Annotated in this window: 56 protein-coding genes (1 of these 56 running past the window's edge); 48 read left to right on the forward strand and 8 right to left on the reverse strand. The window is 35.1% G+C overall.

Features of this window, described 5'->3' with window-relative positions; translation table 11 throughout:
- Window positions 1-225 precede the first annotated feature (225 nt).
- From ACTBZY_RS24420 to ACTBZY_RS24550, 27 genes are all read left to right on the forward strand, one after another.
- The gene (locus tag ACTBZY_RS24420) at window positions 226-630 is read left to right on the forward strand and encodes a helix-turn-helix domain-containing protein (RefSeq protein WP_293571778.1); all 405 of its coding nucleotides are present in this window, start codon (window positions 226-228) and stop codon (window positions 628-630) included.
- A gap of 4 nt (window positions 631-634) precedes the next feature.
- A complete protein-coding gene (locus ACTBZY_RS24425; protein ID WP_286493004.1) occupies window positions 635-1741 on the forward strand; it encodes a site-specific integrase in 1107 nt (368 codons plus the stop codon).
- 1 nt (window position 1742) lies between these two features.
- Window positions 1743-2813 (forward strand): DUF6617 family protein, encoded by a 1071-nt coding sequence (locus ACTBZY_RS24430; RefSeq protein WP_286493006.1) that lies wholly within the window; start codon window positions 1743-1745, stop codon window positions 2811-2813.
- 121 nt (window positions 2814-2934) lie between these two features.
- Window positions 2935-3237 carry a helix-turn-helix domain-containing protein gene (locus ACTBZY_RS24435; RefSeq protein ID WP_042292012.1) on the forward strand — a complete coding sequence of 101 codons (303 nt, stop codon included), beginning with the start codon at window positions 2935-2937 and terminating at the stop codon, window positions 3235-3237.
- A 2-nt stretch (window positions 3238-3239) separates the two neighbouring features.
- Window positions 3240-3521 (forward strand): helix-turn-helix domain-containing protein, encoded by a 282-nt coding sequence (locus tag ACTBZY_RS24440; protein ID WP_336070474.1) that lies wholly within the window; start codon window positions 3240-3242, stop codon window positions 3519-3521.
- Window positions 3522-3543: 22 nt separating this feature from the next.
- The gene (locus tag ACTBZY_RS24445; RefSeq protein WP_463049027.1) at window positions 3544-5799 is read left to right on the forward strand and encodes a DUF3987 domain-containing protein; all 2256 of its coding nucleotides are present in this window, start codon (window positions 3544-3546) and stop codon (window positions 5797-5799) included.
- Window positions 5800-5903: 104 nt separating this feature from the next.
- Entirely contained in the window at window positions 5904-6197 is a 294-nt protein-coding gene (locus ACTBZY_RS24450; protein WP_286493014.1) for a helix-turn-helix domain-containing protein, read from the forward strand.
- 4 nt (window positions 6198-6201) lie between these two features.
- The gene (locus ACTBZY_RS24455; protein WP_286493015.1) at window positions 6202-7218 is read left to right on the forward strand and encodes a virulence RhuM family protein; all 1017 of its coding nucleotides are present in this window, start codon (window positions 6202-6204) and stop codon (window positions 7216-7218) included.
- A gap of 2 nt (window positions 7219-7220) precedes the next feature.
- Window positions 7221-9542 (forward strand): N-6 DNA methylase, encoded by a 2322-nt coding sequence (locus ACTBZY_RS24460; protein ID WP_286493017.1) that lies wholly within the window; start codon window positions 7221-7223, stop codon window positions 9540-9542.
- Window positions 9542-10927, forward strand: coding sequence for a restriction endonuclease subunit S (locus tag ACTBZY_RS24465; RefSeq protein ID WP_286493020.1), 1386 nt, complete (start codon window positions 9542-9544; stop codon window positions 10925-10927). The genes ACTBZY_RS24460 and ACTBZY_RS24465 overlap by 1 nt, the downstream gene beginning before the upstream one ends.
- Complete coding sequence (locus ACTBZY_RS24470) at window positions 10924-11382, forward strand: hypothetical protein (protein ID WP_286493022.1); 459 nt, start codon at window positions 10924-10926, stop codon at window positions 11380-11382. Before ACTBZY_RS24465 ends, ACTBZY_RS24470 begins: the two co-directional genes overlap by 4 nt.
- 6 nt (window positions 11383-11388) lie before the next feature.
- Window positions 11389-12906, forward strand: coding sequence for an AAA family ATPase (locus tag ACTBZY_RS24475; protein ID WP_286493024.1), 1518 nt, complete (start codon window positions 11389-11391; stop codon window positions 12904-12906).
- Between the two features lies 1 nt (window position 12907).
- On the forward strand, window positions 12908-13585 hold the full coding sequence (locus tag ACTBZY_RS24480) for an HNH endonuclease family protein (protein ID WP_286493026.1): 678 nt from the start codon (window positions 12908-12910) through the stop codon (window positions 13583-13585).
- 7 nt (window positions 13586-13592) lie between these two features.
- Window positions 13593-15620 carry a Piwi domain-containing protein gene (locus ACTBZY_RS24485; protein ID WP_463049028.1) on the forward strand — a complete coding sequence of 676 codons (2028 nt, stop codon included), beginning with the start codon at window positions 13593-13595 and terminating at the stop codon, window positions 15618-15620.
- Window positions 15621-15629: 9 nt separating this feature from the next.
- Window positions 15630-16442, forward strand: coding sequence for an AraC family transcriptional regulator (locus ACTBZY_RS24490; protein WP_339624647.1), 813 nt, complete (start codon window positions 15630-15632; stop codon window positions 16440-16442).
- Window positions 16443-16519: 77 nt separating this feature from the next.
- Window positions 16520-16996 (forward strand): hypothetical protein, encoded by a 477-nt coding sequence (locus ACTBZY_RS24495; RefSeq protein ID WP_225604074.1) that lies wholly within the window; start codon window positions 16520-16522, stop codon window positions 16994-16996.
- Window positions 16996-17574 (forward strand): phosphatase PAP2 family protein, encoded by a 579-nt coding sequence (locus tag ACTBZY_RS24500; protein WP_225604075.1) that lies wholly within the window; start codon window positions 16996-16998, stop codon window positions 17572-17574. The genes ACTBZY_RS24495 and ACTBZY_RS24500 overlap by 1 nt, the downstream gene beginning before the upstream one ends.
- A 1-nt stretch (window position 17575) precedes the next feature.
- Window positions 17576-18004 (forward strand): DoxX family protein, encoded by a 429-nt coding sequence (locus tag ACTBZY_RS24505; protein WP_225604076.1) that lies wholly within the window; start codon window positions 17576-17578, stop codon window positions 18002-18004.
- A complete protein-coding gene (locus ACTBZY_RS24510) occupies window positions 18001-18546 on the forward strand; it encodes a phosphatase PAP2 family protein (protein ID WP_225604077.1) in 546 nt (181 codons plus the stop codon). The genes ACTBZY_RS24505 and ACTBZY_RS24510 overlap by 4 nt, the downstream gene beginning before the upstream one ends.
- Window positions 18525-19640 carry a chromate efflux transporter gene (gene chrA, locus ACTBZY_RS24515; RefSeq protein ID WP_225604078.1) on the forward strand — a complete coding sequence of 372 codons (1116 nt, stop codon included), beginning with the start codon at window positions 18525-18527 and terminating at the stop codon, window positions 19638-19640. The genes ACTBZY_RS24510 and chrA overlap by 22 nt, the downstream gene beginning before the upstream one ends.
- 5 nt (window positions 19641-19645) lie before the next feature.
- The gene (locus ACTBZY_RS24520) at window positions 19646-20254 is read left to right on the forward strand and encodes a sigma-70 family RNA polymerase sigma factor (protein ID WP_463049029.1); all 609 of its coding nucleotides are present in this window, start codon (window positions 19646-19648) and stop codon (window positions 20252-20254) included.
- A 115-nt stretch (window positions 20255-20369) separates the two neighbouring features.
- The gene (locus ACTBZY_RS24525) at window positions 20370-20615 is read left to right on the forward strand and encodes a thioredoxin family protein (protein WP_228249482.1); all 246 of its coding nucleotides are present in this window, start codon (window positions 20370-20372) and stop codon (window positions 20613-20615) included.
- Window position 20616: 1 nt separating this feature from the next.
- The gene (locus tag ACTBZY_RS24530) at window positions 20617-21591 is read left to right on the forward strand and encodes a permease (RefSeq protein ID WP_272958701.1); all 975 of its coding nucleotides are present in this window, start codon (window positions 20617-20619) and stop codon (window positions 21589-21591) included.
- A 3-nt stretch (window positions 21592-21594) separates the two neighbouring features.
- Window positions 21595-21951: a hypothetical protein gene (locus tag ACTBZY_RS24535; RefSeq protein ID WP_336070447.1), complete on the forward strand. Its 357-nt coding sequence runs from the start codon at window positions 21595-21597 to the stop codon at window positions 21949-21951.
- A 13-nt stretch (window positions 21952-21964) separates the two neighbouring features.
- Window positions 21965-22306 (forward strand): heavy-metal-associated domain-containing protein, encoded by a 342-nt coding sequence (locus tag ACTBZY_RS24540; protein ID WP_320230589.1) that lies wholly within the window; start codon window positions 21965-21967, stop codon window positions 22304-22306.
- Between the two features lie 9 nt (window positions 22307-22315).
- The gene (locus ACTBZY_RS24545) at window positions 22316-23368 is read left to right on the forward strand and encodes an ArsO family NAD(P)H-dependent flavin-containing monooxygenase (protein ID WP_225604082.1); all 1053 of its coding nucleotides are present in this window, start codon (window positions 22316-22318) and stop codon (window positions 23366-23368) included.
- Window positions 23369-24896: 1528 nt separating this feature from the next.
- Window positions 24897-25331: a DUF6943 family protein gene (locus tag ACTBZY_RS24550; protein WP_225604083.1), complete on the forward strand. Its 435-nt coding sequence runs from the start codon at window positions 24897-24899 to the stop codon at window positions 25329-25331.
- A 156-nt stretch (window positions 25332-25487) separates the two neighbouring features.
- Here ACTBZY_RS24550 and ACTBZY_RS24555 read toward each other — a convergent pair whose 3' ends face one another.
- Window positions 25488-26291 carry a hypothetical protein gene (locus ACTBZY_RS24555; RefSeq protein ID WP_225604084.1) on the reverse strand — a complete coding sequence of 268 codons (804 nt, stop codon included), beginning with the start codon at window positions 26289-26291 and terminating at the stop codon, window positions 25488-25490.
- A gap of 92 nt (window positions 26292-26383) precedes the next feature.
- On the opposite strand from ACTBZY_RS24555, the gene ACTBZY_RS24560 reads away from it, so the two are divergent.
- The 7 genes from ACTBZY_RS24560 to ACTBZY_RS24590 all read left to right on the forward strand — a co-directional run bounded on the left by ACTBZY_RS24560 (window position 26384) and on the right by ACTBZY_RS24590 (window position 36002).
- Window positions 26384-26875, forward strand: coding sequence for a thermonuclease family protein (locus tag ACTBZY_RS24560; protein WP_225604085.1), 492 nt, complete (start codon window positions 26384-26386; stop codon window positions 26873-26875).
- A gap of 170 nt (window positions 26876-27045) precedes the next feature.
- Window positions 27046-28302 (forward strand): hypothetical protein, encoded by a 1257-nt coding sequence (locus ACTBZY_RS24565; protein WP_463049031.1) that lies wholly within the window; start codon window positions 27046-27048, stop codon window positions 28300-28302.
- A gap of 11 nt (window positions 28303-28313) precedes the next feature.
- Window positions 28314-28676: a LytTR family transcriptional regulator DNA-binding domain-containing protein gene (locus ACTBZY_RS24570; RefSeq protein ID WP_463049032.1), complete on the forward strand. Its 363-nt coding sequence runs from the start codon at window positions 28314-28316 to the stop codon at window positions 28674-28676.
- Window positions 28677-28682: 6 nt separating this feature from the next.
- Window positions 28683-29705, forward strand: coding sequence for a hypothetical protein (locus tag ACTBZY_RS24575; RefSeq protein ID WP_463049033.1), 1023 nt, complete (start codon window positions 28683-28685; stop codon window positions 29703-29705).
- Between the two features lie 4 nt (window positions 29706-29709).
- Complete coding sequence (locus ACTBZY_RS24580) at window positions 29710-33510, forward strand: hypothetical protein (protein ID WP_463049034.1); 3801 nt, start codon at window positions 29710-29712, stop codon at window positions 33508-33510.
- A gap of 39 nt (window positions 33511-33549) precedes the next feature.
- Window positions 33550-35070, forward strand: a complete 1521-nt coding sequence (locus ACTBZY_RS24585; RefSeq protein ID WP_463049035.1) for a tail fiber domain-containing protein — start codon at window positions 33550-33552, stop codon at window positions 35068-35070.
- A gap of 8 nt (window positions 35071-35078) precedes the next feature.
- Window positions 35079-36002, forward strand: a complete 924-nt coding sequence (locus ACTBZY_RS24590) for a glycosyltransferase (protein ID WP_463049036.1) — start codon at window positions 35079-35081, stop codon at window positions 36000-36002.
- On the opposite strand, the gene ACTBZY_RS24595 is transcribed toward ACTBZY_RS24590, so the two are convergent.
- On the reverse strand, window positions 35955-37076 hold the full coding sequence (locus ACTBZY_RS24595) for a hypothetical protein (protein WP_463049037.1): 1122 nt from the start codon (window positions 37074-37076) through the stop codon (window positions 35955-35957). The genes ACTBZY_RS24590 and ACTBZY_RS24595 overlap by 48 nt on opposite strands.
- 552 nt (window positions 37077-37628) lie before the next feature.
- Window positions 37629-37994: a CoA-binding protein gene (locus ACTBZY_RS24600; protein WP_463049038.1), complete on the reverse strand. Its 366-nt coding sequence runs from the start codon at window positions 37992-37994 to the stop codon at window positions 37629-37631.
- A 91-nt stretch (window positions 37995-38085) separates the two neighbouring features.
- On the opposite strand from ACTBZY_RS24600, the gene ACTBZY_RS24605 reads away from it, so the two are divergent.
- From ACTBZY_RS24605 to ACTBZY_RS24635, 7 genes are all read left to right on the forward strand, one after another.
- Window positions 38086-38991 carry a dihydrodipicolinate synthase family protein gene (locus tag ACTBZY_RS24605; RefSeq protein WP_463049039.1) on the forward strand — a complete coding sequence of 302 codons (906 nt, stop codon included), beginning with the start codon at window positions 38086-38088 and terminating at the stop codon, window positions 38989-38991.
- A gap of 2 nt (window positions 38992-38993) precedes the next feature.
- Entirely contained in the window at window positions 38994-40058 is a 1065-nt protein-coding gene (locus tag ACTBZY_RS24610; protein ID WP_463049040.1) for a 4-hydroxyproline epimerase, read from the forward strand.
- 664 nt (window positions 40059-40722) lie between these two features.
- Window positions 40723-41991: an NAD(P)/FAD-dependent oxidoreductase gene (locus ACTBZY_RS24615; RefSeq protein WP_463049041.1), complete on the forward strand. Its 1269-nt coding sequence runs from the start codon at window positions 40723-40725 to the stop codon at window positions 41989-41991.
- A 41-nt stretch (window positions 41992-42032) separates the two neighbouring features.
- Window positions 42033-43835 carry a TrkH family potassium uptake protein gene (locus ACTBZY_RS24620; protein ID WP_463049042.1) on the forward strand — a complete coding sequence of 601 codons (1803 nt, stop codon included), beginning with the start codon at window positions 42033-42035 and terminating at the stop codon, window positions 43833-43835.
- Between the two features lie 94 nt (window positions 43836-43929).
- Window positions 43930-44622 (forward strand): potassium channel family protein, encoded by a 693-nt coding sequence (locus ACTBZY_RS24625; RefSeq protein ID WP_463049043.1) that lies wholly within the window; start codon window positions 43930-43932, stop codon window positions 44620-44622.
- Between the two features lie 25 nt (window positions 44623-44647).
- The gene (gloA2, locus tag ACTBZY_RS24630; protein WP_463049044.1) at window positions 44648-45034 is read left to right on the forward strand and encodes an SMU1112c/YaeR family gloxylase I-like metalloprotein; all 387 of its coding nucleotides are present in this window, start codon (window positions 44648-44650) and stop codon (window positions 45032-45034) included.
- Window positions 45035-45169: 135 nt separating this feature from the next.
- Window positions 45170-46435 (forward strand): OmpA family protein, encoded by a 1266-nt coding sequence (locus ACTBZY_RS24635; protein ID WP_463049045.1) that lies wholly within the window; start codon window positions 45170-45172, stop codon window positions 46433-46435.
- Between the two features lie 60 nt (window positions 46436-46495).
- Here ACTBZY_RS24635 and ACTBZY_RS24640 read toward each other — a convergent pair whose 3' ends face one another.
- A complete protein-coding gene (locus ACTBZY_RS24640) occupies window positions 46496-47524 on the reverse strand; it encodes a mechanosensitive ion channel family protein (RefSeq protein WP_463049046.1) in 1029 nt (342 codons plus the stop codon).
- 71 nt (window positions 47525-47595) lie between these two features.
- Window positions 47596-48972 (reverse strand): DNA repair protein RadA, encoded by a 1377-nt coding sequence (radA, locus tag ACTBZY_RS24645; protein ID WP_463049047.1) that lies wholly within the window; start codon window positions 48970-48972, stop codon window positions 47596-47598.
- Window positions 48973-49186: 214 nt separating this feature from the next.
- Here radA and ACTBZY_RS24650 point away from each other — a divergent pair, with 214 nt between their 5' ends.
- The 4 genes from ACTBZY_RS24650 to aroQ all read left to right on the forward strand — a co-directional run bounded on the left by ACTBZY_RS24650 (window position 49187) and on the right by aroQ (window position 51487).
- Window positions 49187-49810 (forward strand): outer membrane beta-barrel protein, encoded by a 624-nt coding sequence (locus ACTBZY_RS24650; protein ID WP_463049048.1) that lies wholly within the window; start codon window positions 49187-49189, stop codon window positions 49808-49810.
- 101 nt (window positions 49811-49911) lie between these two features.
- Entirely contained in the window at window positions 49912-50664 is a 753-nt protein-coding gene (locus tag ACTBZY_RS24655) for a hypothetical protein (RefSeq protein ID WP_463049049.1), read from the forward strand.
- A gap of 44 nt (window positions 50665-50708) precedes the next feature.
- Window positions 50709-51023, forward strand: coding sequence for a hypothetical protein (locus ACTBZY_RS24660; protein ID WP_463049050.1), 315 nt, complete (start codon window positions 50709-50711; stop codon window positions 51021-51023).
- A 44-nt stretch (window positions 51024-51067) separates the two neighbouring features.
- Window positions 51068-51487, forward strand: a complete 420-nt coding sequence (gene aroQ / locus ACTBZY_RS24665; RefSeq protein ID WP_463049051.1) for a type II 3-dehydroquinate dehydratase — start codon at window positions 51068-51070, stop codon at window positions 51485-51487.
- 5 nt (window positions 51488-51492) lie between these two features.
- On the opposite strand, the gene ACTBZY_RS24670 is transcribed toward aroQ, so the two are convergent.
- The gene (locus ACTBZY_RS24670) at window positions 51493-52566 is read right to left on the reverse strand and encodes a DUF4412 domain-containing protein (RefSeq protein WP_463049052.1); all 1074 of its coding nucleotides are present in this window, start codon (window positions 52564-52566) and stop codon (window positions 51493-51495) included.
- A 383-nt stretch (window positions 52567-52949) separates the two neighbouring features.
- Between ACTBZY_RS24670 and ACTBZY_RS24675 the strand changes: the two genes are divergently transcribed.
- Complete coding sequence (locus tag ACTBZY_RS24675) at window positions 52950-54149, forward strand: carboxypeptidase-like regulatory domain-containing protein (protein WP_463049053.1); 1200 nt, start codon at window positions 52950-52952, stop codon at window positions 54147-54149.
- Here the strand turns inward: ACTBZY_RS24675 and ychF are convergent.
- Window positions 54139-55242, reverse strand: coding sequence for a redox-regulated ATPase YchF (gene ychF / locus ACTBZY_RS24680; RefSeq protein ID WP_463049054.1), 1104 nt, complete (start codon window positions 55240-55242; stop codon window positions 54139-54141). The genes ACTBZY_RS24675 and ychF overlap by 11 nt on opposite strands.
- Window positions 55243-55382: 140 nt before the next feature.
- Here ychF and ACTBZY_RS24685 point away from each other — a divergent pair, with 140 nt between their 5' ends.
- Both ACTBZY_RS24685 and ACTBZY_RS24690 read left to right on the forward strand, forming a co-directional pair.
- The gene (locus tag ACTBZY_RS24685) at window positions 55383-55595 is read left to right on the forward strand and encodes a YgaP family membrane protein (protein ID WP_463049055.1); all 213 of its coding nucleotides are present in this window, start codon (window positions 55383-55385) and stop codon (window positions 55593-55595) included.
- 81 nt (window positions 55596-55676) lie between these two features.
- Window positions 55677-56552, forward strand: coding sequence for an aldo/keto reductase (locus tag ACTBZY_RS24690; RefSeq protein WP_463049056.1), 876 nt, complete (start codon window positions 55677-55679; stop codon window positions 56550-56552).
- Window positions 56553-56612: 60 nt separating this feature from the next.
- On the opposite strand, the gene ACTBZY_RS24695 is transcribed toward ACTBZY_RS24690, so the two are convergent.
- On the reverse strand, window positions 56613-57671 hold the 3' portion of the coding sequence (locus ACTBZY_RS24695) for a DUF4407 domain-containing protein (RefSeq protein WP_463049057.1). The gene runs 123 nt beyond the window's last position; 1059 of the gene's 1182 nt are visible here — the last part of the coding sequence; its start codon lies beyond the right edge, outside the window; it ends in the stop codon at window positions 56613-56615.

Raw genomic sequence — 57671 nt, forward strand, 5'->3', positions numbered from 1 at the left:
GGAAAGTAATTATCTTTCTTTTGTTTTCTAACTACTTGTTTTTATTGATTTTATAAGATTTTATCATCTCTTTTTTGTTGCCCAATTGCTCTTTATTTCTTATATTTGTTGTTCAATTGTTGCCCTAATAGCTTATCTGTTGCCCAAATCATAAAGCAACAAATCAAAGCGAAATGATGCACCATATAGCACCACCAAGCAACATTGAGCTACAAGTAGCACCAAATGAGCAGTACAATTAAAATACCGAAATTCTGTCAATTCTGTGGAATGGCTTTTGTTGCACAAAAGACCACCACTAAGTATTGCGGTCATACGTGTGCAAGTAGAGCCTACAAACAACGTAAGCGAGAAGAAAAAGTACAATCCACCCTATCCGAGCAAATAAATAATAGCAAGCCTACATCTTCCGAAAACTTGCAAACTCTGCAAACCTTACCTACACAAGCAGGAAATCATATCAATCTAAGAGATAAAGAATTTCTAAGTATTAGTGAAGCTGCCAATTTATTAGGTGCAAGCAGATGGACTATTCAGCGGATGATAAAACGCAATCAATTGAGCATTGCAAAATTAGGTAGGCGTACTATTATAAAACGGACAGAAATCGATAATCTCTTTAAAATTTAGCCTTATGAAAGTAACATTAAGAAAACGCAAGAAAGGAAACAAAATCAGTTTGTATTTAGATTACTATGCCAATGGTAAGCGAGAATATGAATACTTAAAATTGTATCTAAAACCTGACCCAGAAAAAGGTTCACTTACTAAGGCAGAGAAAGACCAAAATAAAACGATACTACAATTAGCTGAAAGTATCAGAGCCAAAAGGCACTTAGAAATTCAGAATAACATTTATGATTTTCAAGACAAGGAGAAACTAAAAGGAAGTTTCCTATTATACTTTGATGCACTCACAGAAAAGAGAAAAGCCAGTTTAGGTAATTATGGCAATTGGGATAGTGTTGGTAAGCATCTAAGAAAATACAGTCCAAGAGATATTTCATTTGATAGAGTTAATCGTGAATGGGTACAGGGCTTTAAAGATTATTTAGACAATGAAGCTAAAACCAAAAGTGAAAACGAATTATCTCAAAATTCCAAGTACTCCTACTTCAACAAATTAAAAGCAGCATTAAAACAAGCGGTTAGAGATGGGATTTTAAAATACAATCCTGCAGAGCAAGTCCAGGGATTTAAACAAGGAGAACCACAAAGAGAGTTTTTAACCTTAGAAGAAGTTCAAGCATTAGTAAAAGCAGATTGCGAAAGCAAGCAGCTAAAAACTGCGTTTTTATTCGCTTGTCTTACTGGTTTAAGATGGTCAGATATAAATAAGTTAATTTGGTCAGAGGTGCAACATTCTGATGAAATGGGCTACTACATTCGTTTCAGACAACAAAAAACCAAAGGAGCGGAAACCCTACCAATATCCGAGCAAGCTCGTAATATGTTAGGAGAAGAAAAGGAAAAAACGGAGCGTGTATTCAAAGGCTTAAAATATAGTGCTTGGCACAATGTTAAATTAGCTCAATGGGTACTTCGTGCAGGTATTACTAAAAACATCACGTTCCATTGTGCAAGACACACCTATGCAACCCTACAGCTTACAATGGGTACAGATATTTACACCGTATCAAAATTATTAGGTCATAGAGAACTGAAAACTACTCAGATATATGCCAAAGTAATAGATAACAAGAAGAAAGAAGCAGCTAATAAAATTCAACTCGATTTATAATATGGAACTAACTATTTTTAAAAGCATCATTTATGGCGACCTAAAACCTTGGGCAAGTGATGCGGTCAATGAAAAGTTTTACAGACAAAATTTGTCTGCAAAATTTATGAAGCCTACACAGACTATAAACGAGTATTACAAAGCGTTAAAAGAAATCCACAAAAACAAGCCTAATCTATTCAAGGAAGATGGTTTGGAAATCTACCTACTGCAAGCAGATACAGATATTAGCCACGACATTCTGCATCCATTAGTTGAAATCCAATTAGAAGAACCAATCACAGCAACACAAAGGTTTTATCATTACTTGCTTTTAAATGAAGCTACAAGACTATCAGACAGAGTTTTTAAGTGTGTAAATAAAGACATTGGAGAGATTCAGAAAAAAGAGATAGTTCAAAACGTAGTGAAATCTTGCAAAGACCTATTATTAAGAATAGGAACAGACCAAGACAGTTTTACCAAAACCGACTTAACAGCTTATGTTGTTCCTCAACTCATTACTAACGTAATTCGTTTTCTAAAGGAAACCGAAAAGTTATATCCTCAATTCCTTTCGGAATTACCGTCAAATAAAAATGAGCTTTACGGAGAACTACTTCAACAGCCTATTCCAGATATAGATATTGACAAAACAACGCCTGAATTTGAAACTGTAAACAATATTCTTTTAGGTATTGATGATTATAAGTTTGAAAAAGATACTCGTTTGTCTTTTGGTTTTACTGGAGATACAACAAAGCTAAAATCCACCTTATCAGCTTTAAATATACACGTAGAGTTATTGAATGAAGATAAAACCACAGTAGAGCAATTAGTAAGTGTATTAACAAGCAAAGATTTAAAGATAGGTGCTCCTCAAATTCATTTAGGTTGTGAGACAACACAATTCAGTTACATAGTTTCAAAAATGGAGCAACACTTTAGCAATTTCAATCCTACAACTATTGAACAATCAAACCTCTTTTATTCTAAAAAAGGAACGGATTTGAAACGTAATAATTTGTATAAAAATAAGAACAACTACCCTAAAGAACAAGACACTATTGATGACATTCTCAGACAACTGTAAATAAAAACAGTAAGATGAGTAAGATATAGTAGTAAGACGTTACCTTCTTACTGATTACCAACCTGTTACGATAGAAGTTTGCAATAGAATTTATTGTAAAACTTTTAAAAATCGTAACAAAATGAGTAACGAAAATTTAATTTTAGAAAAGCTCAACAGACTTGAGCAAAAGATAGAGGAACAAAACCTCTTAAAGAAAGAAGTACTAAACTTCAATGATGCTTGTAGCTATTTAGATATAAGTGCTTCACATCTCTACAAACTTACCAGTCAGAAATCCGTTCCGCATTTCTGCCCACAGGGTAAAAAACTCTATTTCAATCGTACCGAGTTAGACGAATGGTTACAGCGTAACCGTCAATCTTCTACAGACGAAATCGAAAAAGCAGCAGCCAATTATCTAATTCAAAACAAACGCAGTTAGATATGGGCTTTTATCATCCTTTAGACGAAAAGTTAGAGCAGATAGACGATAGACTATCAGAACTAACGCTTATGCTTAAAGACAAGCAAAGAAGCAATCCTGACCAAGTGTTTTTCGACACCCAAGAGTTTCTACAGATAATGAATGTAAGTAAGCGTACCGCTCAATATTGGCGAGATAGCGGACTCATAGGCTATTGCCAAATTGGGTACAAAATCTATTACCGCTTATCAGACATACTCCAATTGTTAGATAAAAATTTTAAAGCACCTATCAATGGATAATAATCACATAAATACTTCTAAAATGGCATCATCAACTATATATAAACATTTCAATCAACCCATAGAAAATAAAGCCTTACTACTAATAGTAAAGGACGTTATTGAGGGCAAATACAAAGAACCTATAGAAGCTATCCGTATGGCTATTGGAATGGGTAAACCAGAACGAGCAGACCAATTCAAAAAAGAATTAGTAGCCTTTACACCTTCAGCAACTTTTGAAGGCGGTCGTAAAAAGGAATACTTTAAAATGTACAGCGGATTTGTACACTTAGATTTTGATAAGTTAGAACCAGACGAGCTTCAAGAAGCAAAACAGAAAATACAATCCATTCCTTACACTTTTGCTTGTTTCACAAGCCCAAGTGGTAATGGCCTAAAAGTTTTTATTGAAGTAGATTCTACTATGGAGAAGCATAAAACCGCTTATGCACAAGTGCAAGCGTTTTATGAAAAAGAAGTGGGTATTGAAGCAGACCCAAAATGTAAAGACATTACAAGGTTGTGTTTTGTGTCTTATGATCCTAACGGATATAAGAATATACAAAACGAAAAGTTCAAGGTAAAAACCGAAAGGGTTTTAGAACCAATCAAACCAACAGCACCCAATACAGTAGTAACCCAAAATCTAAATTCTAATGAAAACAATAATAGTTCAGAAATCTTTACCGAGTGTATCACATTCACCGAAAACAAAGAAAGCTATGCAGAAGGCAACCGAAACAATTTCATATATCAATTGGCTTGTAATTGCAACAGGAGAGGAATCGTGTATGATGATACTTTGCATCTTATTCTAAATACTTACGACCTAAACCAAGAAGAAATAAAAGCATCTGTAAAATCGGCTTATGATAACAACGTTATGCAATTTGCGAGCTATCCAAGTCATAAGAATACAATACAACCAACTGAGATAGTAAACAATGAAGACTACCTAAAAAATACACCCACTTTTGACGAACAATTATTTGATAATCTACCAGAGATTTTAAGAAAAGGAACAATGGCATTTACAGACCCAAGAGAACGTGACGTGTTCTTTACTGGTGCATTGTCTATTCTTAGCGGTTGTTTACCTAATGTATCGGGCGTTTATGCTCAACAGACGGTATTTCCTAATCTGTTTTCGTTTATCATAGCTCCAGCAGCAAGCGGAAAAGGTGCTTTAAAATTTGCCAAAATATTAGCAGACCCATATCAAGAAAGTGTATTAGAACAAAGCAATCAAGATAAGTCCATTTATGAAGCTGAATTAGCCCAATACAAGGTAGAACAACGTAACCGAAAGAAAGACGACACAGAAACTCCAGAAGAGCCTGTAAAACCACCTTTTAAAGTCGTATTCATCCCTGCAAATACATCTTATGCAGCAATTTTACAACACATACAACAAAATGAGGGTAAAGGAATTATTTGCGAAACAGAAGCTGATAGTATGGGAGCGGTTTTTAAACAAGATTGGGGCGGATATTCTGATATGCTCAGAAAAGCGTTTCATTCTGAAACCATTTCTGTTTCAAGAAAAACAGATAATGAATATGTAATTATCAAAGAGCCTAAAATATCTGTGGCGTTATCAGGTACGCCTGGTCAAGTTGCCAATATCATTGCATCCGCAGAAGATGGTTTATTCAGTCGCTTTTTATTCTATACATTTAAAGTAGAGCAACTTTGGAAAGATGTATCGCCTTTCGGCAATACCTTAAATTTAAACGACCATTTTGAAGCCTTATCGCAGAATGTATTAGAAATGATAAACTTCTTAGAAGCGAATCCAACGCAAATACACTTATCCAAAGAACAATGGCAAACGGTTAATTATACAGGGCAACAATGGTTAACAGAAGTAACCACCTTTACAGCAGAAGAAGCTGGAAGCGTAGTAAAACGATTAGGCTTAATTCTGTATCGTATTTGTATGATATTATCCACGCTTCGCAAGTTTGATAATGGCGATTGTACCGAAAATGTTACGTGTACAGATGAAGATTTTGAAATGGCGTTATTGATTGCAAATGTCTATCTACAACACAGTTTGTTAATGTATAACAACCTACCAAAGAAAGAAGAAACAGGCGTTTTTAAAGGTGCTAATAATAAAAAGCAATTTTTTGAAGCCTTACCGCAAAACTTCAAACGTGAAGAAGCCATCATCATAGGAAAGAAATACCAACTTAAAGACCGTTCTATTGATAATTTGCTCAAAACCTTATTAGGTTCACATCTCTCGCAACCCAGTTACGGACACTATCAAAAAACTACAGATAAACTGTAGTTTGCAATCTTTGCACTTTTTTCAATTCTTCTTGTGGTTTTTGTTCTTGTTTATTTTTTATTTGTCTATATTTGACAAATGCAATTAACACAAATAAGCAAAGGATGAACAAGTTTGGAGACTTAATACGGTCTAAAAGAGAAGAACAAGAAATGCTACTCAGGCACTTATCCGCAGAGTTAGACATTGATACCGCAATGCTTAGTAAAATAGAAAGAGGAGAAAAAACCGCTAAACGTGAACATATAGAACCTTTAGCAAAACTTTTTAAACTCGACTATAATGAACTGTTTTCGCTTTGGTTAGCAGACCAAGTATTTCAGTTGGTAGAAAATGAAGAACAAGCATTAAAAGCTCTACAAATTGCAGAAAAAGAACTCCTAAAACTCAAAAAATAAACAAGTGAGCGAATTAGTACCCAACCACAATAATTTTATTCTGTACACCGCTCCTAATGGAGAGGTAAAAGTTCAGGCTATTTTAAATGATGAAACCATTTGGTTAACTCAAAAAGCAATGGCAGAACTTTTTTCGGTAGGTGTTCCGGCTATTAGCAAGCATTTAAGCAACATTTTTGAAAGTGGAGAATTAGAAGAAAATTCAGTTATTTCCATTTTGGAAACAACTGCATCTGATGGCAAAAACTATAAGACCAAATATTACAACTTAGATGCCATTATTTCTGTGGGTTACAGGGTAAACTCAACCAAAGCTACCCAGTTTCGTATATGGGCGACCAAAACCCTAAAAGAATACATTATTAAAGGCTTTGTTATGGATGATGACCGTTTAAAACAAGGTACATCCGCTTTTGGTAAAGATTATTTTAAAGAGTTATTAGACCGAGTACGTTCCATTCGTACCAGTGAGCGTAGAATATACCAACAAATTACAGACATCTTTGCTGAATGTAGTATTGATTACGACCCAAAATCAGACATTACCAAGAATTTTTACGCTACCGTACAAAACAAATTTCATTTTGCCATTACAGGCAAAACAGCAGCCGAAATTATCTACCTAAAGGCAAATAGCAAAACCGATAATATGGGTTTAACCACTTGGAAAAATGCTCCTGAGGGTAGAATTTTAAAACAAGACACCAAAGTAGCTAAGAACTACCTACAAGAAAAAGAAATTAAACAATTAGAACGTACCGTATCAGGTTATTTCGATTATATAGAAAACCTTATAGAACGAAGAAATACCTTTACTATGGAGGCTTTGGCAGACAGCGTAAATAAGTTTTTAAGTTTTAACGAATACAAGGTGCTTGAAGGCTTAGGCAAGGTATCGCACCAACAAGCCATCAACAAAGCAGCAAAAGAGTACGATAGCTTTAATAAAACACAAAACATAAACTCCGACTTCGATAAGCACATTAAAGCATTGGAACAAAAAAATAAAAAATCTAAATAACTATGTCATTAGAACTACAAATAAACGGTAACAAAATATTTGCTCCCCTATTAGGGAAAGAGTTGATAATGACTCCTGAAGAACACGTAAGACAAAAATACATTTGCAGATTAGTAAATCATTATGAATATACTTTAGAGCAAATGGCTCAAGAAGTAAAATTAACAGGCTCTAAAAGAGGAACAGGAAGAGCAAGTGCGGATATTGTAATTTGGCGTAGCAAAGAGGATAAACTCAAAAAGCTGAATCCAATTATTGTGGTAGAATGTAAAGCCGATTACATTACCATTAAATCGGAAGATTACTATCAAGGTCAAAACTACGCTCGCTTTGCGAATGCTCCTTTTTTTGTAACTACAAACGAAAAAGAAACCAAAGTTTTCAAAGTCAATTTAGCGGTTACACCTAAAACATTAAGTGATGAAATTTTAGATATTCCAAATGCTAAAGAAGCCAATAGCAATGACAAAATTCAGAAGTTATTAGAGCAAACCAAAGCATTTGAAAGAGACGAATTTTCTAAACTACTTTTTCAATGTCATAATGTAATTCGTAATAACGACAAACTATCTCCAGAAGCAGCATTTGATGAAATAAGTAAAATTTTATTTATGAAAATCAGGTACGAACGAAATCCTGATGAAGATAATATTTTCACATTAAAGCAATTTGAAAAACAAGAATCTAATTACGAGAAGAATATTCGTCCAGTAAATGTAAAACGTAATGGCCCAAAAGACGATATACCTTATATGGATTATTGGTTTGAGCTAACAAAAGATGAATTTGAAGAAGATGAATTGTTTGATGTCAACGATAAAATAAGAATCAAACAAGGTTCATTTAAAGAGATAGTAAAGAAACTACAGAAATACAACCTTTCTACTACTTCTGATGATGTAAAAGGTATTGCGTTTGAACAGTTCTTAGGTGGAACGTTTAGAGGAGAATTAGGGCAGTTTTTTACTCCAAGAACCGTAGTAGATTTTATTGTAGAAGTATTAGACCCACAAGAAGATGAAGTAATGTGTGACCCTTGTTGCGGTTCTGGTGGTTTCCTTATTAAAGCATTTGAGTATGTAAGAGAGAAAATTGAAAACGATATTAAATTAGAAAAAGACAAGGTTAATAAAACCTTTGACGAGATAAAAACAGCAGACCAAGATGAAGAGAAGCTAAATGATATTTCTAACGAAATCATTCACAAATTAGGCTTTGAAACACAAATTAGAAAACGTGAAGAACAAGAAAAAGCTAAAAAAGCTGGCAAATACATATCACGTTTAGAGAAACTATCATCCGCTTGCATCTTTGGTACAGATGCCAATCCTCGAATGGCTCGTACTGCCAAAATGAATATGATTATGCACGGAGATGGTCACGGAGGTGTGCATCACAGAGATGGTTTATTAAACATTAACGGAATCTTTGAAAACCGTTTTGATGTAATTCTTACCAATCCGCCTTTTGGTGCAAGAGTAGAAAAATCATTATTGATTACTAAAGCAGACCAACTAACAGATGAAAAGCGTATAGCAAAATACAAGCAGATGTATGGAGAAGAAACATACGCTAAAGCTATGCTTCAAGTAGATAATAATGTAGATAAACCATTACTAAACACCTTACATATTGGTAAAAACGGTATGAGTGGTTTAACAGAAGTTTTGTTTATAGAAAGATGCATCCGCTTATTAAAACCAGGCGGAAGAACAGGTATTGTATTACCTGAAGGCGTTTTAAATACGCAAAACTTAGCAAAAGTTAGAGAATACTTTGAGAGTACTGCAAAAATCATCTTAATTACCTCTATTCCGCAAGATGTATTTATGAAAAGTGGAGCTACGGTAAAATCCAGTTTAGTATTCTTAAAGAAGTTTACCAATGAAGAAGCAAAACAATGGAAAGATTACACAGCCCAAGCCACTAAAACAGTAAAAGCAAAATACAAAGACGAGTTAGAGGAGATTAAAACCAAATTAGCTCTCAGAGGTAAAGATGCTTTGGATGCAACTACTAAAAAGGAACTACGCCAACAGAAAAAGAAAATAGAAGCCCAAATACAAGAGGAAATAAAAGCGATTGTAAAGGAAAAATTTGATTACGACATACCTATTGCAACAGTAGAAAAAGCAGGTATTAGCAGTACTGGTGGTGTAATAGATAATGAACTTACAGACATACAAACAGAATATACACCTTACCGCATTAAAAATGAATTATGGAAAGAACTTAAACCTAAGTTTGAGTACAAATGGAGTAGCAAAACTGGTAAAGTAGAACGTATTAAAAACGATACCGAAACCCAATTAATAGAATGGTAATGGAAGTAGGTACTATGCAAAATATAAATCTCATTAGGTTTTCTGAACTCTATAATTGGAGTGTTAGCCATTTATTGGGTCAAGACTTTGAATACAACAAAAATTTCCCATTGGTTAAAATTGGTAAGTTTCTTACCAAAAACAATAATGTAATAAATCTTGACAATGATACCATTTACAAAAGAGTAACAGTAAGTGGAAACAATGGAGGTGTAAGGCTAAGAAATACAGAAGTAGGTAAAAATATTGGTACAAAAAGACAATTCATTGTAGAATCTGGTCAATTTATTTTATCTAAAATAGATGCTCGTAATGGTGCAATGGGTTTAGTTCCAGAAGATTTAGAAGGTGCTATTGTTACCAATGATTTTCCAACGTATGATGTAGATACTAAAGCTATTTTACCTCAGTTTTTATTACTAATAACGACAACTAAAAAGTTTATTGAGTTTGCTCAAACCTGTAGTAGTGGTACTACCAACAGACAAAGAATAGACCTTAAAAAATTCTTAGACGTTCAAATTCCTTTACCTCCTTTAAATGATGCAGATGCTATAAAACAAGGTTTACCTACAGATATTACCCAAGAAAAACTCGTAGCTGAATACAATCAAAAAATAAAAGAAGCGGAACAAGCCAAACAGAACGCAATAGAAAAAGAAGCGGAAATTGAAACCTATTTGTACAAAGAATTAGGAATACAAAAGGCTGAAAAAAAAGAAGCTAAAAAAGGATTGCATTTTGTGAGATTTAAGGATATGGAAAGATGGGATTCTGAATATTTATTGACTGAATTAATAGAATTAAATAGTGATTTCCCTTTAGTCTCGTATAATAATCTTTTTATTGATTTGTATAATGGTATACCTGCAAGACATTACTCAACTGAAGGAGTACGATTTTTAAAAGTTGCTGATATTAGACCTAACCATATTTCTAATCACAATATAAAGCATATTAATAGTTATAAAAAGACTGACTTAATAACTGAAAACACTTTACTTATTACAAGAAAAGGTACTGTCGGTAATTCTATTTTTATAAAGGACAATAATAAATATACAGCATCTTCTGAGGTGTTTATTATAAAATTAGATACCCAGAAAGTTAATGGAGATTATTTGTCTATTATTAACAATTCAGAGTTTGTTCAAAATCAATACAGAGAAAAAAACACAGGTACAATAATGCCTTCAATATCTCAAAACAAACTGAAAGAAATCAAAATCCCATTACCTAAATCTTTAGAAAAACAAAATGATATTGTTGAAAAAGTTTCATTAATAGAAAGAACCGCTAAAAATTATCTTGACTTATCAGAAACTCTAAAAACAAACGCAATAAAAGATTTTGAAAATATCATTTTTAAAACAGCAGTAGAATGAAACAAAAAACTATCATACAAGTATGGGGCAAACAAGGTTGTGGTAAATCAGGCACTATCAAAATCCTTAGAGAAGAACTCATAAAAAACTATGTTAATACTTCGCATAGTTACACCTTACCATTACCAGGAGGAGAAATTTCAGATGTACTAAATTGTTTAGGTTACACAGTTGGTATTGAAAGTATGGGCGATTATTTGTGGGCTTATAATTTACACGACCGCTTAAACGATTATGTTTTAAAACATAATTGCGATTTAATAATTTGTGCCAGTAGAGTTAGAAATGACGTATCTCGTCATATCAAACATTTGGCAGACACACACGGCTATAGAATTATTAAAGTCACTAATTACAGAGGAGATGAGCCACCTTTTATGCCTGATAGTTTAAATCAACCTTCAGCAATTCATTTAGCTAATTTAGTACATCAAATTTTAACAGGATTAATTTAATGAGCTATGCAACTATTAAACTTATATATAGAAGATTATAAAGTACTGCAACAATTTAATATTCAGTTTTCAGAAGAATTTTCAGTAGATGATAGCCTTAACGTGATTATTGGTAAAAATGGTGCAGGTAAAACAACATTAATTGAGTGTTTGCTAAAAATATTTTCTTCATTGTACAGTTGCAATAAAGTAGAAGATGTATCAAAAATTACAAATAAAAAGTTAGGTTTTCAGTTTACTTTATCCTACTTCATAAGAACCGAAAAAATAATTGAGGCTGCATCTACTTTTTCTGAACACAAGGTTGATTATGTCAAAATAACCCTTAGTAATATTAATAAAGAATGGTTCATCTTAGAATATGAGAATAAAAAATTAATTAATCAAGATGTTAATAATTTCCTATTCAAATCGCAATACACGCTACAAGATTTATTGCCTAAGAACACAGTTTTATACTATGCAGGTTTTGACAGTAGGTTAAGTGGTTTTGTTCAAAATTATACTTCTGATTATTTTAAAGAGTGGTTCACATTTTTAGAAAATGATAGCAAAGGATTAGATATAAATGCACCTGTTTTTTATTTCAATCCTATTCAGTTCAATTTATTATTGTTTTCAATTTTTTGTAATCAGAGTTCAGATATTGCAGTATTTTTTAAAGATAAATTTGGTATTGTCGGTTTTACAGAAGTTGTATTAAAACTAAAAATGCCTACTTGGCATAGAAGCAATCCTGCAAGTGAATATTGGGGTGCAAAAGGTATTTTAAAAGAAGCCTTATTGAAATTTGAAAAAGCAAGTCAAGACACAGAAGTTTTAAAAAGGAGCATAACGCATTCTTACTTTATTCCTGATGTTCTAATTGGCTTGGTCGGTTTTAGGAGTGAAGATTCATTTACAAGTGAAAAGGAGGTTTTTCAATCTTTAGTAGCATTAGATGTAATGGGTTTATTAGACGAGATTCAAATAACATTAGTTAAAGAAACTGACGGTATAAATAGTGAAATTTCAAGTCAAGATTTAAGTGAAGGAGAAAAGCAATTAATCTCTATTTATGGGCTAAAACAAATTCTATCATCAAATGAAGAATCTTTATTTCTATTTGATGAACCGGATACTTTTTTACACCCAAAATGGAAAAAGGAGTTCTTCAAAAACATTTACTACGACCAACAGAATACGAAAATTCATTACGGAGATTTTGATATAATCACCACCCATTCACCTGAAATTATTGGAAATATTGATTTAAACACTTCATTAAAAAGGTTGGTTGATGGTAAAATATACGATAGCCCATTGTATGTGAAAGGAAGAGATTATAATTCAATCTTATATGAGGCATTTGATTCAGTCAAAAGAGGAGAATTTGGAAGAGAATTAATAGATGAGTTTTATAAACTTCTTGAAAGCAAGCAAGTAGAATTAGCAAAACAAAAATTGGATGAAATTATAAATACATTCGGTTTAGATGATATAGAGACACAGAAAGCAATTGATAATTTTGATGATTACAATTGATATGAAATACATTAATAAACAAATAGCGTTAGAGCCTCAAACTTTAACATTATATCGTAATACTACGCCAAATGCGAATTATAAGGGTTTTGTAGATACAGATAGTTTATTGAAACAGGCATTATTAAACGAACAAGGTTATTTATGTGGCTACTGTATGAAAAAAATACCTGAAGCTAATGGCAAATATGTATCTGTTGAGCATTATATATCACAAGAAAAACACGTAGACTCTAATCTTACTGAACTTAGACATAGTCAGTCTTCTTTACGCTATAATAATATGCTTGCAGTATGTGTAAATAATGGTATTCATTGTGATAAATCAAGAGGTAATATACCTTTTAAAGTACTAAATCCACATCATATTTCTTGCGAGCAAAGAATAACATACTCATTAACAGATAAAGTTGAAAGTAAAAATAATGTATCTGTAGATTTTGATATAGAGTTATTAAAACTCAACTGTCAAAATTTAAAAGAGTTAAGAGGTTTTTTTTGGCTTGAAGCCAAAGAAAAATTAAAAAGAAAACATCCAAAAGGTACTTGGACTAAGCAAATTATTGAAACCGAGCGTCAAATTTATATAGATAAAAAAGCTGGTAAGTATAAAGCATTTTGCAATTACATAATTTTTAGATTCAATCATCTTTTGAGCTTGCCAAAATATTCTAAATGATTAGCTTATGAAAAACCTTACTATAAATATCATCCCATTCAAACACCCTTCTATTCAGAAGGAGTTTGGATTTTATACCGAGAAAAAAGAAGGTTATTTCCCCATACACAGAACTGAGCTTCCCAATGAGTTATGGGATAATCAAAAAGAAGAAGTTGTAAAACATAAATTCTATTACACCAATTTTGAAGATACAGAAGATTGCATACTCAAAACAAAAGTAGATTTATACAGCAGTACCAAGTTTGCAAAGCACCTTTATACACGTTTGATGTATCAGTATTTCAATGCTATTGCAGATGCAATACAATTCAATTATGTAGGCAATATAGAAATATGGTTATTAGATGCTAAAGCATCAACAACCAAATACAACAGCTATAACAAATACACCCTAAAAATTGAATTTTCAGGCTTAACTAAAAGTCCTGCATTGCTTTTATCTTATGATAGCACTTCTAAAGTTGCTACCACAAGTATTGATGAAATCAATATTCCTACGGAATATTTCAAAACAGTAGTTTACAACAAAGAAATACAACGTTTTAAGTACCTTACAGAAGATGCAAAACAACATTTAGACCAAGTATATCCATTACTCAATATACCGCTTAAAAATCATTTAGAAATACCGCATACTGTACCAAGAAAAGGCAATAGATACAAGCCTTACTTTAATCACATAACCACTTTTTACAACAACTATCTAAATACAGATGAATTTAGAGCCATACTACCATTAGATGAAAATGGATTTTTTAATATTCCAGAAGATGAAGTACTGCAAACACATTATCACTCAAACAATTTAAGGTTTTATGATGGCGTAGGTATAGACCCAAAAGCAGGAATGAAAAATCCTGGTCCTTATAAATCAAGTCCACACGATAATGTAAGGTTCTTTTTTATATACCATAAACCTGATAGAGCAGACTATGTGGTTAAATTATATAACTATTTTGAAAAAGGATATAAATCGTTCTTTCCACCGCTAAAAAAACATATTCGTCAGCCATTTTATATGGATAGCGATACCAGTTTAGCTTTTGAAAGTCCAGATACTGCAATCAAAGAAATCAAACATCATCTAATCAATTTAGAGAAGCAACCAAATACAAGGTATGTAGCTGTTTACGTAAGTCCAATTCATAAAGAAGATGAGGATAATAAACATCTATACTATCAAGTCAAAGAAGAACTTTTAAAACACGAAATAACCTCGCAAGTCATTTATAAAGAGAGTATCAATAACGCCTATTTTGGTGCATTCTTAGAGAATATCACACCTGCATTATTGGCTAAAATAGACGGTATTCCTTGGCGTTTAGATAGAGAACTCAAACAGGAATTAATTGTGGGTGTAGGTGCTTTTAAATCAATGGAAACCAATACTCGTTTTGTAGGTAGTGCATTTTGTTTTAACAACAAAGGAGAGTTTAAAGGCTTTGATTGTTTTAGAGATAATGAATTTGACTTAATAGCTGGAGCAATAGGAAAACAGATTTTAAAATTTGTTGTAGATAATGACAACAAAGCAGAAAGGCTAATAATTCACTACTATAAACCAATAAGCAAAGACGAAATAGACCCAATTCAAAAGACTTTAGGAAGATTAAAATTAGATATTCCAATAGTAATAGTAACCATCAACAAAACAGAATCAAGCGACTATGTAGCGTTTGATACCAATGATGATGCCTTAATGCCTTTAAGTGGTACAATCATAGAAATTGCACATCTAAAATATCTGTTATTCAATAATGCTAAATACAGTAGTAATGGTTTTGCAAAAGACCATCCATTCCCTGTAAAACTAAGTCTATATTGTACCGAGCAAGACTATTTTGAGGATATAGCAATTGTAAAAGAGTTGATAGACCAAGTATATCAATTCAGCAGAATGTATTGGAAATCCGTAAAACAACAAAATTTACCAGTAACCATAAAATACCCTGAAATGGTAGCCCAAATATTCCCTCATTTTGAAGGCGATAAACTACCAGACTTCGGTAAAAATAATCTTTGGTTTTTGTAGAAAATAAAGATGGATATTCAAATACAAAATAAGGCTAAAGATGTTTCCCTTTTTAAAATTGCAAAATTTAAGAAGCATATTAGAAAAACATCACCCCACAAACATCACAGTTATTTCGAAATCATTTTCCTAACCAAAGGATCTGGTTCACATACAGTTGATACAATAGAATACAAAATTCAACCACCTGTAATATTCAATATACGTAAAGAACAGGTTCATTTTTGGGACATCAAAACAGAACCTGAAGGGTTTGTTTTAATTATTAAAAAAAACTTTATTGACAACTGTATAGATAAAGATATTAAAAAGCTAATTTCAGAACTGAGTGCCTTAACTTGTCTATTTCCTAATAATACCACAGTAATTGATATGTCAAATATATTATTAAAGGAATATGAAAGTGCAAAAATTAAAAACCATCAAGTTATAGAAGGATTGTTAAAAGCTCTGTTAGCAAAGTTTCTTGAATCGAAAATTGTAAGTAGTCCTAAAATAAAATGTAGCTCAATCTATCAAGAACTTATTTTGCTTTTAAGTAACGAAAATGAACTTACAAACAAGGTAAGTCATTATGCAAAATTACTAAATACCACTCCACAAAACTTAAATGCTATATGCAGAAAAGAATCAGGTCAATCTTCTGCAGAGGTAATTTCCAATTATATTATTAACGAAGCTAAACGCCTTTTGCTTTATACTGACTTAACGGTTAGTGAAATTGCAGGCAAACTTGACTTTAAAGATAATTCTCATTTCACTAAATACTTTAAACGAAACGTAGGTGATACCCCAATTGCTTTTCGTAAAGCAAATGATTAAGTACCATACGTTTTTCAAATAGACCATATTGTTAGTCTTGTGTTGTATAATTTTACACTATAATTAAATCACAACATATGAAATGGCTAATATATATTCTCACAGCATTTCTACTTTCTTCTTGTGGAGAAAAACAACAACAAATAGTAGAAGGAAATTGGATAAAAGGTACAGAACAAGAAAAAATTGAAACCATCGAAAACCAATTTAGGGGTTTTGATATGGCAATGGTAGAAACAGGATACCGCTATCAAGAACTGTATTGGGCAGGACAAGATGAAAATTGGGAATATGCTGATTACCAAATTGAAAAAATCAGAAAAGCGATTGAGGACGGCTTGAAAAGAAGACCCAAACGTGCAAAATCAGCAGAACATTTCTTAACCGTTGCAATTCCAGAAATGGAAAAAGCACTCGAAAAAAGAGATACCCTTGTATTCAACAAAAATTTCCAAATCTTCACAAATAACTGCATTAGTTGCCACGCAATGGAAAAAGTGCCAAGCTTTACTATAAAAAAACCGCTTTATAGACAATCACCAATTAGAAAATAATGATAGAATTTATTAATCAGATAGATATTGAAATTCTATTATGGCTGAATGGTAATCACAATCTATTTTGGGATGCTGTAATGTGGTTTGCAACAGGTACATTCACTTGGCTGCCATTTTATATGATATTGTCATTTCTGTTAATATGGAAATATAAAAGGGACGCAATATTGATGATTCTGTTAATAGCATTACTGATAACAATAAGTGACCAATTAGCTTCAGGCATATTTAAACCATTTTTCGAAAGATTGCGACCAAGCCATAGTCCTTATTTGATAGGTAAACTTCATTTAGTAAATGATTATAGAGGTGGTAAGTTCGGTTTTATTTCTTCTCACGCAGCCAATGTATTTTCATTAGCATTTTACTTGACATTAGTGACTAATGAGAAATTAAAATGGATACCATACGTGCTTATTCCTTGGGCAATCTTTGTAAGCCTTAGTAGAGTTTATCTTGGTGTTCATTATCCATCCGACATAATAGTTCCAGCGATTTTAAGTATACCAATAGCTTGGATAGTAGCTCGAATTTATAAAACGTATAATCCCATATTGATAAAAAAAATTGCTTAAAATGTTTAAAAAAACAATTAGTACTGATATATCAAAAACAACCATCATTATTCGCTTAATGGTTGGTGCTGTTTTTCTATCGGAAGGTATTCAAAAATTTCTATTTCCTGCCATTCGGGGTGCAGGACGATTTGAAAAAATCGGACTTCCATCACCAGAATTTCTCGGTGCATTTGTCGGCACGTTTGAAATTGTTTGTGGCACGTTGATTTTACTTGGCTTGCTTACCCGATTGGCAAGTGTTTTAACACTCGTAATTATGTTGGTTGCCATTGTTACAACAAAATCAGACATTTTAGCCAATGATGGATTTTGGATAATGATGCACGGAAGTCGAACTGATTGGGCAATGCTTTGGGGAAGTCTATTTTTAATTATTAAGGGCGGTGGGAATTGGTCGATAGATAAAAATATGTACAAAACCAAATGAATTTCTTTTTACAAATCGATTATGAATTTTTAAGATGGATTCAAGCAAATAGAATCGTTTTTTTAGATCCATTATTTTATTGGATTTCTTCATATACCTTCATTATTTCAATTATGATATTAGGTTTTATTGGTCTATTTTATATTAAAAATAAAGTAAAGTCATTCCAAATAAAGTACTACAGCCTTTTATTAATATTTATAGCTTCCTCAACATTCAGTTTAATTTTAAAATATATTGTAAAGCGGCCACGTCCATTTGTAGTACATCCTGCCATCATTCAATTGTATGAAACAAGTACCTTTTCATTTCCATCAGGTCACACTTCAATTGCTTTTACCTTAGCATTTAGCTTGGTATTCTTTTCATTAAAAAAATACTATGTGATACTTATTTTTATTTGGGCTCTTTTAGTAGCCTATTCTAGAATGGTATTAGGTGCTCATTATGTCTCTGATATAGTAACTTCAATTTTAATAGGTTTTATGTTTAGTCTATTAATCAAACCAATTTCAAAAGAATGGATAGTAAGAAAAACTTAAAAGAAGTAGCAAAACTTTTTTTTAAATTAGGAAGCATTGCTTTTGGCGGTCCTGCCGCCCATATTGCAATGATGGAAGATGAAGTCGTTAAAAAAAGAAAATGGATGAGTCATCAACATTTTCTTGATTTAGTTGGAGCAACAAATTTAATTCCAGGACCTAATTCTACCGAAATGACAATGCATTGCGGTCACGAAAGAGCAGGTTGGAAAGGCTTGATTGTAGCAGGTGCTAGTTTTGTTTTTCCAGCTGTTGTTATTACAATGATTTTTGCGTGGTTATATCAACAATACGGACAACTTCCAAAAGTTGAACCTTTCATTTATGGAATAAAACCAGCGGTAATTGCCATTATTCTTGGAGCAGTTTACCGACTTGGAAAAAAAGCACTCAAAAATGTAGAACTCGGTATTTTAGGAGCATTGACATTGATTGCTTGTTTGCTTGGTGTCCACGAAATTTTGGCGTTGTTTGCTTGTGGTCTTTTAGGTTTAATTCTATACTTTGTTAGAAATTCAAAAAACACATTAAATAGTTTTACTCCATTTCTTTTATTACAAGTAGTTATAACACCGAGTACTCTAAAGATTCTATGGACGTTCTTTAAAGTAGGTGCTTTGCTTTATGGTAGTGGCTATGTATTATTTGCATTTTTAGATGCTGAATTGGTTTCTACAGGTACATTGACTCGTCAAGAATTGATAGACGCTGTGGCTGTTGGTCAATTTACACCTGGCCCAGTTTTATCAACCGCTACATTTATCGGGTGGCAATTAGGCGGTTTTTGGGGGGCGATTGCAGCAACCGTTGGTATATTTCTTCCATCATTTATCTTTGTTTCTATATTAAATCCATTTGTTCCAAAAATGCGAAAATCAAAAATATTTTCGGCATTTTTAGATGCGGTAAATATTGCAGCAGTTGCTGTTATCGTAGCAGTTTGTGTAGAAATGGGAAAAGAAACGTTGACTGATTGGAGAACAATTCTGATTGCCGCTATAAGTCTAATAGCTGTTTTCGTCTTTAAGAAAATAAATAGTGCTTTTATTGTAATTGGTGGTTCACTTATAGGATATTTTTTATCTTTGATATAGAATATATGGATTCACTTAAAACAAAAAATAAGGAATGTTGTAATATCAATGAGGTAGTACAAGAATTTTATGAATTCTTGAAAGCTTATATCATAAAGAAAACAAACGATATAAACCTTGCTGAAGATATTGTTCAAGAGGTGATGCTCAAATTGGTAGAGTCTCATAAAAAAAACATAGAAGTTAATAATATCAAAGCTTGGTTGTTTCAAGTAACTCGTAATACCATTGCAGATTATTACAATAAAAACAAGATTGAATTTAATTTTGATGAAGAATGGAAAGAAAATAGTATTTCTAGTGATACAGTTTCTTCCATTTCAGAGTCTGATTTTATCATCCCTATGATTGGTTTGCTGCCAGAAAAATATGCGAAGCCATTACATCTAAGCGATATTGAAAACATTCCTCAAAAAGATATTGCTCTACAACTTAACCTTGGTTTATCCGCAACTAAAATGAGAATACAGCGAGGTAGAGAAAAATTAAAATCCCTATTTATAGAATGTTGTGATATTCAATATGACAAATCAGGTAATTTTTCTTCGTGTACGATAAAATCTCATTGTGCACCACTACAAAAAATAGAAAAAAAGCAACCAATTAACAACTGATAAATAGACAGTTATAATAAAATAATTAGAAAAACCATTTTTTTATTCCTAAAAATGTGTCTTTTTTAAAAAAATTCAGACTTCGTAATAAAGTTTAATAATTAAAACATTTATTATGAATACTGAAATTAAAATTTTACACTCTTCTTGTTGTGCAAAAGGTTCCCCCATTAAGGAACAATTAGAAAAATTGGCAAAAGAAAACAACCTGTCAATTACTATTGAAGAACTCTCGGAAATGCAAGACACGATGGTCTATGGTACAATGTCTTTTCCTTCTCTAGTTGTGAATAATCAAGTATATGACTTTAAAAAATTAAAGTCGGATGCTGATATTTTGTCAATTATTAAATCCGCTTAGAATGGAAACTTTGGAAAATTTGCTGTCAAAATTTGCAGATTTAATTGTCTATCAACTTTTGAACTTGGAAAAAGCAGGGCTATTTACTACAGCCCTGCATTACTTCATCTCGACTTTCATCCTAATATCAATATTGGTTATACTGGTAACCTATATAATGGGTGTTGCTACCAATTATATGCCAATGGATAAAATCAGGATCTATCTAGAGCGAAGAAAGAAATCAGGTTTAGGAAATGTATTAGCTGCTACTTTAGGAGCCATAACACCTTTTTGTTCCTGTTCCTCAATTCCGCTTTTTGTTGGGATGATGCAGGCAAGGATTCCATTGGGAGTTGCCCTGTCATTTTTAATCACATCACCATTGGTAAATGAGATCGCAATTGCCCTATTCTGGGTAGCTTATGGATGGAAGGTAACCGTAATTTATATCTTAACTGGAATTTTGCTCGGAATTACCGGTGGTTTATTATTAGAGAAGCTAAAAATGGAAAAATATATTGCAGAATGGCTGAAAAATCTTGAAGTAAATAATAAATCAGAAGTAAAAGATAGACGCTCCTTACTTGCACGATGGCCTGAAATACATAAGGAATCTGTTGAAACCTTGAAGAAACTTGTTCCATATATATTTGTAGGTATTGCCGTAGGCTCTTTTATTCACGGATATGTACCCCAATCTTTTTTTGAAGAATATATTTCAGAAAGTAACCTTTTTGCTGTACCTATTGCAGTGATTATGGGAATTCCACTTTATATTGATGCTGTAGGTGTATTGCCAGTGGTAGAAACTTTGGTGGATAAAGGTGTACCATTAGGTACGGCTATTGCCTTTATGATGGGATCTATTGGTTTATCGCTTCCCGAAGCTTTACTCTTGAAAAAAGTGATGCAAAAAAAACTAATCATTGCTTTCTTTTCAGTCATCGGAATAGGAATGATTATCTCAGGTTATGTTTTTAATTTAATATTTTAATTTATGAAATCAATTTTATCATCCATAAGTGCTGTATTTGTAGCATTAGTCGCTTGCACTTGTTGTGTTGGTCCATTAATGGCTTTTGCAGGAATGTTAGGAGCAATTGTTTCTCAATTGGTATGGCTAGCAACAATAAAACCGTATCTTATAGCATTCAGTTTAATAGCAGTTTCTTACAATTTATATAGAGCATATTTTCCTAAAAAAGAACAAGCTTGCTGCACCATAGAAAGTCAAGAGACAATAAGTAAACTAGATACTAAACAAAAGAAATCATTATCATTTCTACAATCAAAAACGTTTTTATGGTGCGTTGCCATTATAACATTAATCATATTAATTCTACCATATATTTAAAAATTTAATAATTATGAAATCAATAACATCTCTTATATTAACACTAGTATTTGCTACAAATATTTTAGCTTTTACCCATAATAACGATACAAATATTCATCAGAAAATTGAAGGAAACATTGTTATCTCTGATACTGTTAAAAAAACGTATCAATTAGAAAAATTCACCCAATCTTGTTGTACAGGAATTGTAGAATATTCATTAAAGAAAAACGTTAAAGGTTTTATTAAAGCTGTTTCTAACACTAAAAAAGGTCAAATAACCGTTTGGTACGATAGTACAAAATCTACCGATAAAGAAGTAAAAGAAGCCATTAACAAAACCCCTTATAAAGTAATTAAAGAAATTAAGTAAGGGCTTATTATGGCAATACCTAATAAAATATTTGATTGTATAATAATAGGTGGCGGGCAGGCAGGCTTGTCCGTTGCTTATTTTTTAAAAAGAAGTAAACTAAATTATTTAATTCTAGATGCAGAAGGTAATTCCGGTGGTTCTTGGTTACATACTTGGGATAGTTTAAAATTATTTTCACCTTCTCAATATAGCTCACTTTCTGGTTGGCAAATGCCTACAACTAAACAAGAATATCCTACAAAGGAAGAATATTTGAGTTATTTGTCCAATTACGAAAAACGATATAATTTCCCAATACAACGAAGTACATTTGTTGAAGAAGTTGTTAAAGAAGGAGAATTATTTAAATTAAAAACCAATCAAGGAGTATTTATTAGTAAAACTGTTGTAAGTGCTACAGGTACAGCTCGTTCACCTTTTATTCCTATATATCCTAAAATTGATGAATTTTTAGGTATGCAAATACACTCTAGTGCTTATAAAAATAGTTCACCTTTCAGAAACAAAAGAGTAGTTGTTGTTGGTGGGGGTAATTCTGGTGCTCAAATTTTAGCAGAAGTTTCTAAAGTAGCTTATACAAAGTGGGTAACACTAGATAAACCTACGTTTCTACCAGAAGAAATTGACGGTCGTTACTTGTTTAATCAAGCTAATGAAAAGTATCTTAAGAAAAAGAATACTTCAAATACTTTACAAGTTTCTTTGAGTGATATTGTACAAGTTGAAAGTGTGAAAGATGGATTAGCACGTAACGTATTTAAAGATCATCGTCCATTTTCCTCATTTTATAAAAACGGTGTAATTTGGCAAGATGGAAAAAAAGAAGCTTTTGATGCCATTATATGGTGTACTGGTTTTAGACCTTATTTGAACCATTTAAAAAAATTAAATATTATTGAAAATGATAAAGTAATAACAAAAAATACGCGAGCAGTTAAAGAGTCAAATTTATGGCTAGTGGGTTATGGTAATTGGACAGGTTTTGCTTCAGCAACCATTTATGGCGTTGGTAAAACTGCAAAAATTACAGCAAAAGAAATAATTAATTCATTGTCATAACTCCCCATTTGCTTCCAGTAGGTTCTTTTCGTTCGCTCGTACCTTACTTACTACAATCACCCACTTCCTGCAACACTCAGGAAGAGTAGTCCTTTATTTAATTTGCCTAACATTTATTATCTTTGTGTATAGTTAATGACATTTCAATTTTCAAAAGTATATAGGTAATAACATTTGTTAGTTAATAAAGTCAAATGATAATACCAATAATGTAAGTAAACTCATTAGCCAAATATGTTAATTCAGCAGAATGTATTGGAAATCCGTAAAGCAACAAAACTTACCAGTAGCCATAAAATACCTTGAAAAGGTAGCTCAAATATTTCCTCATTTTGAAGGTGATAAACTACCTGACTTCGGTAAAAATAATCTTTGGTTTTTATTACGGATAAATAATAAGGTGTGCCACAGGCACGACTTTAATAACGGTTGGTTCCGTAGGTTTCTTTCCCCAGCCTATAAAAATCCAACGTTATTCGTGCCTCATAACTCCTCTGTCTTTTTATAGGCTTCCGCTCTTCCAACGCTACAGTTGTTATTTTCTATCACACTTTTTGCAATCCAACGCTAATTATAGCCCATTAATATCCTCGTTCCTTCGGTAGTAAAGAGCTATGCCACCACACAAAAGCAAAAAGGCGTATGCACTCCAAAGTACCGCTCTGTGCAACTTGTGCCAGAAAATAACAACCCAAAGCTACATTAACATAATGTGGCATTATAGTACATACCACAAGGGCTTCATTGCATTACGGGCTAAAGCCTATGTCCTATAATAACATTATGTTAAGTATCCGCTCATTGCCAACGCTTTAAACCTACTTCACCAACCGAAAGACCACAATTCCCCAACCACCCTTTTCAGCGGTCAGAAAAAAAATAAACTATGAGTTAATGTCGGTTTATAGTAGGTACATTTCATTCTCTCATTTCGTGCCTACATTCTTTCATTGCATATACCCACTAACACCTAATAATGCAAGCAAGAGTAGCTCATTCTCTACACTCCACTAAGCGACACACTATTCCATTACGCAATCCGTATGCAAGCCCACCGCACAACAACTTTGCAGTAAATTGTAAAGTTTGCAAAGTCTGCAACCCTGCAATGCATACAGTATTACTTCATTCCATCCCACCGCATTTAGTTCCGTTTCTTTCAATCGCTACACTTGCCACACACCAGCCCACGCTTTTAGAATAGGTATAGTTTATTTTTTTTCTGGTCATATTTCCCCAAAGGAATTGAACAACCAAATAAGCATTTTACAAATAAGAGAGTAAGTAAAAAATGTTATGCCAAAAGAATAAAAAAGATAGCAAATGTAGGTGGTTACAATTGGCCCTTCAAGTTCAAGCCCTACGGGTTTTGAAAAAAATCTCCACCCTATCGGGTAGTATTTTTCCCAAAAAACTTGCTTGTCCAATCTCCACCACCTGATGAGATGGCTTTCTTTTTTTTTCGTTTTTTTCTTTGTCAAAAAATTTTGTGAAGGGGATTTCGGAAGCCAACTAAAATTCTCGGAAAATGACAAAATTCACTCTCAAAACTTACAGACCAGCAGCCGAAACTGAAAAGCCACATTTCTACATTTTGAACAAAGGGATGAACAGCGGAAAGCCACTTAAACAACCTTGCCCGAATTGCTTTATTTTGATAGCACCCACAGAGGAAGCTAAAGAGCAGTTATATTGGCTATGTTTTGGGCTATGGCGTGCAAAATCCTTTCATTACTATTTAAAAGGTTCAGTTATTCCGTTCATCACAAAAAATGACCTTAAACAAGGCATTTTGAACGGATTTGAACAGGCAAATAATGATATTTCTATTTTCAAAAAGTCAGTCAAAGCCTTACAACTTTTAGAAGAACAAGAAAAGGTTTATAAACTCAACCTAAAACTAATTGATGATGCACGTAGGGCGGTTTTCTATCGCTATATTTCTAAAAAGAGGTATTCCTAGGGCTACTCATATTTGAGTACTGTATAAGGCATATTTTAGCCCAATAAGATTGCACCGTCTTAATAAAAAAATGCAAACCCTACAAAGTGCCAAAAAGAAAAGCCTACTCAAATGAGCAGGCTTTCTTCTAATTCCATAAATCTCTAAAATGGCATCTTAGAATATTTCGGAAATCTTTAAGGCGTTACCTTGTGCAAACACATAGTAGTTTGAACCTACTTCTTGATAAAACTCAATACCGATAGAGTTTAAAACACTTACATCAGTTGTCATAGTTGGAGAACCTGGTAATGTAGCAACCAATGAAATTAATGCAGTAACTGAATCAACAGGTAAATAGGCAGAATACTGAACATCTTTTAATTCGTTCAAACTTGCTTCTTTAGGCTCATAAACCTTTGTAGTAGTGTTAAACTCATAATCAGACAATACTGAAATAGCATTGATAATTCTAAAATGAGTTGCACCGGCTGGTATGTTTAAGTAATTCAACGGATTGAATGCGGGAACATCCAAAGTTGAACTATCACGAGAACCAGCAGGAGTAATTGTGAACGGAGCATTAAAAGCACCATTGAAAGAAGTGAATCTGTTAAAGTCAAATCCTTTCAAATAGTTTGGCACTGTCGAAATCAACACAGCTCGTTTACCTCTGGCTTCTGAACCATCTTCTAAATTGATTTTCTTCATTATAGCAGTCAATCTTCCAGTCACTTGACTATCTGCCATATTTTTCATTAGACTTGCTAATCCAACTCTAACGGATTTACCTGCCATAGCACAACCACCAAATTCGTTCATATTTTCACGAGTTCTTTGGAATGCGGGATCAGTTGCAATTTGTTCAGCAGTTGGACCACCAGTCAAACCTGCAAAATAACCTTCATTTCCTTTAATTTTAAAATGTCTAATATCTCCAAGAGTACCGACATATTTTAGGGGACCTTTCTGTCTTGCCATTTCTTTAAATTTTTAAATGTTAATAATAATTCTTACTATTACAAAGATAAACCTAACATATTGAATATCAATTCGTTAATAAACGTAAACAAATGCAAACAAGTGCTAATAAACAAACAAGGATAAGAACACACTATGAAGTGGTTAAAGTTTTGGATGGAGACGGACTAATCGTAAAAAATATTTTCACAAATGATGAAGAAGAAGTTAGGCTATTAGGTATTGATGCTCCAGAGATTAAACTATGCAGAAAATTAAAGCAAGATGAAAGAGAAGTGAATATCTCAGGCACATATTTAATTGAACTGGGTTACAAGTCAATGAAGTTTTTACTAAAAAAAGCCAAACCACAAACAAGCGTTACTATAATTCAAGAACAATCAAATCTTACAGATGCTTTTGGAAGAACATTAGCTTATATAATTTTGCCAAATGGCAAAACGCTTAATGAAATAATGGTCAGAAGAGGTTATGCAAAGCCATACAACAATGTATTCTGCGAAGAGTTACCAAAGTACCAAGCACTTAATTTGAGGGCTAAAACAAAGAAAAAAGGTTTATATTCGCTTATCAATTCGTTCTAATCTCCCTACATTTACTTGCTTTTATTATCTCTTATTTATAGTTTATTGTTGCCTATTTGTTGCCCAATAACCATAACTAACTGATATACAGTACTACTTTACTTTTTGCATCGGAAAGTACATTAATCACTGATACGCTTCAGTTAACCAAAGGGGCATCAATAGGCAAAGTGTTGACCTCAGACGCTTTGGGTAATGCAACGTGGCAAAATATCCCATCCAATATTGGAAACTGGCAAGTAGTAGGTACCAACTCTGCAAGAGGTGGGTTTAATAATAACATTGCGGATGGTAACAGTAATACCATTTTAATAGGGGAAACCAATAACTCAAGTGCCGGACAATACATGTACGGAATGGGATGGGGATTAGAACTGCAGGGTTTTGGCACCTCAGCAGTTGGAATGTTTAATACTATACCTACCAGCATACCAAATGCTTTTACTTTAGCTGATCCGATTTTTATAGTTGGCAATGGGAAGTCTAAAGAAGAACGCTCGAATGCTATGACCATACTTAAAAATGGAAATGTGGGAATAGGCATTATAAACCCTTCTAAAATGTGGCAAGTCAGAAAAGGCTCCTCAGGCGTAACGCCCAATGGAAACAGTCAGGCTTTTTTAGAGAGCAACACGAATATGTATCTCGGCTTTGGGGTTCCAAATAACAACGAGTCTGGCATACTTTTCGGGAGGCCGGATAAAGGTTCGGCTAGTGGTGGTATTATCTATACTTCTTCAAAGTCACTTGTTTTCAGAACATTTGCCAATACGAACCGAATGATTGTTGACTCTCTAGGAAATGTAGGGATTGGTACTACAACAACTTTGACAAAAAAATTGGAAGTTAATGGAGCCGCGTCGATTACAAGTGGTCTTCAATTGACAAATTTAAGTGGCTCTGGCATTCGTCCACTGAATGTTGATGCAGACGGAAATGTGTTAGTTGGAAGTATCCCGTCTGCAACGACTACCTACTCTAAAAATTACAATATCTCTGCTGCTGCTGCCCGTAAAATAGGAACGACACCAGATGCTAATTTTATCTATATGGCTACCGCTTGTTTGGCTTATTTTAGTGTAGGCACTAAAAACACATCGGGACAAATGATACTTCCTGTAGAGTTTCCCGATGATGCCGTGCTACAAACCATGACTATGTCTGCTATTGACAATTCTGATAATAATTTAGAAGCAATTTTATTAAGAGTACCGCAAGCAGGCTCTCCGCTCTCTCAAGCTGTGGTGGATGGAGTCCAAAGCACCGGAAATAACGCTGCTGTCAAAGAATACTCAAAGGCCATATCGCACACTGTGAACAACAAGACCAATTACTATTATATCCTGGTTCAAATAACCGCGGGTGAGTGGCAAGATTCTAATCTTGCCTTGAGGGGAATAAACTTTCAATACTCCATAAGTTATTAAAATTTACAGCTATGAATACATTAAGAAAAACTAATCAAGAAATAGCAGAAATAAATCTCTGTAAACGAATGCCAATCATTCATGTGGGATCCAGAACCCATCTTGAACCTTCAGAAATAGTGATGATCGTAGCTGAGATTAGTTACTCGTATATACATCTACGAAATGGTCAAAGAATAATAGTCAGCACCAATATCCAGAAACTACAAGAACGCTTTTTAGGCATAAAAGAAATGGTTAGAGTACATCGCTCTCACATTATAAACTTGAAATACATCAAAACTTTTGACGAGAAGAATATAGCACTCAGAAATAACCTGAGCTGCCCAATATCCAGAAGGAAGAAAATAAATCTTGAAAACGCATTAAACTAAAACATTATGAAACATTTATTAACAATCATTTTAGTATTTCCAATCATTATGGCTAATGCCACTGTTCGTAGGGTTAATAATAATTCTGGGGTGATACCCGTGGCTGGCTTAGTTTATATAACCTTTGCTTCAGCACAAACAGATGCCTCACCTGGAGATACCATATACATTGAACCATCAGCATCCAATTATCAGTTTTTGGATGGAATTTCAAAACGCCTCACTATTATCGGAAATGGGTATTCTGTTGGTTCAAATGCCGGATTGATTTCTCCTTTACCGCAAAATTCCTTTGAGTCAAAAGTGGCTGGATCTGAAACAAATGTTGGAGCTATATTAAAAATAAAATCAGGAGCAGAAAATTCTGTATTGATAGGACTTTCATTTCAAACCTTAATAATTGTTGAATGCGGAAATGTGTTATTTGAACGATGTACAATGATTATAGGAGCAAGTGTAAATTTAAATTCATCCAACAATATCTTCAAAAATTGTTTTACTAAAGATTTTGGACCTGCTTTTGGTGCTATTCAAGGATCTGGACAAAACAACCTTATCGAAAACAGTATTTTGGGAGATGGTATATCCAACCTGACAGGATTAGTCGTGAATCACTGTTTTATCGATGATATAAATAGTATTACCAATGGAACATTTACCAATTGTATAATTAATGGTACAGTCAATGGGAGCAACAATACATTTGCCAATTGTATAAAAATAGGCAATTCGTTTCCAACGCCGGGTATTAACAATAACATTGAAAATGTAAATATGTCTGATATTTTCGTGGTTGCCAATCCATTAACTGGAAATGGACAATTGGATAAAGATTATAGATTAAAAGCAGGTTCGCCGGCGATTGGTTCTGGGATTAATGGTACCGATATGGGACCATTTGGAGGTTCTTCGCCTTATCGTCTTTCAGGTCAACCACCTATACCAATAATTACTAATTTCTTTTTAAGTACAACGGGTTCCACATCATCTGGACTAACTGGAAGTATCACGATTCAATCTAACAACTAAAGCCATGAAAAAGATATTGATAACGGTTCTGTTTTCAGGATGGTTAGGCAGCGTCATGGGTCAATCTATTCAGCGAGTAGAGTATTTCTTTGATACAGATCCAGGTTTTGGAAGTGGAATCACTGTTCCCATTACCACAGGAAGTTCAGTGACAGCCAACTTAGATATTCCTTTGGATAACAGTTTAGTAAATGGATTTCATAAGTTTAATATTCGTGCTAAAAATGCAAATGGGGTATGGAGCATGGTTCAAAGTCAAGATTTCTTTAAATCAAACCAACCAACAACTGTACAAAATATAGTAAAACTAGAGTATTTTATAGATTCCGACCCCGGCTTTGGACTGGCTAATTCCATTGGCATTAGCTCAGGTCAGAATATCACTAAAGGCCTATTAATTCCTTTACCTCAAAATATCCCACTAGGTTTCCATAAATTTCATGTCAGAGCTAAAGATGCTATTGGTCGCTGGAGTGTGGTTTATTCTCAAAGTTTTTACAAAACAGATGAACTTCCAACGGTTCAAAACATAGTAAAATTGGAGTATTTTGTAGATACCGATCCTGGGTTTGGATTGGCTAATTCCATTGGTATTAGCTCAGGTCAGAATATCACTAAAGGCCTATTAATTCCTTTACCCCAAAATCTTCCTCTAGGTTTCCATAAATTTTATGTCAGAGCTAAAGATGCTATTGGTCGCTGGAGTGTGGTCTATACTCAAAGCTTTTACAAAACAGATGAATTACCAACGCTACAAAACATAGTAAAACTCGAGTATTTTGTAGATGCTGACCCAGGGTTTGGCTTGGCTACGAGCGTCCCTGTTTCAGGTGGTACAACAGTAAATTTAGGCAATCAAGTTTTCAGTATTTCAGGTGGTGTTACAATTGGGGACCACCAATTAACCGTGAGAGCCCAAGATGCGAATGGTAAATGGAGCATAGTTGGAATTAAGGGATTCAAAAACTGCCCAGGAGTGAGTATATCTGCTCCTAATGGTCTTATCTCTTGTTCTGATTCAATTCAACTCGTAGCTCAGCTCTCTAATCCAGAACTGGGTGGTTCACTGAAATGGTTTTTAAACAATACACAATTGCCAACAACCAACTCATCCATTTTTGCGGTTTCTTCTGGCAAATACAGGGTTGAAAGAAGTACTACTGGATGTTTAAATATTCCATCTCCAACTGTACAAGCAAATATTTTAGAAGGTACTTTTATTAGACTGAAAGCAAATAAACCAGAAATGCTATGCAATGAGTCTTTGGTTATTTCAATTGATTCGGCAAACTCAAACTTGCCTATTGGTATACCTGCATTGCTTTCGTGGTTTAGAGATGAGACAACTTTAGTGGCTAATTCTGGACAATTATTTCAAAACACCAATTTACCCGGGGTGTTTAAATTAAGAATGAACTTCTCAATTTTCCCAAATAGCTGCCAGTCTTTCGATTCAGATCCGCTTACCATAACTAATAGAAATCTTGAACTTAATATTGGCCCGCAAACAGCAACAAACATATTAACCCTATGTGAAGGAAGTTTAGGAACATTAAATTCAACCAAAAACTTTCCAGAAGCCATAACTTATAAGTGGTTTAAAAACAACACTTTGCTACCAGAGGAGTCATTATCGACATTAAATTTAGCAAACGCTCCGGGCAATTATTTAGCCAAAGGAACCTTTGGTGCCTGTGTAGATACTCCTTCAAATTCACTGGCCGTTTCGTATGCTGGAGCGTCAAATGAAGTGCCGGTTATAAGTGCTATTGAAAATCTGGCTGTTACTTATTGTGGTGGAGATACACTTAACTTGTTAGCAAGTGGTTGCTCGGGTCCTACACTTTGGTCTATTAATCAAACTGGTGCATCTGTAAAATACGTTACAGAGTTAAATACAGCCATTTTTGCTACATGTCAAGGAAGCTGTCTCGGTAGCAAAAGCAACGTACTAAATGTACTGGGTTCAGGATATGACGGCAACGCATCCAAAGTAGACTATGCATTGCTTCCTTTTCAAAATGAGTATCACAGTTTGCAAAAAAACGATTTCATAAATACCTATAATGGAGCTCAAGTTGTTGGCTATAAACCCCTTTTTGGAGGTGGAAGTTTGACTTTCGGAACCAAAACGGGGGTAATCTTTGAAGCCAATAATTCATCTAATGGTGAAAATGATTTTTTTATTAGACTACATACGGCTGTTAGTGGTTCAGGTTCTTATACATTTTTAGGCGGTTCTGGAAATGAGCAGTTGGGTGGTTATTTAGAGACTTCACCCCATACTTATCTACTTTATGGAAGTAGTAATTCTCCTATTTCTGGAAATGTAAGTCAAGCAGGATTTGGCCAAAATGACTTCTGGATTGTTAAATATAATTACCACAGCAGTACTCAAATATTTGACAAAAAATATGGAGGAACGGCTTCAGAAAACATTGTTGATGCTGCACTATTAAACAATGGGCAAATGCTCTTAGCAGGAACCTCAAGTTCGGGTAATAATGGAAACAAAAGCACCGCAAGTTTTGGAGCAGATGACTATTGGGTGGTAAAAATTGACGCCAATGGAAACAAACTTGCTGACTATTCATTTGGTGGAACGGGAGGTGATAGACTGGCGTCCATTACCAAAATAAATGAAAACCTTTTTCTGCTTTTTGGAACTTCGAATTCAGGCATTAGTGGGAATAAGAGTATTGCCAACATTAATTCGAGTAATGACTATTGGGCGGTATGGATTGATGCAAGTGGCGTGATACAAAATCAAAAAGTTTTTGGTGGAAATGATAATGAAGAAGCCGTCAAAGCAATACTGTTGAGTTCTGGTGAATTGGTGTTTTCAGGAAATTCAAACTCAAGTATTAGCTCAAATAAAGGTCAAACAAACAGAGGAGAAAATGATTTTTGGATAATAAAAACTGATGCCAACGGTATAAAGATTTGGGACAAAACACTTGGTGGAAATAAAAACGAAAGCCTAGTAGCGGTAAACACAACTATAGAAAACAATCTGGTGTTTTTTGGAAATACGAAGACAATAACGCCAAGTTTTGAAAGGCAAAAGCCTGGGTTTACACATACGGCGGCATCAGAACAGTTTCATCAAGATACATGGTTAATAGAGCTTCGTCAAGATGGAAGTATTGTTACAGACTTTATAATGGGAAGCTGTGGAGAAGATGAAGCCTTTCCCGTACTTGAAACCGAAGAAGGAGACGTATTGACAATTTCTAATGTTACAAGAAGCTCAAATTGTACAATAAACTATACAGACATCAGTGGCCTAGATCAAAAATACCCCGTTGTTTTAAGATTAATTAAGGCTAAATATAGAGCTGAAACTACCCCATTTTGTAAAAATTCTACGCTGTTTATTAGGGCCAAATCGCCTCTTGTAAATAATTATATTATATCTTCTACCAATCAACGTAACTCCTATGCAACTGATTTTTTATGGACGAATGGTCAGACAAAAAGATATTTCAAAACGACCCTTTTAGATGGACTTGATACTCGTTTTAAATATAAGTTATTGGGCGAAGACTGTTTCTCAAGAATCTCAGAGGTGCAATTTAAACGTTTTGCAGATACTTTAACGCTTTCGGGAGTTGAAGGAAGTGTGTTGAATAATTTACCAACAAAACAATTTGCTTATAAATTATTGGAAAGCAAAAGATCAGTAATTAGTCCTGCAAGCTATACCTCAGAAGGAGGAATAGAACTTAATCCTGGTTTTAAAATAATGGCCACTAGTCAGAATATTTTTGAAGCCAAAATAGAAGGTTGTGAGAATCAATACTAAATAGCTTTTAGAAAAAACTTATAAACTAATTCAAACCACATGAAACAGCATCTATTAATCCTTTTCTTATTGGTCTTTTCATTGAAAAACACAGCACAAAGCATATTACTAGAGCCAGCAGGAGATGGCAAAGGAATTTATGCAAACAGAGGATCTTTTTATAATTTCAACGTCCCAAGTACATTGACTTTACCTGACTCTGGTCAAGGAACTAGGTTTATGTGGATTCCAGATAGAAGTGCACTGAGAGTGGGATCGGTAAGCAGTACGGAATGGAATAATGCTAACATAAGTCCCTATAGTTTTGCAATTGGTTTAGATCTTAAGGTTACAGGATTAGCTGCTGGTTCTATTGGGTTTCAAAATCTCGCTACTGGAAATCAGAGCTTTTCTGGTGGATTTAATAATAATGCAGCTGGAAATCAGTCATTGGCTTTTGGTTTGAGCAACACTGCATTGGGAAATGTTTCATACGCCATAGGAAGTAGTAATTCAATTAGTAATACAGGCACTAACTCCATTGCAATTGGTCAAAGCAATAATGTTCAATCGACAAATAATTATCTAATTGGAAAGTCCAATCAAGGTAAAAGTGACTTGGAGTTTGCTTTTGGGTTTAATAATACTGTGAGTGCCTCTCGTTCTTTTTCTTTTGGAAATGATAACGAAAATTCAGGAGTGGATTCTTACAATTTTGGTTTAGCCAACAATTCAAAATTTGAAAGGTCAATGTCCATTGGTTTCAATAATGCTTCCGAAGGATTTCAAGCCATAGGTATTGGTGTGGGCAACTCCCCAAAAGGGGAGAACTCGATAGCCCTTGGGGCAGGCAATAGAACTTCTAATGATAAATCAATTGCAATAGGGAGTTTTAATAGAACTAACGGCAAGTTTTCGGTCAGTTCTGGTTTTGGCTTAGTAAACAATAGTTACGGTAGCATGGTGGTGGGGCTTTATAACGATTCTCTAGTTTTAAATAATAGTGGGAAACCGGTGCAATCAAACTCTTATTCCTCAAACGACCCCATTTTTGTGATAGGAAATGGAGTAGATGATTTGAACAGATCCAATGCACTCGTGGTCTATAAAAACAGCAATGTAGGAATTAATACCTCACAGCCTACACAAAAACTCGACGTAAACGGCTCTGCCAGATTTAGGTCTGTAGTGGCAGATAATAATAATAACGTTTTTGTGACGATAGAGAATGATGGCACAATTAAAAGAACAACCGTTAACCTTTCCGATATTAGTTTAAAACAAAACATTAAACCACTGGAAAATTCACTACAAAAGGTTCTAGCCTTAAGCGGTAAAATGTATAATTTCAAAGAAAATCCAGCTCAACCAAGGATAGGCTTTATTGCACAGGAGGTAGAAGAGATCGTGCCAGAAGTGGTTTTTGAGAATGATGAAGGATTAAAAGGGGTACGATATCAAGAAATAGTAGCTCTGTTAACAGAAGCATTAAAAGAGCAACAAGGGCAGATAGAATCTTTAAAACAACAACTCAGTAATTTTCAGTCTACATCCAACACAACCAAAAATATACAGAAATAATCAAAAATATGTCAAACACAAAACTTGCCCCCATTGTATTATTGACTTACAGGAGACTAGACTTATTAAAGAAAACAGTGGCTTGCCTTAAGGCAAATATTCTTTCTACAGAAAGTGAACTGTTAATCTTTAGCGATGGACCTAAAAACCAAAAAGAGATTGCAGACATTTTGAAGGTGAGGAATTATATTAAAACCATAAAGGGGTTTAAAAGGATCGAAGTCCACCCATCCCCCAATAATAAAGGTTTAGCAGCTTCTATGAAATACGCTATAAATAAGACCTTTGAGAAGTTCGATAAGGTTATTGTGATGGAAGATGACATTATGTGTTCGAAAGATTTCTTGGCATACTGTAATATGGGTTTGAGATTGTATGAAAAAAACCCAAAGATATTTTCTGTTACTGGATATAAATATCCGTTTAGGATACCTGAAAATTACAGTAATGACACCTTTCTGATGCCTAGAAGCTGCTCTTGGGGCTGGGCTAGCTGGAAAGACAGATGGCTGAAGGTGGACTGGGAAACAGATTATTACGAGTTAATGAAAAACAACAGATACTTGCGTAAAAAATTTGTTCAGGAGTGTGGAAATGACTGGGTACATATGGCGAGAATGCGTAGGAGTGGTGTTATGGATGTCTGGAGTGATTTCTGGAACTATACACATTTCAAAAACGGAGCCTACAGTTTAGCTCCTAAAATAGGGAAGGCTAATCATGTAGGATTTGATGATTTTGCGGTAAACGAAAAGCATGGTACTGATATTCTAGAGCATGTAATTTTGGAAGAAAATCCAGTGGTTTTTGATTTATTACCAATGGCCAATAAGGAGATTTTAGACGAAATGTCGTACTATTTTGGTGGTACTATATGGTATAATTTAAAAAGAGAAATCCGAACGCTCACTGGATGGAATATTGTGGCTTAAAGCCTCTTTAATTAAGGCAATTAAAAAGACAGTTTGGATTAAAAAAGTGGGTAGGCCTATCCACTCTCTAATGACAAAATACGAACCGCTATATCCCCAAACGCCATCTTCTCTGGTGAAATGATAAATCAAAGCCGCAACGCCATACCATGCCAATAAAAGCCAGCTGCTTTTGACAAAGTAGGAGGAAACATTTTCTTTATACTGTGAAATTAATATACCTAATATGGGAAATACAGACAAGAAATACTGATGATTTCCAACCTTATAAATACTAAAGATAAAAGTTAAAATAAGGCAAGTTTGAAAATATACGTTGTTGATTTTTAATCTAAATATCATATACAGAAGAGATAGATAACCTAAGCCCATAATGACGGTGTTGTATTGGTCAAGATTACTAATACCCAAAGAAGAAAGCGGTTGGTGCTCACCTCTAATAAACCTGAATATAGAAAGTAGACGAGAAGCCCGTTCTGCTCCAAACTGAAAAGGAATGATGAAGGTATCGCCCCATAATAAATACGCCATGGCATAGAAAAATAAGGTGCTGGTTCCAAAGCTTATTAACGACTTTGAAATCCATTTCCGCTCTTGTAAAAGTAAAAGCGGAACTAGGAAAATAACCGAGAATTTGAAGCTAAAAGCTATTCCTAAAAAAAGACCAGCTAGTAGCCAATTCTTGTTTTTCAAATGAAAAGAAAAGAGCAAAATGCAGCCCGCCAAGAAAAGCTCGTTGGAAGCATAAATAATACCAAAAACTATAAATAAGGGATTAAAGACTGCGAAAACAAATGTCTTGATGTCTTTAAGTTCATTTGTATGAGTCCAAATACCAAGAGCATAAACAAACAAAAATAAAAATGCGGGTAGCTTTGGATGAATGAAGACAGTCCAAGCGAAAAAGTTATATACAGGACCGTAAGCGTTTAGGGTCCCTATCCATGGGTCGTTTCCTTTAAGAATATGATTCCATTGCTCTAGATATAAGGCGTAATCATGCTGGGCAGGAAGAAAAAAAACGACAATGGAAAGTAAAACAAAGAAGCTAATGAATATCTGTTTGGATACCATGAATGACTAAGGCTATTTTGGATTAAATTTAAGCTAATTCCTCCATTGTTATATCTTAATTTTAGCAGGACTCTTAACTAAAGTTACCATAAAAGCGTGGTTGAAGTTTTTTTATTCCTTTGAGGAAATAAGGGTGAAGTAGTATCCTCCAATTGGGCTGAGAAATTCCGCAGATGACCAGAATTTTGAGGTCTTCAATGCCATTCGGCTATCAGATTTTCTAGCCTATAATAGAGCTTCCCGTGTAAGATTAAGCAAGCATGGTACGGTCATAGATGAGGGTATTCATTTATCACAAGATGAGTAAGGACAATGCAAAACCAGTGGCTACGGCCAGTAGCCTAAGTATAGCTCTATAAAAAGAAAGCTCGATATCTGAAATTTAACCAGAATACATAAAGAGGTGGATGAACTAAAAGAATTGGTTTTATCCCAAAAATCTCAAGAGAATAAGCTAAACTCAAAATAAATAATGGAGTGATTGCCTGATGTTCCACATAGTGCAACATCAATATGTGGCATATAAACTGTTTTTGCCAAATAACAATAACCTCAAAACCGTCCCGTAGAAAGCATAACCAATATACAAGCCTCTAAAGTTTCCACGCCTTGTTCTTCTAATTTGGTCATCAATGCCGGATTTTCCGCTCCAGGGTTAAATATGACACGTTTGGGTTTTAGATTTAATAGGAAGTCTTCGTAGACCGTTTGGTTTTTCTGGCCGAGGTACATCGTAACCGTGTGAATGTTTTCAATTCCTTCTGTGCTACCCTGAATGCTTACTCCAGCCACTTCCCCTTTTTTTATACCTACCAAGACAATGGGGTGATTATATCGCACTAATTTGTTGGCGGCTAAATAAGCATATCTCGCTGGGTTGGTGCTGGCACCGAGGATAAGTGTTTTTTTATCTGTCATTTTTGAAGAATATCAATAGCTAAGAGACAATTGATTTTAATAAATAGTTCTAATTTGCTAGCTCAATCGCTCAAACAGAAATATCAGCCATATGAGACCAAATTGGAATGGAGTTTATCCAGCAGTTACAACAAATTTTAATGAAGACCAAAGTCTAGATTTAGGTCTATTCAAAACCAATATAGAAAAGCAAATAGAAGCGGGTGTTCACGGAATCATCATTTGTGGTTCGCTAGGAGAAAATGGTACACTCACCACTGCTGAAAAAATGACACTTGTGGAAGCTTCAAAAGAAGCTATTGATGGTAGTGTTCCATTGATAATGTGTATTGCAGAATGCATCACTTCTGAGTCGGTGGCTTTTGCTAAAGATTGTGAGAAAGCTGGTGTGGAGGGTTTTATGTTATTGCCATCTATGCGTTATAAAGCAGATGATAGGGAGACTTTGCATTATCTTCATTCGGTTGCAGATGCTACAGACTTACCGGTTATGGCCTATAATAATCCAATAGCTTATGGGAATTTCATTAGCATAGATATGTTTAAAGATTTGGCTCAAAATGCCCATTTCGAAGCGATGAAAGAGAGTACGGGTGATATTCGTTATTTGACTGAAATTATTAACGAACTAGGGGACAGATTTAAGATTCTTTCAGGTGTAGATAATTTAGCCATGGAAAGTTTAATTATGGGTGCAGATGGCTGGGTAGCGGGCTTAGTAGATGCTTTTCCTAGAGAAACTGTAGTGATATACGAACTAGTTAAACAAGGCAGAATTGAAGAAGCGAGAGACATTTATCGCTGGTTTTTTCCATTATTGGGTCTTGATATTGGAAACAAGTTTGTGCAAAAAATTAAGCTTGCGGAAGCGGCTGTAAATATGGGTTCGGAATGGGTGAGAGAACCAAGACTGCCATTAATAGGAGAGGAGAGAGCAGAAGTGATGGCGATTATTGAAAAGTCATTAGCATGTAGACCTGTATTACCAATACTTTAAGAATGGCAACAGACCCACTAGAATTAGAGGTTTCCGAAAGTTTCTTTGAAAAGAAACGACTTTCTGGAAGTCTTTTTTACTGTATTGATGCACATACTTGTGGCAATCCGGTTCGTTTGGTAGCGAAGGGCGGTCCTGCTTTAGAGGGGAATAGCATGTCTGAAAAAAGACAAGATTTCCTTAAAAATTACGACTGGATTAGAAAAGGGCTCATGAATGAGCCACGAGGTCATGATATGATGTCGGGTAGTATACTATATCCGCCACACAATCCTGCAAATGATGTGGCCGTACTTTTTATTGAAACTTCAGGCTGTTTGCCCATGTGCGGTCATGGCACTATTGGCACCATCACTATGGGTTTGGAGTATGGCCTCATAAAGCCTAAAGTCAAAGGCAAAGTAAGAATGGAAGCTCCTGCTGGTTTGGTGGAGATTTCTTATACCGAAGATGTAGATGGAAAAGTAAAAAGTGTAAGGTTGACAAACGTTCCTTCTTATTTAGCCAAAGGAAATATAGAAGTGGATTTCCCACCTTTAGGCAAGCTTAAACTGGATGTGGCTTATGGGGGTAATTATTACGGAATAGTAGACCCTCAAGAAAACTTTAATGGATTAGAAAGCTATAAAGCAGAGCAGCTGATTTCTTGGGCGAGAGAATTGAGAGCCCTTTTAAGCGTTTCTCATGATTTTGTTCATCCAGAAGATTCAAGCATTAATGGCTTAAGCCATATCATGTGGACAGGCAAAACGATTGACCCAAATTCTTCCGCAAGAAATGCCGTCTTTTATGGCGACAAGGCCATTGATAGATCACCTTGTGGCACAGGTACTTCCGCTAGAATGGCTCAATGGGCGGCAAAAGGAAAACTGAAAGAAGGCGAGGTGTTTGTTCATGAAAGTATAATAGGCAGTAAATTCGAAGGAAGAATAGAAGGTAGAGCGAAGCTAGGAGATTTCGATGCCATCATACCTTCGATAGAAGGCTGGGCAAAAGTGTACGGAGAAAACCTAATCTCGATAAACAAAGAAGACGACCCCTACGCAGACGGCTTTCAAGTGATTTGAAAAAGTAAATAATCCTTACATCAGAATTTACTGTTTAAGCGAAGCTAAAATATTAAACAAAATTCAAGTTTTGCCTTGTACTGTTTGATTACGTTCAAAACGTATTAGAATTTTATTTTGGAAGTCAAGGTTGAAGTTTTGAATGTAAGAGTTTACAAGGCAGTGTTTTTTTGATTCCTTTTTTACGCTAAAAAAGGAATGCCTGTCCGGCAAGGACAAGCGGAGAAAAAGGATAGTTTCTGCCTGAAAAGGCAGCAGAGAAGTGATTTTCGTAGATGAGGAATATTGATTGTAAGTAAAGGAATAGAACAATAAATATTATAAAAAAAACATTTATCGAAACATCAAAATTACCGTTTTAAGAGAAGCTAAGAATATTTAATATAATTCGAATTTTGCCTTGTACTGTTTGATTACGTTCAAAACTTGATTTAATATAAATCCTTAAATCAGAATTTACCGTTTAAGCGAAGCTAAAAAAAAGGAGTATGTTCTAATTTAAGGTTAATGCTAATTTTTAGATTCGTGAGTTTAAATTCTGTCTGCATTTTTTTACTTTTTCCAGATGAAAAAAGGATAGGTTCCGCCTGAAAAGGCAGCGGAAGAATAAGCAAACTTGGAAGGAACAGACCTTCAAAGAAGATTCATCGAAAAATAATAAAAAATGAAAGTTCATATCATAGGCTCAGGCATCATAGGCCTTTTTTCCGCTTACTACCTTGTTAAGGGAGGGCATGAAGTAGAAATAATAGACCAGTATGATGGTCAGGACGGCTGTTCTTTTCAAAATGCGGGAATGATAGTTCCTAGCCATTTCATTCCTTTAGCTGCTCCCGGAATGGTACAGCAGGCTCTGAAATGGATGTTGGATGATACCAGCCCGTTTTATGTAAAACCAAGGCTAAGTCTGTCCATGCTGAACTGGTCATGGAAGTTTATGCAGTCGGCAAATCAAAAAAGAGTGGACGCCGCCATGCCTGTTTTAAAAGATTACTTGGTTCAGAGCAGAGCGATGTATCATGATTTGGTAAACTCAAATGAGATTGACATTGATTTAGAAAAAAAAGGATTATTGTTGCTTTGCAAAACCAAACACCTTTTAGAAGATGAAATTGCTGTAGCTCATAAAGCTGAAAGTATGGGAATGGAGGTTCAAATCTTAAACAAAAAGGGTGTTCATCAATTAGAATATGAGGCCTTACCAGATGTTTTAGGAGGTGTTTTTTATCCCGAGGATGCCCACTGCGATCCTCAGAAATTAATGAAGAGCTTGAAGTCATTCTTAATAAGTGAGGGTGTTAAGTTTTCTTATAATATAGAGGTAGTGAATGCTTCTATCTCTGGAACTAAAATCGAGCGGCTAAGCCTAAGAAATGCCAAAGGAGAATGTGATGAAGTGGATGTAGAAAATGTGGTTATAGCCGCAGGCAGTTGGTCAGAAAGACTTTCTAAGCTTTTTAAACTGAGTATTCCTTTACAAGCAGGAAAAGGCTATAGTTTTACACAAGACCAAGAATCCTCGAAAAGGATTTTTCATCCATCTATCCTTTGTGAGGCTAAAGTGGCAGTTACACCTTTTATGAATGATAAAGTTCGTTTTGCTGGTACTATGGAATTTTCTGGTATTAATAATAAAGTAGAAAAGAAAAGGGTAAGAGCTATAGCCAAAGCGGGTTCCACTTTTTATGATCAGATAAAAGTAAATACACCCATTGAGCGGGATATTTGGTATGGTTTGAGACCATGCTCACCAGATGGCTTGCCATATATTGGCAAAGCACGGCATTTGGATAATTTGGTGGTAGCATCTGGACATGCCATGTTGGGGATTAGTTTAGCCCCGGTAACTGGTCAAACGGTTTGTGATCTTATTATTTCAAAAAATGTATCTCAGAATATTGGATTGTTTGATATTCATAGATTTGAAAAATGAATTGTTACCTTTAAAACGAATTATTTAACACTGGTTATTAAGTGAAGCTTAAACACTATTTAGTAGATTTCTGGGATAAACTCATTCTTATTAGGGAGCGAGTAGTCAAAAGATTAGAATGGGCTATTTTCACGGCTTTATTTTTAGGTTTTGCTTTAGTGATTTACCAGATAGCTTTCCCCAAGGAGCTAACCGTGGAGAACTGGGTAGATACCGTACTTACGGATGTACCTATTGTGGTCATGTTCCTATATTTTGCTAAATGGCTTCTTCAAAATTTTATAAGGAAAAATATAAGACTTATAGATAGGAACTACCTCTCAGATTTAACTTTTGCGTGCATTTTGTATTTGTTTTTGTATCTAAAGAGCCATTTTGCTTTAGTCAACGAAAATTGGGTGCTTCACATGTTGATTAGCGTTTTCTTCGTAGTCAGAGTGATGCGAGAAGGAGCTATTTTCGGAGGGAAAGGTATGACACCATCAGTACTTTTTGTGGTCAGTTTTGTGATGTTGATTTTAGTAGGAACAGCACTTTTGCTAATTCCTGATGTTTCCTCTCAGCAGCTTAGTTTTATAGATGCTCTTTTTACGGCTACCAGTGCTGTATGTGTTACTGGTCTTACTGTGGTAGATACTTCCACGGCATTTACGGCCATTGGGCAGGATATGCTATTAGTGCTTATTCAGATTGGAGGTTTGGGGCTCATGACTTTTACCAACTTCTTCGCCATTCTTTTTAGGGGAGGAATGTCTTTCAGAAACCATTTAATTTTGAGTGATATTATTCAGTCAGATAAGCCTAATTCTCTTTTTTCTACTTTATTGAAAATTGTAGGTTATACGTTTGTTATAGAACTTATTGGTATATTTTTTATCCATTTAACCAGTAACGAACGCTTTTTTACCACTTCTTGGGATTCGTGGATGTTCTCTATTTTTCACTCCGTTTCTGCCTTTTGTAATGCTGGTTTTAGCACCCTTCCTGATGGCCTTTTTAATGGAGGTTTTAGATATAATTATCCGTTTCAGTTGGTTATTTGTGCATTGGTGATTTTAGGAGGAATAGGGTTTCCTGTGGTTTTAGACCTCTATGACACTGGGAAAAGCTTATTAAGGAGCTTTTTTAGATGGCTGTTTTTTAAAGAGAGGTTCATATTTTTAGCTAGAAACTTAAACGTGCATTCAAGGCTGGTTTTAACATCTACCACCATTTTGCTGGTTGTGGGAACCATATTATATTTTATAACGGAGTATAATAATACCCTTCAAGATCATCCTACCATGTTTGGAAAGGCTGTGCAGGCATTTTTTGGTTCGGTTACACCAAGAACAGCGGGTTTTAATACTGTAGATATGGGTGGTTTGATGCAAGGTACCATTTTGATTTATTTATTGTTAATGTGGATTGGGGCGTCGCCTAGTAGTACGGGTGGAGGTATTAAAACCACAACTTTCACGATAGCAATTACAAACATTGTGGCATTAGCAAAGGGTAAAGAAAGGGTTGATATTTTCAAAAGAGAAATTTCCGCATCTTCTATTCATAGAGCTTTTGCCGTGATTTTCTTGTCTCTTCTGATCATTGGCATGGCGGTTTTCTTTATTAGTATTTTTGAGCCAAATCAAGAGTTGACTAAGATTGCTTTTGAGTGCTTTTCAGCTTATAGTACAGTGGGCTTATCCTTGAACTTGACGCCACAATTGAGTACCCCTTCAAAAATAGTATTGATAATTACCATGTTTTTAGGGAGGGTAGGTATGTTTACCTTACTTTTCGGCCTGTTTAAGAAAATCCAAAGTAGTTCTCATCAGTACCCAAAAGAAAACGTATTGATAGTCTAGATTTAAGTATAATATTTGGTGTTATAAGAAGCAGTACATATTAAAGGGCTTTTCAGGTTTTGCGTAAAAGCATTGATTCAATAGAACAAAGAAAATGAAATACATTATCATAGGAATGGGAAACTTCGGGTCGACTTTAGCTACCAGATTGACAGCCATTGGTCACGAGGTTTTTGGAGTAGATAACCGTTTGGAAATTGTGGAGCAACTGAAAAATAAAGTGACACACACCATTTGTTTAGATTCCTCAAAACCTGGAGCATTAAATGCTCTTCCTATTCAAGATTCCGATCAAATAATAGTGGCTATTGGCGAAGATGTTGGAGCCTCTATTCTTACCACAGCTCTTTTAAAACAGCATAATGCCAAGTCTATTATTAGTAGGGCTATTAATCCATTGCATCAGACCGTTTTGGAGTCCATTGGCATAGAAATTATTTTTAATCCTGAGAAAATTGCAGCAGAACAGTTTGCCAAACAGCTAGAATTAAGCGGAGTGATGGAGTCTTTTGACCTGTCGGATGATTGTAGTATTCTAGAAATAGAAGTCCCTAAAAGATACTTAGGAAGAACGGCCTCCAATATTGACTTTTTTAGTACTTACGGCCTAAAACTGATAGCTGTGAAACGCTTTCAGACTAAGAAGAATATCATCGGGATGATGAGTAAGTTTGCCACTGTAGACATGAATCTAGACGGTGAACATGAATTTGACGAATCGGATATTTTGGTGATGATGGGTAACATCAAAGATTTCCAGAAGATGATTGGAAGCGATTTGAGGTAATTAATCAATGTACTAGAAAGGAAGAATGCAATTAAAAAAAATCCATCATATAGCTATAATCGCTTCAAATTATGAAGCAACAAAAGCTTTTTACACAAGCGTTTTAGGTTTAGAAATAATAAAAGAAACCTATAGGGAAACCAGAGACTCTTATAAGCTCGATTTGGCATTAAATGGTGAATATATTATAGAGCTTTTTTCTTTCCCCAATCCGCCAGAAAGAACCTCTAGGCCGGAGGCTGCGGGTTTAAGGCATTTGGCTTTTGAGGTAGAAAATATAGAGCGTGCCATTGCAGATTTAACCAAGAACGGTATAAGATCTGAGCCCATCAGGATTGATGAAATAACGGGTAAACGTTTTACGTTTTTCGCAGACCCAGACGACCTTCCATTGGAGTTTTATGAAAGATGATTGCACCATGATGGAATTTGTGTTTTCTTAAGAAATATGACCTTAAATGTCATTTAACACTTCTTAACAGGTAAGCGTAAACTTCTAAATATGGTTTAATGTTAATATCTTAGAACAAAAAACCATAAAGGAATTATGTACAAAGCACTGTCAATCATCCTTTTGTTTGGCGTACAGGCTGCCATGGCTCAAGTTACTCCAAATCCAAAAGTAACTAAGAAATCTACTCAGGATGCATTCATTAATAAGATTGAAATTACCGAGGAATATACTGTGGTTTCAATGCAATATGTCAGCAAATCGCCCAAAGAGGCTCTTAAGAATTATTTGGATAATAACCCAGAAGAGAAAGAGCAACTCGGAATGATGAATCCTATGATGCGAAATATGATTTTGCAGCAAATGATGAGTCAAATGGGAGGTAGTACGATTAGAATTCAGCCAACTTCTTTTTTAAGAGCTAAAGACGGGAGAGTGTTTGATTTTATAAAGGCCACTAACATTCCTGTAGCTCCAGATAGACAAGATGTAGAGCCAGAAAAGAAATATTTTTTCAAAGTCTTCTTTAAAAAACTAGATCCAGGGATAAAATCGGTGGATTTGGTAGAAGGTCCCAATGATGAAAGAGATGGCTTTCAATATTGGAATTTTTATGGTGTAGAGGTGAATAACCCAGGAACAGGCGAGGAAGCTACGCCGATGGCCGCCATTCCTTCAAAAAACAATTCAGAGGCGTTTTTAATGAGTGGTAAAATATTTGACGCCGCCACAGAAGCACCTATTGCGGCTAAAATAGTGTGTTCTATTCTTGGTGAAGAGGAACCGTTTGATTCTGTTCGTACGTCTAGAACGGGTTATTATGAGTTTTTGATTAAGCCTAAAGAATATGTTTATAAGATTGTGGCAGATGGTTATGAGACCAGTACAGAGACTATGGATTTGAGTAAGATTTCAAAGTCTTTTTCAAGAGACATTTATTTAGAACCGATTGAAACAAAAGAGCCTTTGCTAGAAAATATAGAAGAAAGCAAAGAGGGAAAATTGGAGCTAGTTGAGAAAGGAACTTATAGACTAAACAATGTTTATTTTCCTTTAGGAAAGGCAGAGATTTTAGAGGATTCTCATACCGAATTGAAAAAGGTTATTAAGATGATGAATGAAAACCCGGAAATGAAAATCAGGGTAGATGGTCACACAGATAATCAAGGGGATAGTCAGTTAAACCTGATTTTGTCCATGGATAGAGCTAAAAATGTCAGAGACTTTTTAATATCAGGAGGCATAGCGGCGGAGAGAATAACATTCAAAGGCTGGGGAGATACCAAACCGCTAACTAAGAATGAATCAGAAGGTAATCGACAAAAAAACAGAAGGGTAGAAATTGTGATAGAGCAAGAGTGATTGCCTTCGAGTCCCTCAGCCAACGAATAATCAGCCCCCTGAAGCACTCGAAGGGGGGATTTATTCCTCTTTCTTCATATAAACCGTCCTGATAGGGAACGGTATTTCTATTCCCTCTACGTTATATCTTTCGTGTAGAGCTTTTACAAACTCGTGTTTAATAAGGTATTGACTGGTAAAATCGCTACTTCTAAGAATCACGTTAAAGTTTATACTGCTGTCTGCAAATTCATTATAACGTACGAATGGCTCATGGTCTTCCACAGCACCAGGAACAGTCTTTTGAATTTCTGTGGCCACTTCTATGGTTATCTGTTCCACTCTTTTCAAGTCCGAATCGTATGATACTCCCACAGGAATAAGCACGGAGTTTTGAGAGTCTGGGAGGATGAAGTTTTTAACAATGCTGCCCGCCATCGTACTATTAGGCACTATAATAATATGATTTCCTAAAGCCCTTATAGTGGTGTTTCTCCAAGCAATATCTTCTACGAAACCTTCGTCTCCATTGTCTAATTGTACGTAATCACCTGGTTTTAGTTTTTTTGCGGCAAGCATTTGTAAACCAGCAAAAAGGTTACTTAAAGTATCTTGAAGTGCCAAGGCTACTGCCAAACCACTGACTCCCAAAGCGGTCAATGCAGGAGCAATGGGTACCCCTAAAACATGCATCACAAACAGTATGCCTACAGAGTAGACAATGATTTTGATGATATTGGTAAAAATGGAAGTGTTTGGGAAAACCTTTCCTCTTCTAAATATGTAAAGCTGAATAATTTCTGCTATGAAATAGGATGCGGCCCATGTAAAAACAAGAATATTGAATACTAAAATCGCAATTCTAATATCAGGTTTAAAAGCTTCGAAGAGGTTACTGAAATGATAGGCCACCCAAATACCGATGACCCAAAAGAAAGGAATAACCAATCTGGCGAAGAGGTCAATAACGGCGTCGTCAATGCTATTGTCGGTTTTTGATGCCTTTTTATGTAGTATTGGGAAGACGGTGGATTTTATAATCCTGCCCAGAATCCAGCCGCTAGGTAGGGCAATAACCCATAATAATAAATCAATCCAGTTTTCAGTCAATTCTTTAATTTTTTAATGATTTCAAATTTAATATTTTCAGGTGTGGCACTAAGGAGTATACGCCTAAGAATTTATCCAAATAAATCTCTAAAGACGTCTTCTAGTTTCTCAGAAGCGATTATCTCAATTCCGAATTTGTCTTTAGATAACCCTTTGACATTGTTTTGAGAAATATAGATTTTTTTAAAACCCAACTTTTCTGCTTCGGATATCCTGGCCTCTATTCTACTGACTGCTCTTATTTCTCCTCCAAGTCCCACTTCTGCTGCGAAGCATAAAGACTGACTAACAGGAAGGTCCTCGTAAGACGAAGCCACACTAACACATACTGCTAAATCTATGGCTGGGTCTTCTACTTTTAATCCACCAGCTACATTTAAAAATACATCTTGAGTTCCTAATCTAAAACCACCTCTTTTTTCTAAAACGGCTAATAGCATTTGAAGCCTTCTGCCGTCAAAGCCATTGCTGGTTCGTTGAGGCGTTCCGTAATTTGCGGTACTTACTAAAGATTGAATCTCTATGTTTAAGGAGCGGTTGCCCTCCATCATAGAGGCTATACTTATGCCGCTAATCTGACTTGTTCTTTCTGATAATAATATTTCAGAGGGATTACTCACTTCTCTGAGTCCGTCGGCTAGCATTTCATAAATTCCTAATTCAGAAGTACTTCCAAAGCGGTTTTTTGTAGTTCTTAAAATTCGGTAGGTCATGTATCTGTCTCCCTCAAATTGAAGTACTGTGTCCACCATATGTTCCAAGACTTTAGGGCCAGCCAAGCTGCCTTCTTTGGTGATGTGACCAATCATTATGATGGGTACGTCAGACTCCTTGGCAAAAGTCATAAACTCAGCAGCACATTCTTTTATCTGTGAAACGGAACCCGCTCCAGATTCTATCAGTGGTGAAACCATGGTTTGAATAGAGTCTACAATGACCACATCCGGTTCTAGCATTTCAATGTGCTTAAAAACGGCGTCCGTAGAAGTTTCTGTCAAGATATAACATCTGTCGCTTTCAAACTTTAATCTTGTAGCTCGCATTTTAAGTTGCTGCTCGCTTTCTTCACCAGAGATATAAAGTACATTATAATCCTTAAGGCTAAGGGCTATTTGAAGCATGAGTGTAGATTTTCCTATTCCGGGTTCTCCGCCAATTAATATCAGCGAACCGGGCACTAATCCTCCGCCTAAAACCCTATTTAATTCATTATCTTCCGTAATGATTCTATACTGTTCGGCAGTTTGAATTTCATTAATTTTCTTAGGCTTAGACTTTGGTTTTGTATTTTGACTTCCAAAACGCCAGTTGCCTTTTTCTGGCTCATCTTTTGCGATAAGCTCTTCAACCAGTGTATTCCATTCTAAACAAGAGGGGCACTTTCCTAACCATTTTGGAGAATTATAGCCGCAGCTCTGACAGAAATATGCAGTTTTTTGTTTTGCCATTTAAAATAAGTGTTCCTTTTGAGTGGAATTTGCGAAGTAAAGAAATAATAATGGAAAGCGTTCCATAAAGGTTCACTAGATGCAACCGATTAATAAAACCTTTCATCTAAATTTTTAGAGACGGGAATATTTAGAAAAATTGTACTAAGATAAAAGTTAATGACGTTTATTGACCAGAACATTTAAAGATAGTTAGGAACATTAATAGAGAATTATGAAAAAAATTACAGCTGTTTTTATTTTTACATTATTAAGTACGTGGGGCTATGCTCAGTCGGGCTTAGGTATAAAAGGTGGCGTAAACCTTACCAATATCTACACAGACGCGGGTTCATTGAAAAATAATATCAATGAAAGTTTAGAAACTAAAACCGGATTCGTGTTTGGTATTTGGGGAAGGTTAGGAGATAAATTCTATTTACAACCAGAGCTTTTAGTGGCAACAAAAGGCGGTGAAGTGGAAGTAAGACCTGCCAATGGTGGACCAGTTCAGGTGGTAGATGTTAAATATACCGATCTAGATATTCCAATTTTAGTAGGTTTTAAGCCAGTTAAATTCCTTAGAATAATGGGCGGTCCGGTGGCTTCCTTAAAACTGTCGGAAGACCAAAAATTAAAAGAAGCTTTAAACGATTATACTACAAATACGGATGAGGCCTTTACTAATGCTACTTGGGGATATCAGGTAGGTTTAGGCGTAAAGATTTTAGGTGCCGAGCTAGATTTAAGAAAGGAAGGTAGCTTGACAGATATAAATGCTTTGAATTTTAAAAATGAAGATAAGTTTAGTCAAAGGGCTTCAGGCTGGACTTTAACGTTGGCTTTTAAAATTCTTTAAGTAAAGTATCAGTTTTAAGACAACACCTCCCAGCTTGCCTGGGAGGTGTTTTTTTTAGCATGAAATTTGCTGTTGTTTTGCTACCAGATCACCACTTGCTTATGAAAATAAAACTATCCAAAAGTTCATTCCCACTTTTTTTGATATGCTGTCTGCTAACTTCTGTATTTGCCCAAAAGGGTACTGCGAGTACCCAAAACACTTATGATATTTTTGTCCATCCAGAGATTAAAGACTTAAAGTTGATGGCCACTAGAGATACATCCAATATGTATTATTATTCTTTTGAGCTTCAGCGTACCATTAGGTATAAAGAACTTTTAGCAGAATCAGGTTTTTCATTTATTACTTCATGCGTGGGTAGAGAACTTATTCTTTCTGCTCCAAACTATGGTAAAGAAGCCAAATATGAATGGGAAGGACCTAGCGGTTTTACGAGTACTTTGGAAGAAGTGAAATTTAATAACATTGCCTTAAAAGACGATGGGATTTATACCGTGGTGGTCACTAAAGGAGACTTAACTGTATATGGGAAAATTAAGTTAATAGTTAAAGAGAATCCAGTAGCATCCATTACGCAAGATAGTTTTGAACCAAATCAAGTTATAGAATTGAGAGCTGTAGAAAACCCAGTAAATACAAAGTATGAGTGGCAGAATACAGACAGGAAAATAGTGTCTAGGTCTAGGGATTTATGGATAGCTGGGCAGCAACCTGGAACCTACAACTATCTTCTAAAAGTTAATTTAAATGGCTGTGAAGTCGTTAAGAATTTTGCTATAAATGTGGGCCAATCAATAGAAAAACCGCTCTATAAAAATGCGGTGGAAGTTTTAAGACATTCTTTTAGATAAGTGTAATATGTCTATATTGTTAACTCAATTATAAAGTCACTATTTTGATTATTTTCAAAGGGGTTAAGCTACCAAAAATCACTGCGATTGCTCTGTTTCCTTTTATAATAGTAAGATCTTTGGTTCCGTCTGAAAAATTGCTTAACCACGAATCTATTCATATCAGGCAGCAGTTGGAGATGCTTGTTTTACCTTTTTATGTATGGTATCTCTTAGAGTGGTTTATGCATTTTTGCAGCATTAGAAAGTTTTGGGCAGCCTATGAGATGATTTCCTTTGAAAAGGAAGCGTATCAAAATGAAGCTGATTTAAATTATCTGAAGAAACGAAAGTTTTGGTCGTTTCTTAATTATGTCTAAAGTTCTACATTTGTGTTCGGCTAAGTAATCTTAAAATAAAACGCATGCAAAAAATCATCATTATCAATGGACCAAATCTGAATCTTCTCGGTAAAAGAGAGCCAGGGATTTATGGTTACGAAACATTTGAGGGTTATTTTGAGACACTTGAAAGTACATTCCCTGAGGTTTCACTCAGTCAATTTCAAAGCAATCATGAAGGAGCTATTATAGACAAAATTCAGGAAGTAGGTTTTACTTACGATGGTATCATCATTAATGCCGGTGGACTTACCCATACTTCTGTGGCATTGGCTGATGCTCTATCTGCTGTAAATACACCAGCCGTTGAAGTACATATTTCTAATATTCACGCTCGTGAGGCTTTTCGCCATCATTCTTTTTTAACCAGCCGCTGTGTGGGTATGATTTGCGGTTTGGGTCTAAAGGGCTATGAATTGGCTATAAGACACTTTTTGAAGTAAGGCTTTTATTCTTCAGATTTCTGCTGTTTTTGAGCATCCTGCATTATTTTGTTGAAGTCCATCATGTTTTCATAACCTGCAGTTTTTAGGCTGTAGCTATCAGATTCCTTGATTTCTGTTACTTCCATGTGCATTTCTTCTCCATTTTGGTCTTTCATATCCATACCTAACATAGCCCTTCCTTCTTGTGCAAACTTCATCATTTCTGCATTAGACTTATTGTCAACTTTGAACATGCTTGTGCTGGCCGAGGAAGTCATTTTCTGAAACGACTTATAATAGGTAGAAACTACTGGAACCCTATTTTTGCTTATCCAAATGGTACTTTTTTCTTTACCCTGAGTAAGTAAATAGGCATCACAGCTATACCCCGCTATCGTTTTGGTTTCACCTGTTTTTACAAAATTCGTATTTTCTTCGGTTTCGTTTTTGTTGACTATTTTTTCTGCCATTTCTCCAGCGGCTTTCATAGACATCCCTATCATACTTTTCTTCCCTTGGGTTTCCATAAATGTGTACATACATTCTTTGTCGAAATCAATAATGACGGCTTGCAATCCTTGCGTAGCATTTGTCATTTCTGGATTAGAGCCAGAAATCATCTTGGAAGCCATATAATCACCACTTTTTGTAAAGTAGTATTTGTTTTTCATGTTAAAGTTTCCATCCTTATTTTTGGATTTGATATCCATGGTGTAAGAAGAGGAGAAGTCATAGCTAGCAGCTGGTGGTGGTGTGTTACCCATACCTCCTAATAGTCCACTTAACATCCCCATAGCCTGCTCTTGAGACAGATCTGCATCCGAACTTCCGGATGGTATGTTTTGAGTATCTGATGTGCCGGTGCTTTGGGTCTCTGTTTTAGTGTTTTTGCCAATGCCAAAAATGCTGTCAATGGCTTTGTCTACACCTTTATCTACGCCTTCATTAATTTTGTCCTCAGCCCTTTGTTCTGCACGTTGTGCGGCTCTGTCTGCCACTTTTTGACCTATTCTTCGTGGATTAAGAATTTGGGCTTCACAAACAGAGTTAACCAAAATTAATCCGACGACCATAGTGGTTTTAAATATTATTTTCATAGTTGTAAAAGTTTAATGCTCTTTAACCAGCTTTATTCATTAGAAAATCTCCCGATTTTATCGGGACGTAGCTAAATTGTTTCAAATCAGTTCGTAAACTTATTTAAACTCAATCACCAGAACTCTTCAACATTAAGGGTAAACCGCTATGCTAATCTCGTTTAAACGACTGATTTATTCCACTTTAAAACTCATTACGATTCTCCTATGTATAAACCGAGTTTAAATATACAGATATATCAAAGTTATGTTATTTTGATTTATTGATTTTAAAAATTACCTAGATGGTAGTTTTTTCTTAGTATTTGGCAATTTTGCATGCGGAATGCATCATAAAAATCAAATTTGGTTGTTACATAGATAAGTGTTTTTTAAAAGTGAATATGATAAAGATTATTTTTCTCTCCTTAATGCCATTTTTGGTGTTTTCTCAGGGTGTAGCCACGGTTTTTGGAGAAATTAGAGATAAAGAAACGGGAGATGTATTGCCTTCGGTGGTGATAGACATGCAGTATGGTGGATATTCTTCGAGTTCAAATGCTGAAGGGAAATTTGCTTTTAAGTTTCCAAACTTGGTTTTGGACTCATCCTTTGTGACTTTTTCGTCATTAGGTTATAAGACAAGGATTTTGCCTGCTAGAGAGCTCATGAAGCATAAATCGAACGAAGTCTTGCTTCAAAAGGCAGAATTAATAGAAACGACTTTAGGTATTTCTGAGGCTAGAAGACTGGTGGAGGCGGCTGTAGATTCTATTAAAAGAAACAACATTAAGAATAACTTTTTCCAGAATGGCTTTTACCAAGAGTCTGCTTTTATTGAAGGTATTGGTGTGGTGAAAATGAAAGAGGCCGTGCTCCGTGTGGAGCGTTTTCCGGACGAAGATGTGGAATATGACAAAATTAGGGTTACTAAATCCAGGTTTCTAGACTGGAGAGGGCAGAGTGCTAAAATTGAAGTTTGGGAGTTTCCTAACGGACCGGCTATTGCTTGCAGAACCATTGAAACGGAGTTGCCAGAGTTCTTAACAAAAGGCAATCTGAAAGACTATGAATTTAGGGTAGATTCTATGCAAACCACCTATAACGACATCCAAGTCTATTCCATAAGCTTTGAACCTAAGTCTGCTAGATTAAGGGGCGGGAGAACGGGGAAGATTTTTCTAGAACCATACAGTAAAGCCATTATAAGATTAGAGTATGATTTAACTAAACGAGCTCTCTCTGATGTGATTGGTGGAGGTTCTGGAAGTATTAAATTAAAAGGGGAGCGTCTAAGATTTGTGAGCCAGTACAGATGGGCTACTAATAAATGGGTACTGCATGAAAACCTGCTCACCATTGATATGGAGTACCAAGAGCGGTTAGATAAGGAGTTTAAAGCGAAAACTCACTGGGAACTAAGGTTTTTGGCCTCAGAAACCAGAGAGTTATCTGCTAGAATGATTAAAGACCCAGAGGTCATCGTGGATACTAAAAGTTTTAGAACCACCTCTGGTTTGAATCCTGAATTTTGGGATTCTTATAATTATATTGTCCCAACGGAAGAAATGATGAAATTACCAGGGAATCACCTTAAACGTTAAATCTAAAGTGCATGATGTCGCCATCTTTCACGATGTATTCTTTTCCTTCTATTCTTAAGCGACCTACTTCTTTACAAGCCTGCTCAGAACCGTATTTCGTAAAATCGTCATAACTCATTACTTCAGCTTTGATAAAACCTCTTTCAAAGTCGGTATGAATTACGCCAGCTGCTTGAGGAGCTGTCCAGCCTTCTTTAATGGTCCATGCTCTTACCTCTTGAACACCAGCCGTAAAGTAAGTCTTAAGATTAAGAAGTGTATATGCAGACCTTAAAAGTTTGTCAAGACCCGCTTCTTTCATGCCGTAATCTGCAAAAAACATGGCTTTATCTTCTGGGTCTTCCATTTCTGAGATATCTGCCTCAATGTTGTTACAAAGTACTATCATCTGAGCACCTTCGGCATCAGCTGCTTTTTGAAGTACATCTGAAAATTTATTACCCGTATGCATACTGGCTTCGTCTACATTGGCGATATAAAGTGTAGGCTTTACGGTAAGTAAAAACATATCTGCTATGGCAGGAAGTTCTTCTTTGGTTAATCCCAATTCTCTTACATTTCTGCCTTGCTGCAGCCAAGCCTCACACTTCTCTACCACCTCTAATTCGGCTTTCATTTTGGTGTCTCCACCTACACGAGCCATCTTTCCAATCCTTTTGACTTTCTTCTCGATACTCTCCAAATCTTTCAACTGAAGCTCGTAGTCAATGATTTCTTTATCCGAAATGGGGTTTATGGCTCCTTCGTCTCTCAGTACATTTTCATCTTCAAAACAACGCACCACATGAATAATGGCATCTACTTCTCTAATATTTCCAAGAAACTTGTTTCCTAAGCCTTCACCTTGGCTGGCACCTTTTACCAATCCCGCAATGTCTACCACCTCTATCTGAGTAGGCACCACTTTATTAGGCTTTACTAGCTCTTCCAGCTTGGTTAAGCGGGTGTCAGGTACATCCACAAGGGCTTCGTTAGGCTCAATAGTACAAAAGCGATAGTTGCTAGCTTGTGCTTTGGCACTGGTGGAAACTGCATTAAAAAGGGTAGATTTTCCAACATTTGGTAAGCCTACAATTCCTACTCTTAAAGACATTTTTTCTTTGGATAATTTGAGCCTGCAAAGATAAATAAAAGGTTGAGTCAATCAACATCATTTAGGAATGTGATTATACTCAGTTTTTAAGAAAGAAGACCTGGCTAGTTTTGATTATCAATAATTAAACAATTACAATCATGAAAAAGAATATGGGTGATACAGACAAAATGATAAGAATAGTTATTGCTTCTATCATAGGCCTCTTGTTTTGGAAAGGTGTTATTGCTGGTGTCTTGGGTTTCGTCCTAGTGGCAGTTGCTCTCGTTTTTCTTTTTACTTCAACGGTAAGTTTCTGTCCAATATATAAGGTTTTGGGTTTAAGTACCTGCCCTGTCAAGCAGAAGAAATAAAGTCTATTATTTAGGGTTTCTGTCGGTGCTAGTAGGTAATTTATTCTATTTTTGTTCTAACGAATAGATAATTTATAAAACATGGAAAAGGTATACCTGAGCGATAGTGGTCCTAAAGTTTCAAAAGCAATTTACAGCTTCTGGAGATGGGAAAATGAAAAAATGACTGACCCTAAAAGAGCAGAGGAGATTATAGACCTTTGTTTAGAATTAGGCATAAACACCTTTGATTTTGGCGATACCTCCGAAAAATTAGAAACGGAGAAGATTGTCAATGCTGTTTTAAGTGGCAAGGGACTAGAGCGTAAGGATATGGTGATTTTTGCGAAATGTGGTATCAGAGAATTGTCTTCTGGACAGCCGTATTTTGATAATTCAAAAAGCTATTTGTTGGACTCTGTAGATAAGTTTTTAAATGACTTACAAACAGATTACTTGGACATTTTCCTTTTAAATGGTTTCGACTATACAGCAAATCCGGAAGAAACTGCTTTGGTTTTACAGCAAATCATTCATACGAAGAAAGCGAAGCATATTGGTATTGCCAACTTTACAGTGGATCAACATAAACTGTTAGCTAAGCATCTAAGTATCCCTATTGTTACCAGTCATATTGAATTAAATCTTTTAGATACCAGTCCTATCAGAGATGGAAGGATAGATTTTATTAAAGAGCAATACGCCAAACCTCTTGTTTGGTCTCCTCTGGCAGGTGGCGAAATCCTAGAAGGGGGGTCTGAGCAGGCTATTCGTTTGCGTAAAGCTTTAAAAGCCGTAGCAGAAAAACATAATGCTAATTTGGAGCAAATAGCCGTGGCATGGTTAATAAGCTTAGGTGTTTTACCAATTATAGGCTCTCTAAATCTAGAAAGAATTAAAAATGTGGCCACAGCCACAGATATAGTACTTTCTAAAGAAGATTGGTATGAGATTTATTATGCTTCTTTGACTAAATAAACAAAGTCCTACCATATAGAAAGGAGTGGCATTTTTAAGATGCCACTCCTTTTAGTTCTCTCAATAACTGGAATTTCCGCTTAGCGTTAGTTTATTTTTAAACATATTCCAATAATACTTGGCAGTTCCTTCTTCGTCTTGTTTCCATGCTTTTAATAAAGCATCTAGTTTTTCATTACTAACGCCTTTGGCATCTTCAAAGAATTTCTTTTGCAACTGAGATTCGCTTTCCATTCTTAGCGATTTTAGCTCTTCTAATTTGGCCAATAGTATCTCCTTCTCATGGTCTAGCTCGGTTATCTCTTCCATTTCTATCATGCTTACTCGCTTTTTATAGCTTTCCATTTTAAAAAGCATTTTGGCTATCAAGGCTGAAAGCTCTATCAGAATAAGGATTAATGAAAGTAAATAAAATCTGAATTTCAGAGCTCCAGAGGTGTCTTTTTGTAGTAAAGATTCCAGGGCCTCTGCCTGAATTAAAGTGCCAAAAACATTATTCTCACTTTGGTAAAGCTCAATTTCGGCATTGACTTTATGATTAAAGGTGTCAATCTTAGATTGTAAAACCTCAATCTTAGAAATATTAGCAAGTTTTAACCCCGCCAAATCTTCTTCATAGCGTCTTAGTATTTTTTCTTTTTGTTTAGCTACGGTGCTGTAGCCATATTTTCCGGTGCCGCCACTGCCGTCCATCTCAATTTTAAAGTCAGCTTCAGCCTGACCCAAAAGATTTTGAGTGTCGTCAAGCTGAGTTTGTAAAGTTGCCTTTTGAGCGGTTAGCTCATCAATATCGGATTTATAAAGGGCTTCCAGTTCAATTTTCCTTTCTGCCACTTTTTTATCTGCCAATATTTCTACCTCTCTACTTATTTCTGGCTGATAAAACTTCAAAATCATAGGCTGCGATAAAAACACACCTAAAAGAATAGCCAAAATAAATCTAAAGCCTAAAGAAAAATAGTTGGTTTTTCCGGAAGACATGGAGGAAATCAAAGCTCTATCAAAAGCTATGATAAAGAAACCCATAAAAAGACCTGCCAAAACAGCAAGGACGATATTGCTAGAGAAGGTTTGAAAGAAGAATGTCCATGCCAAGGTGGCGTAAAGGCCCACAATGAT

The organism is Arcticibacterium sp., from assembly GCF_055134445.1.

Bases quoted from the DNA above. Each gene is read 5' to 3' on its own strand.
- ACTBZY_RS24650 (WP_463049048.1), top strand. From the start codon at position 49,187: ATGAAAAAAATTACAGCTGTTTTTATTTTTACATTATTAAGTACGTGG.
- ACTBZY_RS24560 (WP_225604085.1), top strand. From the start codon at position 26,384: ATGCAAACAAGTGCTAATAAACAAACAAGGATAAGAACACACTATGAA.
- ACTBZY_RS24535 (WP_336070447.1), top strand. From the start codon at position 21,595: ATGAAATCAATTTTATCATCCATAAGTGCTGTATTTGTAGCATTAGTC.
- ACTBZY_RS24460 (WP_286493017.1), top strand. From the start codon at position 7,221: ATGTCATTAGAACTACAAATAAACGGTAACAAAATATTTGCTCCCCTA.
- ACTBZY_RS24655 (WP_463049049.1), top strand. From the start codon at position 49,912: ATGAAAATAAAACTATCCAAAAGTTCATTCCCACTTTTTTTGATATGC.
- ACTBZY_RS24590 (WP_463049036.1), top strand. From the start codon at position 35,079: ATGTCAAACACAAAACTTGCCCCCATTGTATTATTGACTTACAGGAGA.
- ACTBZY_RS24510 (WP_225604077.1), top strand. From the start codon at position 18,001: ATGAATTTCTTTTTACAAATCGATTATGAATTTTTAAGATGGATTCAA.
- ACTBZY_RS24585 (WP_463049035.1), top strand. From the start codon at position 33,550: ATGAAACAGCATCTATTAATCCTTTTCTTATTGGTCTTTTCATTGAAA.
- radA (WP_463049047.1), bottom strand. From the start codon at position 48,972: ATGGCAAAACAAAAAACTGCATATTTCTGTCAGAGCTGCGGCTATAAT.
- ACTBZY_RS24610 (WP_463049040.1), top strand. From the start codon at position 38,994: ATGGCAACAGACCCACTAGAATTAGAGGTTTCCGAAAGTTTCTTTGAA.
- ACTBZY_RS24545 (WP_225604082.1), top strand. From the start codon at position 22,316: ATGGCAATACCTAATAAAATATTTGATTGTATAATAATAGGTGGCGGG.
- ACTBZY_RS24470 (WP_286493022.1), top strand. From the start codon at position 10,924: ATGAAACAAAAAACTATCATACAAGTATGGGGCAAACAAGGTTGTGGT.
- ACTBZY_RS24435 (WP_042292012.1), top strand. From the start codon at position 2,935: ATGAGTAACGAAAATTTAATTTTAGAAAAGCTCAACAGACTTGAGCAA.
- gloA2 (WP_463049044.1), top strand. From the start codon at position 44,648: ATGCAATTAAAAAAAATCCATCATATAGCTATAATCGCTTCAAATTAT.
- ACTBZY_RS24675 (WP_463049053.1), top strand. From the start codon at position 52,950: ATGATAAAGATTATTTTTCTCTCCTTAATGCCATTTTTGGTGTTTTCT.
- ACTBZY_RS24505 (WP_225604076.1), top strand. From the start codon at position 17,576: ATGTTTAAAAAAACAATTAGTACTGATATATCAAAAACAACCATCATT.
- ACTBZY_RS24495 (WP_225604074.1), top strand. From the start codon at position 16,520: ATGAAATGGCTAATATATATTCTCACAGCATTTCTACTTTCTTCTTGT.
- chrA (WP_225604078.1), top strand. From the start codon at position 18,525: ATGGATAGTAAGAAAAACTTAAAAGAAGTAGCAAAACTTTTTTTTAAA.
- ACTBZY_RS24430 (WP_286493006.1), top strand. From the start codon at position 1,743: ATGGAACTAACTATTTTTAAAAGCATCATTTATGGCGACCTAAAACCT.
- ACTBZY_RS24575 (WP_463049033.1), top strand. From the start codon at position 28,683: ATGAAACATTTATTAACAATCATTTTAGTATTTCCAATCATTATGGCT.
- ACTBZY_RS24605 (WP_463049039.1), top strand. From the start codon at position 38,086: ATGAGACCAAATTGGAATGGAGTTTATCCAGCAGTTACAACAAATTTT.
- ACTBZY_RS24425 (WP_286493004.1), top strand. From the start codon at position 635: ATGAAAGTAACATTAAGAAAACGCAAGAAAGGAAACAAAATCAGTTTG.
- ACTBZY_RS24580 (WP_463049034.1), top strand. From the start codon at position 29,710: ATGAAAAAGATATTGATAACGGTTCTGTTTTCAGGATGGTTAGGCAGC.
- ACTBZY_RS24420 (WP_293571778.1), top strand. From the start codon at position 226: ATGAGCAGTACAATTAAAATACCGAAATTCTGTCAATTCTGTGGAATG.
- ACTBZY_RS24530 (WP_272958701.1), top strand. From the start codon at position 20,617: ATGGAAACTTTGGAAAATTTGCTGTCAAAATTTGCAGATTTAATTGTC.
- ACTBZY_RS24600 (WP_463049038.1), bottom strand. From the start codon at position 37,994: ATGACAGATAAAAAAACACTTATCCTCGGTGCCAGCACCAACCCAGCG.
- ychF (WP_463049054.1), bottom strand. From the start codon at position 55,242: ATGTCTTTAAGAGTAGGAATTGTAGGCTTACCAAATGTTGGAAAATCT.
- ACTBZY_RS24480 (WP_286493026.1), top strand. From the start codon at position 12,908: ATGAAATACATTAATAAACAAATAGCGTTAGAGCCTCAAACTTTAACA.
- ACTBZY_RS24685 (WP_463049055.1), top strand. From the start codon at position 55,383: ATGAAAAAGAATATGGGTGATACAGACAAAATGATAAGAATAGTTATT.
- aroQ (WP_463049051.1), top strand. From the start codon at position 51,068: ATGCAAAAAATCATCATTATCAATGGACCAAATCTGAATCTTCTCGGT.
- ACTBZY_RS24625 (WP_463049043.1), top strand. From the start codon at position 43,930: ATGAAATACATTATCATAGGAATGGGAAACTTCGGGTCGACTTTAGCT.
- ACTBZY_RS24500 (WP_225604075.1), top strand. From the start codon at position 16,996: ATGATAGAATTTATTAATCAGATAGATATTGAAATTCTATTATGGCTG.
- ACTBZY_RS24485 (WP_463049028.1), top strand. From the start codon at position 13,593: ATGAAAAACCTTACTATAAATATCATCCCATTCAAACACCCTTCTATT.
- ACTBZY_RS24440 (WP_336070474.1), top strand. From the start codon at position 3,240: ATGGGCTTTTATCATCCTTTAGACGAAAAGTTAGAGCAGATAGACGAT.
- ACTBZY_RS24520 (WP_463049029.1), top strand. From the start codon at position 19,646: ATGGATTCACTTAAAACAAAAAATAAGGAATGTTGTAATATCAATGAG.
- ACTBZY_RS24570 (WP_463049032.1), top strand. From the start codon at position 28,314: ATGAATACATTAAGAAAAACTAATCAAGAAATAGCAGAAATAAATCTC.
- ACTBZY_RS24525 (WP_228249482.1), top strand. From the start codon at position 20,370: ATGAATACTGAAATTAAAATTTTACACTCTTCTTGTTGTGCAAAAGGT.
- ACTBZY_RS24450 (WP_286493014.1), top strand. From the start codon at position 5,904: ATGAACAAGTTTGGAGACTTAATACGGTCTAAAAGAGAAGAACAAGAA.
- ACTBZY_RS24670 (WP_463049052.1), bottom strand. From the start codon at position 52,566: ATGAAAATAATATTTAAAACCACTATGGTCGTCGGATTAATTTTGGTT.
- ACTBZY_RS24540 (WP_320230589.1), top strand. From the start codon at position 21,965: ATGAAATCAATAACATCTCTTATATTAACACTAGTATTTGCTACAAAT.
- ACTBZY_RS24475 (WP_286493024.1), top strand. From the start codon at position 11,389: ATGCAACTATTAAACTTATATATAGAAGATTATAAAGTACTGCAACAA.
- ACTBZY_RS24635 (WP_463049045.1), top strand. From the start codon at position 45,170: ATGTACAAAGCACTGTCAATCATCCTTTTGTTTGGCGTACAGGCTGCC.
- ACTBZY_RS24690 (WP_463049056.1), top strand. From the start codon at position 55,677: ATGGAAAAGGTATACCTGAGCGATAGTGGTCCTAAAGTTTCAAAAGCA.
- ACTBZY_RS24555 (WP_225604084.1), bottom strand. From the start codon at position 26,291: ATGGCAAGACAGAAAGGTCCCCTAAAATATGTCGGTACTCTTGGAGAT.
- ACTBZY_RS24595 (WP_463049037.1), bottom strand. From the start codon at position 37,076: ATGGTATCCAAACAGATATTCATTAGCTTCTTTGTTTTACTTTCCATT.
- ACTBZY_RS24445 (WP_463049027.1), top strand. From the start codon at position 3,544: ATGGCATCATCAACTATATATAAACATTTCAATCAACCCATAGAAAAT.
- ACTBZY_RS24550 (WP_225604083.1), top strand. From the start codon at position 24,897: ATGACAAAATTCACTCTCAAAACTTACAGACCAGCAGCCGAAACTGAA.
- ACTBZY_RS24490 (WP_339624647.1), top strand. From the start codon at position 15,630: ATGGATATTCAAATACAAAATAAGGCTAAAGATGTTTCCCTTTTTAAA.
- ACTBZY_RS24465 (WP_286493020.1), top strand. From the start codon at position 9,542: ATGGAAGTAGGTACTATGCAAAATATAAATCTCATTAGGTTTTCTGAA.
- ACTBZY_RS24615 (WP_463049041.1), top strand. From the start codon at position 40,723: ATGAAAGTTCATATCATAGGCTCAGGCATCATAGGCCTTTTTTCCGCT.